Source organism: Yinghuangia seranimata, from assembly GCF_029953285.1.
GTDB classification, from domain to species: domain Bacteria; phylum Actinomycetota; class Actinomycetes; order Streptomycetales; family Streptomycetaceae; genus Yinghuangia; species Yinghuangia seranimata.
On sequence record NZ_JASAOI010000037.1, the window covers coordinates 1 to 56,543 of the forward strand.

54 protein-coding genes and 1 pseudogene (1 of these 55 running past the window's edge) are annotated in these 56,543 nt (G+C 72.5%); 20 read left to right on the forward strand and 35 right to left on the reverse strand.

Annotated features, from left to right (window positions below):
* Positions 1-140: 140 nt before the first annotated feature.
* Positions 141-1,232 carry an RNA polymerase subunit sigma-70 gene (locus QI554_RS22755; RefSeq protein ID WP_281472045.1) on the reverse strand — a complete coding sequence of 364 codons (1,092 nt, stop codon included), beginning with the start codon at positions 1,230-1,232 and terminating at the stop codon, positions 141-143.
* Between the two features lie 178 nt (positions 1,233-1,410).
* On the opposite strand from QI554_RS22755, the gene QI554_RS22760 reads away from it, so the two are divergent.
* The 4 genes from QI554_RS22760 to QI554_RS22775 all read left to right on the forward strand — a co-directional run bounded on the left by QI554_RS22760 (position 1,411) and on the right by QI554_RS22775 (position 4,216).
* Positions 1,411-1,710 carry a YciI family protein gene (locus tag QI554_RS22760; protein ID WP_281472046.1) on the forward strand — a complete coding sequence of 100 codons (300 nt, stop codon included), beginning with the start codon at positions 1,411-1,413 and terminating at the stop codon, positions 1,708-1,710.
* Positions 1,707-3,200: an MFS transporter gene (locus QI554_RS22765; protein ID WP_281472047.1), complete on the forward strand. Its 1,494-nt coding sequence runs from the start codon at positions 1,707-1,709 to the stop codon at positions 3,198-3,200. Before QI554_RS22760 ends, QI554_RS22765 begins: the two co-directional genes overlap by 4 nt.
* Before the next feature lie 148 nt (positions 3,201-3,348).
* On the forward strand, positions 3,349-3,780 hold the full coding sequence (locus QI554_RS22770) for an SRPBCC family protein (RefSeq protein ID WP_281472048.1): 432 nt from the start codon (positions 3,349-3,351) through the stop codon (positions 3,778-3,780).
* Positions 3,773-4,216, forward strand: a complete 444-nt coding sequence (locus QI554_RS22775; RefSeq protein WP_281472049.1) for a MarR family winged helix-turn-helix transcriptional regulator — start codon at positions 3,773-3,775, stop codon at positions 4,214-4,216. Before QI554_RS22770 ends, QI554_RS22775 begins: the two co-directional genes overlap by 8 nt.
* 16 nt (positions 4,217-4,232) lie before the next feature.
* Here the strand turns inward: QI554_RS22775 and QI554_RS22780 are convergent, their stop codons facing one another.
* Positions 4,233-4,547: a cupin domain-containing protein gene (locus QI554_RS22780; protein ID WP_281472050.1), complete on the reverse strand. Its 315-nt coding sequence runs from the start codon at positions 4,545-4,547 to the stop codon at positions 4,233-4,235.
* A 271-nt stretch (positions 4,548-4,818) separates the two neighbouring features.
* On the opposite strand from QI554_RS22780, the gene QI554_RS22785 reads away from it, so the two are divergent.
* The 4 genes from QI554_RS22785 to QI554_RS22800 all read left to right on the forward strand — a co-directional run bounded on the left by QI554_RS22785 (position 4,819) and on the right by QI554_RS22800 (position 9,127).
* Positions 4,819-6,324 (forward strand): GMC family oxidoreductase, encoded by a 1,506-nt coding sequence (locus tag QI554_RS22785; protein ID WP_281472051.1) that lies wholly within the window; start codon positions 4,819-4,821, stop codon positions 6,322-6,324.
* 138 nt (positions 6,325-6,462) lie between these two features.
* Positions 6,463-7,548: a glycoside hydrolase family 5 protein gene (locus QI554_RS22790; protein WP_281472052.1), complete on the forward strand. Its 1,086-nt coding sequence runs from the start codon at positions 6,463-6,465 to the stop codon at positions 7,546-7,548.
* A 128-nt stretch (positions 7,549-7,676) separates the two neighbouring features.
* Positions 7,677-8,498 (forward strand): hypothetical protein, encoded by an 822-nt coding sequence (locus QI554_RS22795; protein WP_281472053.1) that lies wholly within the window; start codon positions 7,677-7,679, stop codon positions 8,496-8,498.
* The gene (locus tag QI554_RS22800; RefSeq protein ID WP_281472054.1) at positions 8,495-9,127 is read left to right on the forward strand and encodes a hypothetical protein; all 633 of its coding nucleotides are present in this window, start codon (positions 8,495-8,497) and stop codon (positions 9,125-9,127) included. The genes QI554_RS22795 and QI554_RS22800 overlap by 4 nt, the downstream gene beginning before the upstream one ends.
* On the opposite strand, the gene QI554_RS22805 is transcribed toward QI554_RS22800, so the two are convergent.
* The 6 genes from QI554_RS22805 to QI554_RS22830 all read right to left on the reverse strand — a co-directional run bounded on the left by QI554_RS22805 (position 9,093) and on the right by QI554_RS22830 (position 14,383).
* Complete coding sequence (locus QI554_RS22805) at positions 9,093-9,869, reverse strand: copper homeostasis protein CutC (protein WP_281472055.1); 777 nt, start codon at positions 9,867-9,869, stop codon at positions 9,093-9,095. The genes QI554_RS22800 and QI554_RS22805 overlap by 35 nt on opposite strands.
* A gap of 76 nt (positions 9,870-9,945) precedes the next feature.
* Positions 9,946-10,893, reverse strand: a complete 948-nt coding sequence (locus tag QI554_RS22810) for an asparaginase (protein WP_281472056.1) — start codon at positions 10,891-10,893, stop codon at positions 9,946-9,948.
* A 22-nt stretch (positions 10,894-10,915) separates the two neighbouring features.
* Entirely contained in the window at positions 10,916-11,851 is a 936-nt protein-coding gene (locus QI554_RS22815; protein ID WP_281472057.1) for an amino acid ABC transporter permease, read from the reverse strand.
* Positions 11,848-12,492 (reverse strand): amino acid ABC transporter permease, encoded by a 645-nt coding sequence (locus QI554_RS22820; protein ID WP_281472058.1) that lies wholly within the window; start codon positions 12,490-12,492, stop codon positions 11,848-11,850. The genes QI554_RS22815 and QI554_RS22820 overlap by 4 nt, the downstream gene beginning before the upstream one ends.
* A 112-nt stretch (positions 12,493-12,604) precedes the next feature.
* On the reverse strand, positions 12,605-13,549 hold the full coding sequence (locus QI554_RS22825) for a glutamate ABC transporter substrate-binding protein (protein ID WP_281472059.1): 945 nt from the start codon (positions 13,547-13,549) through the stop codon (positions 12,605-12,607).
* Between the two features lie 105 nt (positions 13,550-13,654).
* Complete coding sequence (locus QI554_RS22830; protein ID WP_281472060.1) at positions 13,655-14,383, reverse strand: amino acid ABC transporter ATP-binding protein; 729 nt, start codon at positions 14,381-14,383, stop codon at positions 13,655-13,657.
* Positions 14,384-14,593: 210 nt separating this feature from the next.
* Between QI554_RS22830 and QI554_RS22835 the strand changes: the two genes are divergently transcribed.
* Complete coding sequence (locus QI554_RS22835) at positions 14,594-15,724, forward strand: ROK family transcriptional regulator (RefSeq protein ID WP_281472061.1); 1,131 nt, start codon at positions 14,594-14,596, stop codon at positions 15,722-15,724.
* Here the strand turns inward: QI554_RS22835 and QI554_RS22840 are convergent.
* From QI554_RS22840 to QI554_RS22895, 12 genes are all read right to left on the reverse strand, one after another.
* A complete protein-coding gene (locus tag QI554_RS22840) occupies positions 15,721-17,157 on the reverse strand; it encodes a multicopper oxidase family protein (protein WP_281472062.1) in 1,437 nt (478 codons plus the stop codon). The genes QI554_RS22835 and QI554_RS22840 overlap by 4 nt on opposite strands.
* A complete protein-coding gene (locus QI554_RS22845; RefSeq protein WP_281472063.1) occupies positions 17,151-18,257 on the reverse strand; it encodes a right-handed parallel beta-helix repeat-containing protein in 1,107 nt (368 codons plus the stop codon). Before QI554_RS22845 ends, QI554_RS22840 begins: the two co-directional genes overlap by 7 nt.
* Positions 18,188-19,651, reverse strand: coding sequence for an acetyl-CoA carboxylase biotin carboxylase subunit (locus tag QI554_RS22850; protein WP_281472064.1), 1,464 nt, complete (start codon positions 19,649-19,651; stop codon positions 18,188-18,190). The genes QI554_RS22845 and QI554_RS22850 overlap by 70 nt, the downstream gene beginning before the upstream one ends.
* A gap of 5 nt (positions 19,652-19,656) precedes the next feature.
* On the reverse strand, positions 19,657-20,298 hold the full coding sequence (locus QI554_RS22855; protein WP_281472065.1) for an acetyl-CoA carboxylase biotin carboxyl carrier protein: 642 nt from the start codon (positions 20,296-20,298) through the stop codon (positions 19,657-19,659).
* Entirely contained in the window at positions 20,295-22,244 is a 1,950-nt protein-coding gene (gene accD, locus QI554_RS22860; protein WP_281472066.1) for an acetyl-CoA carboxylase, carboxyltransferase subunit beta, read from the reverse strand. The genes QI554_RS22855 and accD overlap by 4 nt, the downstream gene beginning before the upstream one ends.
* A gap of 52 nt (positions 22,245-22,296) precedes the next feature.
* Entirely contained in the window at positions 22,297-22,632 is a 336-nt protein-coding gene (locus QI554_RS22865; RefSeq protein WP_281472254.1) for a TcmI family type II polyketide cyclase, read from the reverse strand.
* A 154-nt stretch (positions 22,633-22,786) separates the two neighbouring features.
* Entirely contained in the window at positions 22,787-23,269 is a 483-nt protein-coding gene (locus tag QI554_RS22870) for an SRPBCC family protein (RefSeq protein WP_281472067.1), read from the reverse strand.
* Between the two features lie 4 nt (positions 23,270-23,273).
* Positions 23,274-23,531, reverse strand: coding sequence for an acyl carrier protein (locus QI554_RS22875; protein WP_281472068.1), 258 nt, complete (start codon positions 23,529-23,531; stop codon positions 23,274-23,276).
* A gap of 87 nt (positions 23,532-23,618) precedes the next feature.
* Complete coding sequence (locus tag QI554_RS22880) at positions 23,619-24,851, reverse strand: beta-ketoacyl synthase N-terminal-like domain-containing protein (RefSeq protein WP_281472069.1); 1,233 nt, start codon at positions 24,849-24,851, stop codon at positions 23,619-23,621.
* Positions 24,848-26,140: a beta-ketoacyl-[acyl-carrier-protein] synthase family protein gene (locus QI554_RS22885; protein WP_281472070.1), complete on the reverse strand. Its 1,293-nt coding sequence runs from the start codon at positions 26,138-26,140 to the stop codon at positions 24,848-24,850. Before QI554_RS22885 ends, QI554_RS22880 begins: the two co-directional genes overlap by 4 nt.
* Positions 26,137-26,487 (reverse strand): cupin domain-containing protein, encoded by a 351-nt coding sequence (locus QI554_RS22890; RefSeq protein WP_281472255.1) that lies wholly within the window; start codon positions 26,485-26,487, stop codon positions 26,137-26,139. Before QI554_RS22890 ends, QI554_RS22885 begins: the two co-directional genes overlap by 4 nt.
* A 260-nt stretch (positions 26,488-26,747) precedes the next feature.
* A complete protein-coding gene (locus QI554_RS22895) occupies positions 26,748-27,917 on the reverse strand; it encodes a SchA/CurD-like domain-containing protein (RefSeq protein ID WP_281472071.1) in 1,170 nt (389 codons plus the stop codon).
* A gap of 169 nt (positions 27,918-28,086) precedes the next feature.
* Here QI554_RS22895 and QI554_RS22900 point away from each other — a divergent pair, with 169 nt between their 5' ends.
* Positions 28,087-29,730 (forward strand): FAD-dependent oxidoreductase, encoded by a 1,644-nt coding sequence (locus QI554_RS22900; RefSeq protein WP_281472072.1) that lies wholly within the window; start codon positions 28,087-28,089, stop codon positions 29,728-29,730.
* A gap of 77 nt (positions 29,731-29,807) precedes the next feature.
* Here the strand turns inward: QI554_RS22900 and QI554_RS22905 are convergent, their stop codons facing one another.
* The 5 genes from QI554_RS22905 to QI554_RS22925 form a co-directional block, all read right to left on the reverse strand.
* Entirely contained in the window at positions 29,808-30,473 is a 666-nt protein-coding gene (locus QI554_RS22905) for a class F sortase (RefSeq protein ID WP_281472073.1), read from the reverse strand.
* Between the two features lie 121 nt (positions 30,474-30,594).
* Positions 30,595-30,963: a hypothetical protein gene (locus tag QI554_RS22910; RefSeq protein ID WP_281472074.1), complete on the reverse strand. Its 369-nt coding sequence runs from the start codon at positions 30,961-30,963 to the stop codon at positions 30,595-30,597.
* 162 nt (positions 30,964-31,125) lie between these two features.
* Positions 31,126-32,178, reverse strand: coding sequence for a methyltransferase (locus QI554_RS22915; protein ID WP_281472075.1), 1,053 nt, complete (start codon positions 32,176-32,178; stop codon positions 31,126-31,128).
* A 43-nt stretch (positions 32,179-32,221) separates the two neighbouring features.
* Complete coding sequence (locus QI554_RS22920; protein WP_281472076.1) at positions 32,222-32,704, reverse strand: allene oxide cyclase barrel-like domain-containing protein; 483 nt, start codon at positions 32,702-32,704, stop codon at positions 32,222-32,224.
* Positions 32,705-33,534: 830 nt separating this feature from the next.
* A complete protein-coding gene (locus tag QI554_RS22925; protein WP_281472077.1) occupies positions 33,535-36,282 on the reverse strand; it encodes a helix-turn-helix transcriptional regulator in 2,748 nt (915 codons plus the stop codon).
* 145 nt (positions 36,283-36,427) lie between these two features.
* On the opposite strand from QI554_RS22925, the gene QI554_RS22930 reads away from it, so the two are divergent.
* On the forward strand, positions 36,428-36,652 hold the full coding sequence (locus QI554_RS22930) for an alpha/beta fold hydrolase family protein (RefSeq protein WP_281472078.1): 225 nt from the start codon (positions 36,428-36,430) through the stop codon (positions 36,650-36,652).
* A gap of 23 nt (positions 36,653-36,675) precedes the next feature.
* A complete protein-coding gene (locus QI554_RS22935; protein WP_281472079.1) occupies positions 36,676-37,668 on the forward strand; it encodes an AraC-like ligand-binding domain-containing protein in 993 nt (330 codons plus the stop codon).
* A gap of 42 nt (positions 37,669-37,710) precedes the next feature.
* On the opposite strand, the gene QI554_RS22940 is transcribed toward QI554_RS22935, so the two are convergent.
* The 3 genes from QI554_RS22940 to QI554_RS22950 all read right to left on the reverse strand — a co-directional run bounded on the left by QI554_RS22940 (position 37,711) and on the right by QI554_RS22950 (position 40,805).
* Positions 37,711-38,589, reverse strand: coding sequence for an alpha/beta hydrolase (locus QI554_RS22940; protein ID WP_281472080.1), 879 nt, complete (start codon positions 38,587-38,589; stop codon positions 37,711-37,713).
* 157 nt (positions 38,590-38,746) lie between these two features.
* Positions 38,747-39,568 (reverse strand): alpha/beta fold hydrolase, encoded by an 822-nt coding sequence (locus QI554_RS22945; RefSeq protein WP_281472081.1) that lies wholly within the window; start codon positions 39,566-39,568, stop codon positions 38,747-38,749.
* A gap of 133 nt (positions 39,569-39,701) precedes the next feature.
* Entirely contained in the window at positions 39,702-40,805 is a 1,104-nt protein-coding gene (locus QI554_RS22950) for a serine hydrolase domain-containing protein (protein WP_281472082.1), read from the reverse strand.
* A gap of 174 nt (positions 40,806-40,979) precedes the next feature.
* On the opposite strand from QI554_RS22950, the gene QI554_RS22955 reads away from it, so the two are divergent.
* Positions 40,980-42,185, forward strand: coding sequence for an FAD-dependent monooxygenase (locus QI554_RS22955; RefSeq protein ID WP_281472083.1), 1,206 nt, complete (start codon positions 40,980-40,982; stop codon positions 42,183-42,185).
* Between the two features lie 677 nt (positions 42,186-42,862).
* On the opposite strand, the gene QI554_RS22960 is transcribed toward QI554_RS22955, so the two are convergent.
* Positions 42,863-45,616, reverse strand: coding sequence for a SpoIIE family protein phosphatase (locus QI554_RS22960; RefSeq protein ID WP_281472084.1), 2,754 nt, complete (start codon positions 45,614-45,616; stop codon positions 42,863-42,865).
* A gap of 26 nt (positions 45,617-45,642) precedes the next feature.
* On the opposite strand from QI554_RS22960, the gene QI554_RS22965 reads away from it, so the two are divergent.
* Positions 45,643-45,765 (forward strand): hypothetical protein, encoded by a 123-nt coding sequence (locus QI554_RS22965; protein WP_281472085.1) that lies wholly within the window; start codon positions 45,643-45,645, stop codon positions 45,763-45,765.
* Between the two features lie 72 nt (positions 45,766-45,837).
* The gene (locus QI554_RS22970; protein WP_281472086.1) at positions 45,838-46,053 is read left to right on the forward strand and encodes a hypothetical protein; all 216 of its coding nucleotides are present in this window, start codon (positions 45,838-45,840) and stop codon (positions 46,051-46,053) included.
* 129 nt (positions 46,054-46,182) lie between these two features.
* On the opposite strand, the gene QI554_RS22975 is transcribed toward QI554_RS22970, so the two are convergent.
* The 5 genes and pseudogenes from QI554_RS22975 to QI554_RS22995 all read right to left on the reverse strand — a co-directional run bounded on the left by QI554_RS22975 (position 46,183) and on the right by QI554_RS22995 (position 49,226).
* Entirely contained in the window at positions 46,183-46,362 is a 180-nt protein-coding gene (locus QI554_RS22975; RefSeq protein ID WP_281472087.1) for a CBS domain-containing protein, read from the reverse strand.
* An 83-nt stretch (positions 46,363-46,445) separates the two neighbouring features.
* Positions 46,446-46,922, reverse strand: a complete 477-nt coding sequence (locus QI554_RS22980; RefSeq protein WP_281472088.1) for an STAS domain-containing protein — start codon at positions 46,920-46,922, stop codon at positions 46,446-46,448.
* Between the two features lie 309 nt (positions 46,923-47,231).
* Positions 47,232-48,209 (reverse strand): non-homologous end joining protein Ku, encoded by a 978-nt coding sequence (gene ku, locus QI554_RS22985; RefSeq protein WP_343230808.1) that lies wholly within the window; start codon positions 48,207-48,209, stop codon positions 47,232-47,234.
* Between the two features lie 8 nt (positions 48,210-48,217).
* Positions 48,218-48,673, reverse strand: a pseudogene (locus QI554_RS22990) (HGxxPAAW family protein); the annotation flags it as partial.
* 238 nt (positions 48,674-48,911) lie between these two features.
* Complete coding sequence (locus tag QI554_RS22995; RefSeq protein ID WP_281472090.1) at positions 48,912-49,226, reverse strand: helix-turn-helix transcriptional regulator; 315 nt, start codon at positions 49,224-49,226, stop codon at positions 48,912-48,914.
* 147 nt (positions 49,227-49,373) lie between these two features.
* Between QI554_RS22995 and QI554_RS23000 the strand changes: the two genes are divergently transcribed.
* The 3 genes from QI554_RS23000 to QI554_RS23010 all read left to right on the forward strand — a co-directional run bounded on the left by QI554_RS23000 (position 49,374) and on the right by QI554_RS23010 (position 51,894).
* Positions 49,374-49,844, forward strand: a complete 471-nt coding sequence (locus QI554_RS23000; protein WP_281472091.1) for an STAS domain-containing protein — start codon at positions 49,374-49,376, stop codon at positions 49,842-49,844.
* 131 nt (positions 49,845-49,975) lie between these two features.
* Complete coding sequence (locus tag QI554_RS23005) at positions 49,976-50,959, forward strand: SCO2522 family protein (RefSeq protein WP_281472092.1); 984 nt, start codon at positions 49,976-49,978, stop codon at positions 50,957-50,959.
* Positions 50,956-51,894 carry an SCO2521 family protein gene (locus QI554_RS23010; protein WP_281472093.1) on the forward strand — a complete coding sequence of 313 codons (939 nt, stop codon included), beginning with the start codon at positions 50,956-50,958 and terminating at the stop codon, positions 51,892-51,894. Before QI554_RS23005 ends, QI554_RS23010 begins: the two co-directional genes overlap by 4 nt.
* Here the strand turns inward: QI554_RS23010 and QI554_RS23015 are convergent.
* Positions 51,891-52,088, reverse strand: a complete 198-nt coding sequence (locus tag QI554_RS23015) for a hypothetical protein (protein ID WP_281472094.1) — start codon at positions 52,086-52,088, stop codon at positions 51,891-51,893. The genes QI554_RS23010 and QI554_RS23015 overlap by 4 nt on opposite strands.
* 665 nt (positions 52,089-52,753) lie before the next feature.
* Between QI554_RS23015 and QI554_RS23020 the strand changes: the two genes are divergently transcribed.
* Positions 52,754-55,555 carry a tetratricopeptide repeat protein gene (locus QI554_RS23020; RefSeq protein ID WP_281472095.1) on the forward strand — a complete coding sequence of 934 codons (2,802 nt, stop codon included), beginning with the start codon at positions 52,754-52,756 and terminating at the stop codon, positions 55,553-55,555.
* Positions 55,556-55,788: 233 nt separating this feature from the next.
* Positions 55,789-56,543 carry the 5' portion of an alpha/beta hydrolase family protein gene (locus QI554_RS23025; RefSeq protein ID WP_281472096.1) on the forward strand. 427 nt of this gene lie beyond the right edge of the window, so the window shows 755 of its 1,182 coding nt (coding positions 1-755); its start codon is at positions 55,789-55,791; its stop codon lies beyond the right edge, outside the window.

Below are 56,543 nucleotides of genomic sequence, written 5' to 3' on the forward strand. Positions count from 1 at the left end.
GGCCGGCCCCCCCCCCCGGCCCCGCCCCCCCCCCGGGGGGGGGGGCGCCCCCCCCGCCCCCCCCCCCCCCCCACGACTGGGCGACCTGGACCGCCCCTGTCCTCGCCGGATCCAGGTCGCCTCTTCGTAACCCCGGACCCTCAGTCCGTTTCGGGGAGGGTCCGGGGGAGGCCGAAGCGGGTCATGACGTCGGTGGTGAAGCCGGTGATGGCGGTGATGTGGTCGCCGGCGGTGGTGATGACCAGGAGGGCGTAGGCGCGGTGGACGCCCGCGTGGGGGTCGGCCAGGTACAGGCCGAAGGCGGGCTGGCCGTTCGCGCGGGTGGGGACGACGCGGTAGGTGTGGCCGGGGCGGAAGGTGGCGGCGGCGAAGAAGCGCCGGGCCGGTTCGATGCCGTGGTACTCCAGCATGGCCGGGGGCATGGAGATGCGGACGTCGGTGACCAGCAGGTCGATCAGGGCGTCCAGGTCGGCGCGTTCCAGGGCATCGGTGAGCCGGGCGACGAGCCGGTGTTCGGCCGCGGTGTCGGGTTGGCGGGCCGGCCTACGGCCGCCGCCGTCGCCCCCCGTGCCGCCACCGCCGGTGCTGTCGCCGGTGCCGCTGCCGCCGCCGGAGTCGGCGAGGTGGTTGTCGACGGTCGCGCGGGCGCGTTTGAGGGCGCTCTGCACGGACTCCTGGGTGGTGCCGAGCATTTGGGCGACTTCGGTGGCGTGGTAGCCCAGGACGTCGCGGAGGACGAGTGCGGCGCGTTGGCGTGGGGGGAGTAGCTGCAGGGCGGTGATGAAGGCCAGCGAGATGGCCTCCGTCGTCTCGTAGCGGGCCTCCGGGCCGGGGTGCTGGTCGACGAGGTGGTCGAGCAGCACGTCGGGGTACGGCTCCAGCCACGGCGGGGCGTCACCGGAAGCGTTGGGCTCCGGGAAGGCGCCCTCGGGCGGCGGGGGCGCGGTGCGGGGGCGCCGGCTGTCGGCGCGCAGCATGCTCAGGCACCGGTTGGTGGCGATCTTGTAGAGCCAGGTCCGGAGCGAGGACCGCTGGCCGAACTCGCCGAGGTTACGCCAGGCGGACACGAGGGTCTCCTGGAGTGCGTCCTCGGCGTCCTGCAGGGACCCGAGGATGCGGTAGCAGTGCACCTGCAACTCGTGGGAGTGGCCCTGGACCAGGTCGCGGAACGCGTTGTGGTCGCCGGCCCGGGCCCTGGCGATCAGGTCCGTCGTGTCCGTCTCCATCGGCATGCATCCTCGCCTTTCCTGTTTCCGCGGGGGCGCGTTCGGCGCGCTCATAGGTGCAGACGCCGCGGGGCCCGCGAATTGGGCGGTGGCCGCGCGCCCAATTCACATCCGGCCTGGAGTCAACCCGGTTAGAGGCTGCTCCGCTCCGGGGCGCCCGGGACACAGAACAGGACCTCAGATCATGGCCAAGTACGTTTTCTCCTACCGTGTGCCCGCCGACTACCTGCCCAACGCGGAGACGCCCGCCGAGTGGCAGGCCTGGTTCGGCGGCATGGGCGCGGACCTGGTCGAACTCGGCCACGCGGTGACCGAGTACGCCTCGCTCGGCGAGGTCGGCGGCAGCGCCTCCCGGATGATCGGCTACTCGGTGGTGTCCGCCGAGGACATGGACGCCGCGCTCGCGCTGGCCAAGGACTGCCCGGCGCTGCGCGTCGGCGGCGGCGTCGAGGTCGGCCCGGTGATGGAAGCCGCCGGGTCGTGAGCGACGCCATGACCGTGTCGACGGGCCCGCCGCAGGAGTCCTTCCTGGCGACCGGACGCGGCAAGGCCACGCTGGCGCTGCTGTGCGCGGTGACGTTCCTGGACGTCATGGACGGCGCGATCGCCAACGTCGCGCTGCCGACCATCCGTACGCACCTGGGCTTCTCGGTGCAGAACCTGCAGTGGGTGGTCAGCGGCTACCTGGTCACCTACGGCGGGTTCCTGATGCTGGGCGGCCGGGCCGCGGACCTGCTGGGCCGGCGGCGGCTGCTCGTCGCCGGGACCGCGCTGTTCGCGGCGTCCTCGCTGGCCTGCGGGCTGGCCGACAGCCAGGGGCTGCTGGTCGGGGGCCGGCTCGCCCAGGGCTTCGGCGCGGCGATGATGTCGCCGGCCGCGCTGTCCATCCTGACCACCACCTTCCAGGGCTCCGACCGGCACAAGGCGCTGGGCGTGTGGGCCGGGATCAGCGGGCTGGCATCGGCGGCCGGGCTGCTCATCGGCGGGGTGCTCACCCAGGAACTCGGCTGGCGGTGGGTGTTCTTCGTGAACCTCCCGATGTGCGCGCTGGTGCTCTTCGGGGCCTTCCGGGTCCTGAAGGCCGATCACGGCCGGTCCACGCCGGGCGGGTTCGACGCGGTCGGCGCGCTGCTCGTCACCGCCGGGATGCTGCTGCTGATCTTCACACTCGTGAAGGCGCCGGACGAGGGCTGGGGCGCGGGCCGCACCGTCGGCGGGCTGGCTGGCTCGGCGGTGCTCATGGCCGCGTTCCTGGTCAACGAGCAGCGGCGCGCCGATCCGCTGGTCCCGTTGTCGATCTTCCGGATCAAGGGCCTGGCCGCGGCCGACGCCACCCAGGTGATCGCCTGGGCCGGGTTCTACTCGATGTTCTTCTTCGTCACGCTCTACATGCAGAACGTCCTGGGCTACTCCCAGTTGGAGTGCGGGCTCTGCTACGTGCCCGTGAGCGTCGGCATCGGGTTCGGCTCGACCGTGGCGACGAAGATGTTCGTCCGTACGGGTACCCGTCCGATCATCGTCTCCGGCGCGCTGCTGGCCGCCGGCGGCATCCTGTGGCTGTCGCGCATCCCGGTGGACGGCACCTATCTCGGCAACCTCCTCGGCCCGCTGGTGGTCATGGGGACCGGGCTGGGACTGCTGTACGCCGGTGTGCAGACGGCCGCGAACGCGGGCGTGCCGGAGGACCAGGCCGGACTGGCCGCGGCCCTGATCACCACCTCGTTCCAACTCGGGTCGGCGCTCGGCCTGGCGGTGTTCAGCGGGATCGCGACCAGCCGCACCGACCACCTCCTGGCCGCCCACACCCCGCCCCCGGAGGCGCTCACCGCCGGATTCCAACGGGCCCTGCTCGTCAGCGCCCTCTGCCTCGTGGCGGCCGCCGCCGTCGCGATGCGCGCCTCCAACACCCGCGGCGAACCCGCCGCCACGACAGAAAGCGCACAGAACCTGGAACCTTCCTACGACCCGGCCTGACACGGCACGACGGGATCCCGGGACGGCGTTCACCGCCGTCCCGGGATCCTCTTCGCCGTCCAGAGCACGTCCGCGGAAAGGCTTGTTTGTTGTCGCGACGACAGATACTGTTGTCACGACAACAGGATGCCGCGAAGGGGGCGACGAAATGCACTACACGCTGGACGTCGAGACGGTCGTGTCCGCGGACCACGAATCGGTATGGCGCACCTGGACCGACATGGAGCGGTTCCCCGAGTGGGACCCGCGCGAGGAGGAGACCCGGCTCGACGCCCCGTTCGGTGTCGGGGCCACCGGGTGGAGCAAGCAGAAGGGGACCTCGCGGTCGCCGATCCGGATCAGCGCCGTCGAGCCCGGCGCGCTGTGGCAGGTGGAGACGCCGCTGCCCGGCGGCAAGCTCGTGATCGACCACCGCGTGGACGACGCGGGCGACGGTCGGGTCCGCCTGTCCAAGCGCTATGTGGCGTACGGCCCGGTGTCGCTCGCGTTCCGCGCGTACTACGGGCGCAGGATCCGCCGGGAGATGCCCGCGTCGTTCGCCGCGCTGGTCGCCGAGTCGCGGCGGCGCGCCGGTGAGTGAGCCCGGGCGGGGTCCCGCGGACAGCCCCGGCTACTGGCTGCACCACGCCGCGCTGGTGTGGCGGCAGGTCTGCGAGTCGGGGCTCGGGGATGTCACGTACCCGCAGTTCAACCTGCTGTCGGCGGTGTCCCTGCTGGGCGCCGCCGAGGGCCCGCCGACGCAGCAGCAGGCCGCGGACTTCGCGCGGATGGACCGGATGATGGCGTCCAAACTGGTCGCGACGCTGGAGGCGCGCGGGCTGCTGGTGCGCACCCCCGACCCGGGGGACGCCCGCAAGCGCCGCCTGGCCCTGACCGATCCGGGCCGGGAGGCCTTGCGGCGGTGCGTGGCCGCGGCCCGGCGCGCGGACGAGGAGGTCTTCGGCAGCGGGCCGGAGACCGACGCCCTGCGCGACGCCCTGCGCCGGATCACCGAACGCCCAGGGGCGGCCGACTAGTCGCTGCCCGCCTGCCTCAGCCGGGTGCCGGTCCGTCGGTGTTGACCGTGGACTCGCCGGTTCCGGCCCGCACGACGATGATGTCGGCCGCCTCCGCCGACGGATTGCTCTCGCGGTGCACCGCACCCTTCGGCACGTGGAGGAAGTCGCCGGGCCCGGCGTCCACCGTGTGCGAGCCGCCCGGGCCGAACTCCATCCTCAGCGCGCCGGACAGGACGTAGATGACGGATTCGTGCTCGCCGTGGTGATGCCAGCCGGAGACCGCCCCCGCCTCGGTGCGGACGAATCCGGACCACATGCCTTCCGACGCGAAGGCCTCCTGGCGGTCCATGCCCGGAGTGACGGGCCCCGGTGTTCTGTCGCCGGGGGCGACGCGTCGAACACGGTCGCCCTGACGGTCCGTGCGGCCCACAACGACTCCTTCCCGTCCCGGGCCCTCGGGCCCGGTCCGAACCCGCCGTCATCCGCGGTCGGTCGCTTCCCCTCCGCAGCCTAGTCGGATCCGGATCGGGCCGCCGCGATGCCGGCCGTCTGGCGGACGTTGCGGCGGGCCCGCACGGAGAGGGACGCTGGGCGTACCAGGTGCATGGACGGTGGGAACCGTGGCCTACGACGTCGTGGTGGTGGGTGCCGGATCGGCCGGCTGTGTTCTCGCGGCGCGGCTCAGCGAGGACGAGCGCCGCTCCGTGCTGTTGGTCGAGGCCGGCCCCGACTATCCGTCCGTGGCGGACCTCCCGGCCGACGTCGCCGACGGCACGCGGCCGACCGTCGCCCACGACTGGGGGTTCGTGTCGGAACCCGACGAAGCCGGACGCTCGGTGCCGCTGCCGAGGGCGAGGCTGGTGGGCGGCTGCTCCGCGACCAACGCCGCGTTCCTGCTGCGCGGTTGGCCCGCCGACTACGACGCCTGGGCCGCCGCGGGGAACCCCGGTTGGTCGTTCGCGGAGTTGCTGCCCGTCTTCCGCGCGGTCGAGGCCGACGCCGACTTCGCGGACCGGTGGCACGGAGGCGACGGCCCGATTCCGGTGCGACGACCCTCGCCCCAGGAGCTTTCGCCGCTCCAGCACGCCTTCGTACGGGCCGCCGAGACGGCCGGGCACGCCGTGGTCGAGGACCACAACCGGCCGGGTGCCGCGGGAATAGGGCCGATGCCGCGCAATGTGCGCGACGGCCTGCGCATGAGCACCTCCCTCACACACCTTGCCGCGGCCCGTGACCGTTCCGGCCTCACCGTCCGCGCCGACGCGGTCGTCGACCGGGTGGAGCTCTCGGGCACCCGGGCGTGCGGAGTCCGCCTGGTGGGCGGCGCCGTCGTCGAGGCGGCACGGGTGGTCCTGGCCGCCGGTTCGTACGGCAGCCCGGCGATCCTGTGGCGTTCGGGCGTCGGCCCCGCCGACCGGCTGCGTGCGCTCGGCCTGCCGGTGGCGCTCGACCTGCCCGGCGTCGGAGCGAACCTCGCCGACCACCCCTTGGTCGCCGTCGACCTGCCGACCGCGCCGGGTTTCCGCGGCCCGGTGTTCCAGGCCCTGCTCACCATGCGCTCCGCCCGGGCGCCGCGGGACGGACCGCCGGACCTGCACCTGTTCGCGGCAGGGCCGTTCGACGACGCGGCCAGCCCGACCGGAGGGGTGTTCGGGATCGTCACGGGCCTGATGGCGCCCCGTTCCCGCGGGTCGGTGCGGTTGCGTTCCGCGGATCCCACCGAGGCCCCGCTCATCGACGTCGCCCACCTGCGACACCCCGACGACCTGGCGCGCATGGTCGACGCGACGCTGGAAGCGCGCCGCCTCAGCCGGACGCTTCCGTTGGCGGGTTTCGTGGACGGCCCCGAACTCGCGCCCGGTGCCGCCATCGGCGACGAGGACCGGAGCGCCATCGCGGCGTCCGTCCGCGACCGCGTCGGCAGCTACCACCACCCGGTGGGCACCTGCGCCATGGGGCCGGATCCGCGCCGCGGCGCGGTTGTCGACCGGCGCTGCGCGGTGCACGGCGCCCAGGGCCTGTGGGTGGCGGACGCCTCGGTGATGCCGGCCATTCCGTCGGCGAACACCAACCTCACGGCCGTCGTGATCGCCGAACGCGTCGCGGTATGGCTCGCGGCCGTGTGAGCGAACCGCCGGCCCTATGGACAAGATCCGAACTTTGGTTCATGTTTCTCCTGGGCCGCCGCCGCGGCCGGAGCATCGGATGCGTTCGCGGCGTCGCCTCACCGACGGCTGAACCCCACCTCCTGAAAGGGCACACCGTTGAAAGAGGCTCCCGCGCGTATCAGATCCACTCGGCGACGTCGGTCCGCCGTAGCGACGGCCGCCGTCGCCACCGTGATCGTCGGCTCCGCCGTGGCCGTCAGGCCCGCCTCCGCTTCGCCGAGCATCCCGACGACCCGGCCCGGCACGGACACGACCATGTTCAAGGGCGTCAACTGGGCCGATCCGCGCGACAACTACGCCGACGACCGTCTCGTCCTGTCCGGGCTCACGGCCTCCGACGGCTACCAGCAGACGTACGCGAAGGCGAGCCGGGTGATCTCCGCCTTCCGCGCGAACCTCGGCGCCAACACCGTCCGGCTGCCGATCAACCCGTACACGGTCGACAGCCCGGCCTGGAAGTCGTACCGCGGGGTGATCGACGCGGCGTCCGACAAGGGATTCAAGGTCATCCTCTCCTACTGGGAGGGCACCGGGCCCCGCAACGACGGCCTGATCGACGACCCCGCCGCGTTCTGGCCCATGTGGAACACCGTGGTCAAGGCGTACAAGCACGACAAGCAGGTCTACTTCGAGCCGATGAACGAGCCCTTCGGCTACACCGACACCCAGTGGGCGGACACCGCCGCGGCATGGCTGGACACCTACAGGTCCGTCCCCCGCGACAGGGTCTTCGTCAGCGGCGCCGGTTACAACGACCACGTCACCTCCGTCTGCGCCGACCCGCGGCTGAAGGGCACGTACCTCTCGTTCCACCTCTACGGCTACTGGGTGGACTTCGCGACCTACGAGCAGTGGGCGGCCGGGGCCAAGGAACGCATCGGCGACTGCGCGAACCGAACCGTCGCCGACGAGTTCGGCGCCCCGATGACGACCGGCCTCGACTACAACAAGCCCGCTCCCGACAACAACTACATCAACTACATCCAGGCCTTCACCGACACCTTGCGCGAGCTCAGGATGGGCTCCGTCTACTGGCCCGGTCTGCGTACCGGCGACTCCTACTCGATGCAGACCCTGACCGGCGCTCCCACGAGGCCGTGGCTGGCCACGACGAACCAGTCCGGCGCCGAACGCCTTGCCTGGGCCTGGGGAGCCGGGAAACCCGTCCAGCCGCCACGGTGAGGACCGCCGCACCCGCCGACCGGCGCAATTGCGTCATCCGTTAGCGGGGTATCCGGGTGCAACGCACCCGGTCCCGTGTTTCCGTGGAGTCTCCAACACGGATGCCGGGAGTCGAACAGCCATGGGCAATGTGTGAGGACAAAGGGCGTCGCCGACGGCTGATCGCGCGCTCGCGGGTTCTGGGCGTACTGATCCTCCTGTTCTGCGTCGGCCCCCCGGGGATCGCGGAAGCCGCGACCACGCCGCCACCGCCCACCACGTATTGCTGCTACACCACGCCGCCGCCGACGTCCGGGTACACCAGCCCGCACTCCACCGTGTCTCCCTCGCCGTCCCCGTCCCGAGGCGCGACGTCCGCCCCGTACACCGGCCGGCACGCGGTACTCGTCCTGGATCCGCCGAGCGGACGTGTCGGCATCACGCTGACGGTCACCGGCTCGGGCTTCGCGGTCTGCGCCCCCGAGAACCGCGTCGACTTCTCCTGGGACAGCGCAGGGATCGCCCCGTTCCGGGCGTTGGTCGCCTCGAACGGCAGCTTCAAGGCCCGGCTCACGGTCCCCGAGCGCGCGGCGAAGGGAAGCCACGCCGTACGCGCGCAATGCGGCCAAAAGGCCTACGCCGCCTCCTCCTTCGACGTGACGGCCGACGGCGAGCCGACGTCCACGTCCACGGCGGCCGCGGCTCACACCGGAAGCGGCACGGCCCCCGGCCTGATGGTCGGGGGCCTGGCGGCCGGCGGGCTCCTGGCCGCCGGGCTGGTCGGCTACCTGCTGTTCTTCCGCCGCCAGGGACCGCGGTGGACCCGCAACCACGTCCGCGCCGTCATGCGCCCCGGCTTCGCCTCGGACGGTGTGCAGGACGTCGGCGACCCGCCCGAGTCGAGCCGGACGGTGCAGCTGGAACCCCGCTGGGATCCCGGTGAACAATCCATCGAGGAGACGGACCGATGACCGCCGCACCACCATCGCCACCACCGCCCGCGTCCGTACGCGACCTGCTGTTCGGCGACGACGGCGAGACCGCCACGGAAGCGCTCGTCGCCGCGGCCCGCGAGAACGAGGTCGCCGCCATGCTCGGGCGCGCCGCCCGCGGCCTGACGGACTCCGCGGGAGAGACCGTCGAACATGAAGTCGCCTCGGTCGTCAACGGCTTCCTCAGCATGGACCTGCTCGACCTCGCGGCGGCCGGGTGGATCAAACACCGCTCGCTGGCCGAGGCCGCGCAGCGCACCCGCGCGGCCCCGGGCAGCGAGGAGGTCGTCGCGATGGCGACCCACAAGGTCACGTCCACGCACCGCCCCTGCGTCGACCTGACCGTCGACGGCGCCAGGGTCGGCACCCTGGACCTCGCCCTCACCGTCGCCTTCGAGATCCGGGGGATGGTCGCGGTCGTCCGCGAGGCCAGGATGACGTCGTTGCGATGCGGGTCGTGCACAACGACCGGCACGCTCGCGATGCAGCGGATCGTCGTGGCCAGCCGCCGCTGCACCGTGGACCTTCCCGGCAGCCTGCGCCTGCGGTCGGGCATTCCCCTGCTCCCGGAACCTACGACCTCGTCCCGGAACCCGCCGCGGCGATGATGTCCCCGACCCCGCGTGCCGACGTCGTCTGGCGCGCGAACTCGGGCTGGCGCAGCGCACCGCCCATATAGGGGTAGGGGTTGCGGTGCACCGCCGGGCTTTCCACGGTGGTCCCGGCGGCGAAGTGGAGTTCGGCGGCGCCGGTGGCAGCCAGGACGCGTGCGACGTTGCGGGCGGTGATCCCCCCGCCCGGCATCACGACGATCCGTCCGGCGGCCTGACGGACCAACTGGGCGATGAGCGGGGCGCCTTCGAGGACGCTGGAGTCCTGGCCCGACGTCAGCACCCGGTCCACGCCGAGGTCGATGAGCTCCTCCAGGGCGGCGAACGGGTCGCGGACCATGTCGAACGCCCTGTGGAAGGTGACGGACCGCAGTTCGGCGGCGTTCATGAGCCGGCCGACGACGTCGTGGTCGATGTCGCCGTCGGGGGTCAGCGCGCCGATGACCAGTCCGTGGGCGCCGGCCTCGCGGATCGCGACGACATCGCGCTCCATGGCGTCGACCTCGTGTTCGTCGTACACGAAATCGCCGCCGCGCGGCCGCACGATCACGTGCACCCGGATGCGCTCGGCGGCGCGCAGGGCCGTTTCGACCAGGCCGATGCTGGGGGTGATGCCGCCCTCGAACAGGTCGGAGCACAGTTCGACGCGGTGTGCGCCCGCCTGCTCCGCCGCGAGGACGCCCGCGACGCTGTCGACGCAGATCTCGTAGAGGGGTTCGGTGCCGGATACGGCATTCACGTTCAGGGCTCCTCGGGCTCGGATGGGTACGGGTGCCGCACGACGACGGCCGCGTGGTGGGGGATGTCGCCCGACCTCAGGACAGCGCGGCGGTCACCCGCACCTCGCCGACCGGTCGGCCGCCTCCGAGGACGGGCACCGAGGCCAGGTCCGAGGCCGGCGAGGTGTCGACGCCGAGCGCCCGCAGTGCGGCCAGGGCGAGCGCGGTGGTGGCGCGGGGACTGCCGTCGATGACCTTGACCGCGACGGCGTGACCGCTCGTGGTGGCGGCCGCGATGACGCCTTCGGCGCCGCCCTTGGCCACAGTGCCGGGCAGCAGCTGCATGACGGTGCTGTTGACGTGCCCGTCTCCGCCGACGTACGTGGGATACGACTGCATCGCCCACGCGACCGTGCGCTCGTGTCCGTCGGCGGCGACCGCGAGTGCGCGCAGGCCGCGCGCCAGCCCGGTCAACGTCATCCCGAACACCGGCGCCCCGCACCCGTCCACCGCCGTGTGCGAGACCTGTTCGCCGGACAGTTCCTCGATGCCGGCGCGTACGAGCAGCTGCAGCGGGTGGTCGGCGTCGAGGTAGCCGTCCACCGGCCAGCCGGACGCGACGCACGCCGACAGCATCGCGGCGTGCTTGCCCGAGCAGTTCATGCGGACCGCGGACTCGGGTTCGCCGCGCCGGACCAGGGCCTCGTGCGTCGCGGCGTCCTCGGGCGGGCTCGGCGGGCAGCGCAGCGCGGCGGTGCCGAGGCCGGCCGCGCCGAGGACGGCCTCGACGGCTTCGACGTGGAAGTCCTGACCGGTGTGGCTGCCCGCCGCGATGGCGACCTGCTCGCCGCGCAGCGGTGCCCCGGCGCGCAGGCACGCGAGGGCCTGGAACGGTTTGGCGGACGACCTCGGCAGGATCGCGTCGTCCGGCGCCCCCAGGGACAGTGCGGTCAGGCCGTCTGGTGTCAGCCCGACCAGGCTTCCGTAGTGACGGCTTTCCACGAATCCGGACCGCACGACTTCCGCGAGTTCCGCGTGACGCATGACAGTGGCCTCCATTCGCCGGTCAGGCGGGGATCTTGTTCTGGGGTTCCGGCCCTTCCGACTGCGGTGCCGGATGCTCCGGTCGCGCACGCAGGTGCGGGCTTCCGGCGACGTACGGCCGCGGCCGTACGAAGCCGAGCAGGCGGCGACGCCCGGCCGGACGCACACCCTGACGCGCCTCCAGGGTCCGCGCGAACTTCGACAGCGACGCGTTGATGACGATGTAGACGAGCGCGATGACGATGTACGTCTGGATGAGCAGCCGGTTGTAGGTCGCGAGGATCCGGCCGCTGTACAGCAGTTCGGAGTAGCTGACGATGAATCCGAGCGAGGTGTCCTTGAGCAGGCCCACCGACTGGCTCACCAGGGACGGGAGCAGCCTGCGCACCGCCTGGGGCAGGACGACGATCCACATGGTCTGCCGCCGTGTCATGCCGATCGCGAGCCCCGCCTCGCGCTGACCGCGGTCGAGCGAGAGGATCCCGGCCCGGAAGATCTCCGCGAAGACCGCCGCGCTGGAGACCGACAGCGGTGCGACGAGCTTCCAGAACAGCGGCAGGTTGACGCCGTAGTGCGGAAGTCCGAACAGGACGATGTAGACGAGCAGCAACACCGGTACGGTGCGCATGACTTCGATGTAGACGACGGCGGGCCACCGGAACCTGCGGTGCGGGGAGAGCCGCCCCAGCGCGAGGACGATGCCGCCCGCCAGGGACAGCCCCGTCGCGACCGCCGCCGCCTCGACCGTGGCTCGGACGCCCTGGAGCAGGTACCGCCACATCGGCCACGTGGTGTACGGCCGCCATTTGTCGGCGTCGAGCTGCCCGTGGTCCGCGAACCGGCGTACCGCGAGCGCGATCAGCCCGGCGACCGCGATCGAGACGACCACGGTCGCCACGCGTATGCGGCGCCGGGCGATCGGACCGGGTTCGTCGAACAGGACGCGGGAAGTGCTCATCGGACGATCGCCACCTTGCGCTCGATCAGGTTCGTGAGCAGGCCGACCAGCGCGCACACCGCCATGTAGCCGAGCCCGGCGCCGACGAACACCGGTATGGGCTGGGCTTCCAGGAGGTTGACGCGGTTCGCGGCGGCGGTCAGGTCGACGACCCCCACCGCCGCCGCGAGCGAGGTGTTCATGGTCAGCGCGATGAGGATGTTGCCGATCGGCTGGACGACCGCGCGCAGCGCCTGCGGCAGGATCACCAGGCGCAGCGACTGGCCGAAGCCCAGGCCGATCGCGCGTGCCGCCTCCGCCTGTCCGACGGGCACGGTGTTGATACCGGACCGGACCGCCTCGGCGATGTACGCGGCCTCGTACAACGCGATCGCGATCACCGCCGTGGTGAACAGCGGGAAGATGACGCCGACCTCGGGAAGCCCGAACACGAACAGGACGAGCAGCACGAGCAGCGGGGTGTTCTGGAACGACTCCACGTACACGGTGCCGACGCCCCGCAGCACGGGGACCGGCGACACGCGCATAGCGGCCACGACTATGCCGATCAGCAGGGCGCCGGCGAAGGACAGCGCGGTGAGTTCGAGCGTCGTGGTCATGCCGTCGGTGAACGCGGACCAGTGCCGCAACACGACGTCCATCGTTTGCCCTTTCACGAGGGGGGCGGATCGGCGAGCGTCCGCCCGCCCGTCTGGCCGTCTGCCGCCCGCCCGCCTGCCGCCTGCTCCGGCGGCGTGCGGGCGGACGCGGTCGTCACGACCCCGCGGCGGACCCGATCGCGGGCGGAGCCGGCGGGTTGCCCTCGACGACCGTGCCGATGGTCTGCTTCCAGACCGCCTGCCAGGCGCCGCTCTGGCCGATGGCGCGCAGCCAGTCGTTCACGAAGGACTTGAACGCGGTGTCGTCGTGCTTGAGGCCGATGCCGTACGGGTCCTGCGTGAACGGTTCGCCGACGACGGTGGTGTCGGGGTACTGCTTCACGTCCGCGACGAGCAGCGCCTGGTCCTGGACGTAGGCCTCGCCGCGCCCCTGCCGCAGTGCCTGGAGGCACTCGGGGTCGCTCGCGAACGTGACGACCTTCGCGCTCGGTGCCAGCTGCTGGATCGCCGTGACCGCGGGCGTGTTGGCTCCCGCGATGACGGTCTTGCCGTTCAGGTCGGCCGGGGCCTTGATCCCGGTGGTGCCCTTCTTGACGAGGATCGCCTGACCGGAGGAGTAGTACGGCCCGGCGAACGCGACCTGCTCGGCCCGCTTGGGCGTGATCGTGTACGTCTGGAAGACGACGTCGACGGTGCCGTTCTGGAGCAGCGCCTCGCGGGTCTCGGTGGCGGAACTGACGATCTTCACCTCGGGCTTGCCGATGATGTACTTCGCGAGGAGCCGGCCCATCTCGGCGTCGAAGCCCTCGACCTGGCCGTTCATCGGGTTCAGCTGCGACCACAGCGGGGCGTCCTGGGAGCCGCCGACGATGAGGTAGCCGCGCTTCTTGATCTTCTCCATGGTGGAGCCGGGCAGGATCGCGGTGTCGGGTGCGACACCGACGGCGGCCGCCGCGCTCGCCTCGGCGGGCTTCTTGTCCTGGCCGCCGGGGACGGCGGAGTCCGAGTCGGAGGAACAGGCGGTGACGGCGGCCAGGGTCAGGGTCGCCAGGGCGACGGGAAGCGCGGTGCCGAGACGGCGCGGCAGGGTTCTGGACATCGAGGCCTTCCTGGGTGCGTGGGGTCCGTTGCGGACATGCGGAAGTGATGTGCCTGTGCGGTGAGCTGTGCGGTGAGCTGTGCCGAGCTGTGCCGAGCCGTGCCTTCAGTGGCTCAGCACCTTCGACAGGAAGTCGCGGGCGCGCTCGGTCTGCGGCGCGGTGAAGAAGGACTCGGGGTCGGCGGATTCGACGATCCGCCCGTCGGCCATGAAGACGACGCGGTCGGCGGCGCGGCGCGCGAAGCCCATCTCGTGGGTGACCACGACCATGGTCATGCCGTCGCGGGCCAGGTCGACCATGACGTCGAGGACTTCGTTGACCATCTCGGGGTCGAGCGCGCTGGTCGGTTCGTCGAAGAGCATGACCTTCGGACGCATCGCCAGTGCGCGGGCGATGGCGGCCCGCTGCTGCTGGCCGCCGGACAGCTGGGCCGGGTAGTGGCCGGCCTTGTCGGCGATGCCGACCCGGTCGAGGAGGGCCAGAGCCTCCTCTTCGGCCTGCCGGGCGGGGAGGCGCTTGACGCGGACCGGCCCCAGGGCGACGTTCTGCAGCACGGTCTTGTGCGCGAACAGGTTGAACTGCTGGAACACCATGCCGACTTCGGCGCGAAGCCGAGCCAGGCCCCGTCCCTCGGCGGGCAGTTCCTCCCCGTCGAGCAGGACCCGGCCCGAGTCGACGTTCTCCAGGCGGTTCAGGCACCGGCAGAACGTCGACTTGCCGGCGCCCGACGGGCCGATGAGGACAACGACTTCGCCCGCGCCGACGTTCAGGGTCACGTCCGTGAGCACCTTGGTGCGACCAAAAGACTTGTTGATGGCCTGAGCCTCAACCATGAAGGCACTGGCGACGGAAGAGCGGGGCACAGAGTTCACTGCTGCTCCAGCTTCATTCGAAATCGAAGATAGCGGCGACCATAGATCCGTATCTCGAATGAAGTCAATGACTTCCTGAAGACAACGCGTTGTGCTATTCCTGTCAATGCCTAACGCCTGCGCATGCCTCGGACGGGGAGTGGAACATTGGGTGGAACCGCCGGAGACCTGGTGCGACTCGTGGCCCGCGGCCGCGGGGGCTCGCGTGCGGAACTCGCCCGGCTGAGCGGTATGGCGCCGTCGAGCGTGTCGCTGCGGGTCGAGGAGCTCATCGAAGCCGGACTGCTGCGCGAGGACGGCGAGGGCGCCTCCCGCGGCGGCCGCCGGCCGCGCCGACTGCGGCTGCACGAGGAGGCCGGCGTCGTCGTCGCGGCCGACGTCGGCACGCACCACGTACGCATGTCCGTCATGGACCTGGCCGGTCGCGTCGTGTACTCCCACGAACTCCCCGGCGAGGTGGCCGACGGGCCCGAGGTCGTCACCGAACGGCTCAGGCAGTACGCCTATATGACGCTCGATCAGGCGGAGGTGAAGCACCTTCCGCTGCTCGGACTCGGGGTGGGCATGCCCGGCCCCGTCGACCCCGCGACCACCAGGATCGTGGCCCCTTCACGGATGCCCGGCTGGAACGAGTACCCGGTCGGGGAGCGCCTCGCCGAACTCATGGACGTCCGCGTGATGGTCGAGAACGACGCCAACCTCATGGCCGTCGGCGAACACCGCAACGGCTGGCCGGGATGCGAGAACCTCATGGCCGTCAAGGTCGGCACCGGCATCGGGTGCGGGATCATCGCGTCCGGCCGCCTCCACCGCGGGCGCGGCGCCGCCGGCGACATCAGCCACGTGCCCGTCATCGCCGACACCCCGGCCACCTGCTCGTGCGGGCACTCCGACTGCCTCGAAGCGCACGCCAGCGGAGCCGCCCTGTGCCGGACGCTGCGCACCCGGGGATTCGAGGTCGAGTACTCCCGCCAACTCGTCGACCTCGTCAACGACGGCGTGCCCGAGGTCACCACCCTCGTCCGCGGCGCGGGACGCCTGGCCGGCCAGGTCCTCACGCCGCTCGTCAACTTCTTCAACCCCGACGTGCTCGTGCTCGGCGGCGGCCTGTCGGCGGCCGAGCCCTTCGTCGCCGCCGTACGCGCCGCCATCTACGAACGCTGCCTGCCCCTCGCCACCCGCGGCCTCGAAATCGCCACCGCCGTCACCGGCCGCGACGCCTGCATGCTCGGCGCCGGCAGCCTCATCCTCGACGAGGTCCTCGCCAGCGACTGGGTCGACGAAACCCTCGCCTCCCGCTAGCGGGTGATCTCCATCGTCGCCATCATGCCCATCGCGGAGTGGTCGAGCAGGTGGCAGTGGTAGGGGTAGCGGCCGGTCCACGTGTCGAACGTGGCCTGGATGCGGACGGTTTCGCCGGGCATGACGCGCACGGTGTCCTTCAGGCCGGACTCGCCGGGGTCCGGGGGACGCCCGTTGCGGTCCAGGACGCGGAAGTGCACGAGGTGCAGGTGCATGTTGTGCGCCACGTGGTCCTTGTTGACGACGCGCCAGATCTCGGTGCTGCCCCACGTGATCTCGGTGTCGACGCGCATCGGGTCGTACGTCCTGCCGTTGATGGTCCAGGTGTCGCCGGTCTTCTCGAAGACCATGTCGCGGGTCACCGACGCGGCCCCGGGCGGCGGCAGCGTGGCCAGTGACGCCGGGACGCGGCTGGGGTCGCACGCCTCGGCGGTCACGTCGAACGCCATGAGGTCGAGCGTGGCGTTGCGGCTCGCGCTCCTCAGGACCACCCTCGTGCCGACCGGGTAACGACCGAAGTCGACGACGACGTCCGCGCGTTCGCCGGGGGAGAGCATGATCGACTTCTGCGGCGCCGGAGCGGCGAGCAGGCCGCGGTCGGAGCCGATCTGGACCAGGTCGTCGCCGGTCGACAGGTGCAGCGTGTAGAAGCACAGGTTGGCGCCGTTGAGGACGCGGAACCGGTACCTGCGCGCGGCCACCTCGAAGTACGGTTGCGGCCCGCCGTTCACCAGGTGCGTGCTGCGGCCCGCGAAGTCGTCGTGGATGTAGACGAGTTCGGCGTTGTCGTCCAGGTGCACGTCGCGGATCATGAGCGGGACGTCGAACTCGCCCGTGGGCAGCCCAAGTTCCCGTTCGCCGTCGTCCTCGAGCAGATAGAAGCCCGCCATGCCCCGGTAGACGTTCTCCGCCTCGGCCATGTGCGCGTGGTCGTGGTACCAGAGCGTCGCGGCGGCCTGCGTGTTCTCGTACGTGTACCCGCGGGTCGACCAGGGCTGGACCGGGTCCATCGGCTGCCCGTCGTTGTCGGCGGACACCTGCCCGCCGTGCAGGTGCATCGACACCGGCCCGTCCAGCAGGTTCGTCGTCGTCACCACGGTGCGCCGCCCCGTCCGGGCACGCAGCGTCGGACCGGGGAAGGTGCCGTTGTACGTCAGCACCGGCGTCGCCACGCCCGGCACGATCTCCGTGGTCGACCGGCCGACCGACAGCCGGTAGTGGTCGGTGTCCGCCGTGCTCCGCGACGGCGCCAGGTCGACCGGAACCGCCAGCGGCACCGTGAACGGCGGCGGGAGCGCGCGTGGTTCGGCCGATCGACGCCGCGTCGGCGGGCCGGGTGCCGCCGCGGCGAACGCCCGCCCGGGCGCCCACCCCGACAGCACCAGCCCACCGGCGAGCGCGCCCGCCTTCGCCGCGGCCCGGCGCGTCAGCACAGGTCCGCGGGCTGCGTCGTGCCGCAGACGTTGGACGTGTACGTATTGCTCCCGACGCCCCGGGGATCACGTTCCGCCACGTCCGCCGAAGCGTTCCGCAGGATCGTGTTGCCCACCAGGGTCTGCTCCGACGTGCCGTCGCCGGTGAAGCTCGGGACCATCACGACGCCACCCGACATCGGCGAGTCCCCCTGGTTGTCGAGGATTTGGTTGCCCGCGATCCGCACGTGCTGCGCGCCGGTGAGCACGATGCCCGAGCCCTGGATGTGCGCGATGCGGGCGTTCGCCGGGCAGTAGCGGTTGTTCGCCACCATCGTGTTCCCGGTGATCTCCACGTCGCCCGTCACCGGGTGGGTCTCGTCGCCGACGACGAACATGCCGGCGCAGTTCCCCGTCGTCTCGTTGCCGGTGATGCCGATGTTCCGGCCGCGGCGCACGTGCACGCCGATCCGGTTGCCCTCGGCGTGGTTGCCGCGCACGGCCGTGCCCCGCGCGTCGGGCGCGTCGCCGACGAACAGCCCCGACTGGGCGTTGTCGTCGGCGACGTTGCCGGTGAACGACCCGCGCACCGAGAACTCCTGGCCGATGCCGTGCTCGCCGTTGCCCCGCGAGCGCACACCCGTGACGGTCATGCCGTCCGTGTACCGGCCCATCACGCCGCTCTTCGCGAACCCGGTGACGGTCAACGACGCGACCCGCACCCCGACGAGATCACGCGTCGGCGTCCCCAGGACGCAGACACCGTAACCGCCTTCCGAGCACGGCGGCGCGATCTCGTTCACACCGGGCGCGGGCGCGGACGCGGACCTGCCGGACGGGGACGGGGACGCGCCCGCGGGCACGATCACCGCCTCCCCGCTCGAAGGCCCGCGCAGTGTCAAGCGGTCCGTGCCGATCAGCACGCCGCCCGGATACGTCCCGGCGGCGAGTTCGACGACGTCGCCCGGCGCGGCGGCGTCCACCGCGGCCTGCACGGATTCCCCCGGCAGGACGCGGTGGACGACGCCCCTGGCATGCGCCGAGGCCGGGATCAGGACGCCGGACCCCACGAGGGCGAGGGCGAGGACTCCTGCGGAAGGGCGGAAACGGCGGTGGGGCATGGCTCTTGGTCTGCCTTGTCGTCGTGCGGACAGGGATCGTCCTCGCGCGGCGCGGTCATCGCGCCCACGAGCGTGGTGGTGTGCGTGGCCGCCAGGAACTGCGGCTCGGCCAGCGTGCGGCGCAGGAACCCGATGGTCGTGCGTACGCCCGGCCCCTCGATGCGGAACTCGTCCAGCGCCCGGTCGATCCGCGCGACGGCCTGCTCCCGGTCCGGTGCCCACGCGATCGTCTTGGCGAGCAGCGAGTCGTAGTCGGGGCTGACCGTCCAGCCCGGGAACGCGTGCGTGTCGACCCGCACGAACGGGCCGCCGGGCGGCGTGAACTCGACCAGCTTGCCGGGTGTCGGCGCGAAGTCGCGCTCCGGGTCCTCGGCGTTGACGCGGCACTCGATCGCGGTGCCGCGCACCGCGACGTCCTCCTGCCGGACGGACAGCGGTTCGCCCCCGGCGATGCGCAGCTGCTGGTGCACGAGGTCGATGCCGGTGGTCATCTCCGTGACCGGATGCTCCACCTGCAGACGGCAGTTGACCTCCATCAGGTGGAACTCGTGGGCGGGGGACACTACGAACTCGAAGGTCCCGGCGCCCACATAGCCCACCGCGCGGGCGCCGACCAGCGCCGCCTCGCACATCGCCTCGCGCACGTGCTGCGGCAGCCCGGGCGCGGGCGCCTCCTCGATGAGCTTCTGGTGCCGCCGCTGTACCGAGCAGTCCCGCTCGCCGAGGTGGACCGCCCCGCCGTACATGTCGCACAGCACCTGGACCTCGATGTGCCGGGCGTTGTCCAAGTACCTTTCCAGATACAGGCGTTCGTCGCCGAACACGGCCCGCGCGTGAGTGCGCGTCTCGTTGTACGCCAACGTCAGCTGTTCCGGATCGCGCACCACGCGCATGCCGCGCCCGCCGCCGCCCGCGACCGCCTTGAGGATGACGGGATAGCCGACCAGGTCCGCGATGTCGGCGGCCTCACGCGGCGAGCTCAGCGCGTCCATGCTGCCCGGCAGCACGGGAAGCCCGGCCTCGGCCATCGCCGCGCGCGCCTCGGCCTTGTCGCCGAGCCGCTGCAGCACCTCCGGAGGCGGGCCGATGAACGTGATGCCGTGCGCGGCGCACACCTCCGCGAAGTCCGGGTCCTCGGAAAGGAATCCGTAGCCCGGGTGGATGGCGTCGGCGCCGCTGTACCGGGCGGCCTCGATGATCGCGGGGATGTTCAGGTAGCTGGCCCGCGCCGCCGGAGGCCCGATGTGCACGGCGGCGTCGGCGAAGCGCACGGCCGCCGAGTCGCGGTCGGCGGTCGAGTACACCGCGACGCTGCGGACGCCCGCCTCCCGGCACGCGCGCACCACGCGCAGTGCGATCTCGCCGCGGTTGGCGACGAGCACGGTGGAGAGCACCACAGTCACCCCGTTCCGTTGGACTCGAGCGGCTCCAGGGCGATCAGCGGCTGGTCGAACTCGACCGGCTGGGCGTCGGGCGCGACGACGTCCACCACCCGTCCCGCGGACTCCGCGGTGATGGGGGTCATCATCTTCATCACCTCGAGGATCCCGACGGTCTGGCCCGCCCGCACGGTGTCGCCGACCGCCACGAACGCCTTCGCGCCCGGGTCCGGCGAGTGGTAGAACGTGCCGACCGTGGGGGCGCGGACGACCATCAGCGCGACGTCCGGCGGCTCGGGCGCGCGCGGCGGCGCCGAGGCCTCGGCGACCACGTGCGCCCCGCCCGCCTCCGGGACGGCGGGGGCCGGGCCCTGCGGCGCCGGCGCGACGTCCCACTCGATGTCGACGACGGTGCCGCCGGTCTCCAGGTGGATGCGCCGCGGCGGACCGGTCGCCGACCGCGCCGGCATCTCGTCGACCATGTGCCCGCACTGCCGCGCGTCCGCGTCGCGGCGGGAGCTCTCCGTGCCCACCACCGGGCCGGCGGTGGCGGGTGCGCGGTCGTCCGTCGCGGTGGCGGACGGGTCGGCGGGCCGCGCGGCGTTCGGGTGCGGCGGGGTTCCGCCGCGGTGCCGGTCGGCGCTGCCGTTGGCTGAGCTCATGTCCTTACTCCTTCGTGGGCGCCGACGGGGAAGTCGTCGGGGTCCGGGTCCGGCTGCGCGTCCGCCGCCGGCTCCGGCGCGGGACCGGCGTCCGGGGCCGGGGCAGGTTCCGGCGCCGGGTCGGCCGACGCGTCCGGCGACGCGTCCGGCGACACCTCCGTTTCCCGGTCCGGCGCGGTCCCGAACCGGTGGTAGCGGTTCCGGCGCTCGCGGATCAGCCGTTCGGGGGTGAGGCGGCGCAGTTCCTCGAGCACAGGGCGCAGCGCGTCGCCCAGCAGTTCGGCGGCCTTGTCGGGGTCGGTGTGCGCGCCGCCGGGCGGCTCGGGGACGACGGCGTCGACGATCCCGAGGTCGAGGAGTTCTCCCGGACCCATGCGCAGCGCGGCCGCCGCGACCGGCGCCGCGGCCGGGTCCTTCCACAGGATCGCCGCGCAGCCCTCGGGGCTGATCACGGAGTAGACGCCGCGTTCGCTGATCAGCACGCGGTCGGCGACGGCCAGCGCGAGCGCGCCGCCGCTGCCGCCCTCGCCGGTCACCACGGTGACGATCGGCACCGGGAGACCGGACATCAGCTGCAGGTTCTCGGCGATCGCGATGGCCTGGCCGCCGCGTTCGGCGTCCGGGCCCGGGTTGGCCCCCGGCGTGTCGACCAGCGTGACGACCGGCAGGCCGAGCTTCGCGGCCAGGCGCATCAGGCGCGCGGCTTTGCGGAACCCGGCCGGGGTGGCCATGCCGAAGTGCCGGCGCTGCCGTTCGGCCAGGTCGTCCCCGCCCTTCTGATGACCGATCAGGACCACCGGCTGCCCGTGCAGGATGCCCAGGCCGCCGACGACGGCCGGGCAGTCGGAGCCGATCCGGTCGCCGTGCAGCTCGTGGAAGTCCTCCAGCAGCCGGTTGGCGTAGCACAGCGCGGTGGGACGCGCGGGGTGGCGGGCCAGACGCACCGTCTCCCACGGGTCGTGCCCCGTCGACGCACCGCCGCCCGACCCGGCCGGACGTACGCCGTTCGGCGAGCCCTCCGCGAACTCGGGCGTGTCGTGTCCGTCGTCGCCGTGCCGGGGGCCGTCGGCCTCGTCCGTGTCGTACGCCGACCCGTTGCCCGTCCCGTCCGCCCCGCGCGCCGCCGCGCACCCGACCCCGAGCAGATGCCCGAGCGTGCGCCGCAGCTGCGCCCGTGGCACGACCGCGTCGACCAGACCGTGCGCGAGCAGGAACTCCGCCGTCTGGAAGCCCTCCGGCAGCTGCTCGCCGATGGTCTGCTCGATCACGCGCGGCCCGGCGAAGCCCATCCGCGCACCCGGCTCGATCAGGATCACGTCGGCGAGCGACGCGAACGACGCGGCCACGCCGCCGTACGTCGGGTCCGTCACCAGCGAGACGACCAGGATGCCCGCCTCGTCGAGCTCGGCGATCGCGGCGGCCGTCTTCGCCATCTGCATCAGCGACAGCGCGCCCTCCTGCATCCGCGCTCCGCCCGACGCCGAGACGATGAGCAGCGGAATCCGCTCGCGCAGGCTCTCCCGCGCCGCGCGGGCGATCAGCGCGCCGACCGCGCAGCCGAGGCTGCCGCCCAGGAAGCGGAAGTCCATGGCGGCGGCCACCACCGGACGGCCGTCGATGCGCCCGCGTACCGCGAGCGCCGCGTCGGACATGCCGGTGGCGGCACGGGCCTCCGCGAGCCGCTCCGGATACGGGCGGGCGTCCACGAAGTCCAGCGGGTCGTGCGGCGTCGGCTCGGCGTCCAACGGGACGTCCGAGCCCGGGTCGAGGAGCTGGTCAAGGCGCTCCCGCGCGGTCAGCCGGGCGTGGTCGCCGCAGTCGGGGCACACCTGCAGCGTGCGCGCGAAGCGCTTGCCGTACACGAGCTGGGTGCACTTGGCGCAGCGCACCCACTCGGCCGCCGCCACCCCGTCGGGGGCGGCCGGTCGGCTGTCGATCTCGACCATGGGGTTCCTCCGGCTGTCTGGCCTGGACGGGTTCGCGAGTGTGGGATGCCGGTCAGCCGCCGGACGCCCGGTCCCACCGGTAGAACTCGTCGGCCATGGCGTCCTTGGGACTCGTCCACGTCTCCGGGTCGTACGCGCTGATGTGCACCGAGAGCCGGTCGCTCACGTCGCGGAACGCCGGGTGCCCGGTGATCGCCGCGACCGCGGGTCCGGGCGGGCGGTCCGCCTCGATCAGGTGCAGGTACAGGTCGTCGCCGAACCGGAACAGGCTGCGCCCGGTGACGCCCACCAGGTCCGGCAGTTCACCCCGGTCGGAGGCGGCGAAGATGCCGGCGATGTCCTCGGACGCGCCGGGCCGCATGCGGGCGACGATCAGACTGCGGTACACCCGGCCGGACGCGGTGCGGTTCGCGGAGCCGCGGCCGGTGCCTTCGGTCGTGCTGTTCACTCGTTGGTTCCCTTCGAGACGGAGGCCGGAAGCCCGCGCCCCCGCGGGTGGCGCACCCACGCGGGCGCGGGCCCGACCGGGGGTCGGAGACCGCTTACAGCGCGGGTTCGGGCTCGGGCAGGCCGAGGTCACGCGCGCGCTGCTGGATCTTGTCCCGGATGACCTCCATCTGCGTCCGCGAGTTGCGGTTGATGTTGTCCGTCATCCACGCGTTGTCGACCGGCGCGGTCTCGGACATCGCGAAGTCCTGCACCCAGCGCATCCGCACACCGTCCGGCTCCTCGTGGTACTCCCACCGGATGTGCATGTACGCGAACGGCCCGGTCTCCACGCGCTGCGCCCACACGGTCCGCATCTCGCGGTTGGGCTCGCGCTCGGACACCCAGCTCCACACCTTGCCGTCCTTGTCCGGGTGCATGGTCAGCCGGAAGGTGACCTTGTCACCCTCGCGGGCCAGCACCTCCACCGAGGCGTACTCGGTGAACAGGTCGGTCCAGTGCTCGATGTCGTTGGTCATGTCCCAGACCAGGTCGAACGGGGCGCTGATCAGGATCTCGTTGTCGGTGTGTCCTGCCATCGGGTCAGACTCCAGACGTCAGTTGGGAGTTCACCAGGGCGACGAACTCGTGCGGGGACTTGCAGCGCTCGGCGTCGGGGCCGAGCGGGACGCTGTAGCCGTGCTCGATCTCGGCGACGACGGCCATCAGGCCGAGCGAGTCGAGGCCGAAGTCGGCGAACGTCGCGTCGGGCCGGCTCTCCATCTCCATCGGATCGGCCGAGATGCCGGCCGTCTCCTTCATGAGCCGGGCGAGTTCCGCGTGGTCGAAGGCACTGTTCACGGCGGATTCCTTGTCGTCGGGCGCACCGGGCCACCGGATGCCGGTGGCCGCCGGGCGCGGTCGGTCGGTTCAGGTGGTTCAGGTGGTTCAGGTGGCGTCGGCGTCGCGCCGCAGCACCAGCGCCGAGTTGCAGCCCATGAGGCCGCGGCTGAGCACCAGCGCGGTGCGCGCCTCCGCGGCGCGGGCGCGGCCGGTGACCAGGTCGATGTCGAGCTCGGTGGCGAACACGCCCGGCGTGGGCGGGAGGACGCCGTGCTCCATGGCCAGCACCGCCGCCGCGCAGTCGAGCATCGCCCCGCCGCAGTAGGCGCGGCCGATGCCGGCCTTCGGCGCGGTCACCGGGGCGGCCGCCGCGTACGGCCCCAACGCGTCGGCCAGCGCCAGCACTTCGGCGTGGTCGGCGGCGGGCACCGCGAGCGCGTCGGCGAAGACGACGTCGATGTCGCCCGGGCCGACGCCGGCCTCCTCCATCGCTATCCGGATGGCGGCGGCCAGGCCGTGCCGGGACTCCTCCCAGTCGGCCGTGCCGGTGAACGTGGCGCCGTGCCCGGCGACCCGGGCCCGGATCCGCGCGCCGCGCCGCCGCGCCGCGTCCTCGTCCTCGAGCACCAGCATCGCGCCGCCCTCGGCGGGCGCGAAGCCGCACGCGGCGGAGTCGAACGGCAGGTACGCGCGGCTCGGGTCGACCGCCAGGCTCAGCTCGCGGTAGCCCAGCTGGCACACCATCGAGTACGGCGCGATCGGGGCCTCCGCGGCGCCGACGACCATCGCGTCCGCACCGCGCCGGATCGACCGCGCCGCGTGCCCGATGGCGTCGAGGCCGCCGGCCTCGTCGTCGGCGAGCACCGCGCACGGCCCCTTGAAGCCGCCGCGGATGGAGATCTGGCCGGTGCTGGCGGCGTAGAACCAGGCGATGGACTGGTACGGGCCGACGAAGCCCGGGCCCACCCCCCACAGGTTCTGCAGTTCGCGCTGGCCGAACGCGCCGCCGCCGGAACTGCTGGCGGTGGCGACCCCGACGGAGAACTCCGGGAGCCCGTCCAACGCGGCGTCGGCCAGCGCCTGGTCGGCGGCGGCCAGCGCGAAGTGCGTGAACCGGTCGGTCTGGACGAGGAAGCGCTCCTCGACCGTGCCGGCCGGCTCGAAGTCCTTCACCAGCCCCGCCACCGCGAGCGGCAGGTCGGCGCACCCCTCGCGGGAGATCCGCTCCAGGTGCACGCCGCCCTCGCGGGTGGCCTTCCAGAACACGTCGGTGGAGTTGCCGTTGGGGGCGACCACACCGATGCCGGTGATCACGGCGTGCCGGGGTCCGGTGCTCATCGCCGCGTCCTTTCCCGCCGGGTGCCCTCGTGCGCGGCCCTGCGGTCCAGCACCACCGCGGACTGGAAGCCGCCGAAGCCGCTGCCGACCGACAGCACGGTGTCGAGGGTGGCCTCGCGCGCCGTGCGGGGCACGTAGTCGAGGTCGCACTCGGGGTCCGGCGTCTCGTAGTTCGCGGTGGGCGGCACCACGCCGTGCGCCATCGCGAGCGCGCACGCGGCGACCTCGATCGCGCCGATCGCGCCGAGCGAGTGGCCGACCATCGACTTGATGGAGCTCATCGGAATGGTCCTGGCGTGCTCGCCGAGCGCCAGCTTGACCGCGGCGGTCTCGTGCCGGTCGTTCTGCTGCGTGCCGGATCCGTGCGCGTTCACGTAGTCGACGTCGGTCGGGTCGAGCCCGGCGTCGTCGAGGGCACGGCCGATGGACTCGGCCATCTCCAGGCCCTCCCGGGTCAGCCCGGTCATGTGGTACGCGTTGCCGCGCGTGGCGAAGCCGCTGATCTCGCAGTAGATCCGCGCGCCGCGCCGCTTGGCCCGCTCGAGGTTCTCCAGCACCAGGACGGCGGCGCCCTCGCCGAGCACGAAGCCGTCCCGTCCCGCGTCGAACGGCCGTGAGGCGTGCGCCGGGTCGTCGTTGCGCGTCGAGGTGGCCTTGATCGCGTCGAAGCACGCGACGGTGATCGGCGAGATCGGCGAGTCCGCCGCGCCGGCCAGGTAGACGTCGGCGCGGCCGTCCTCGATGGCGTGCGCGGCGTACCCGATCGCGTCCAGGCCGGACGTACAGCCGGTGGACACGGTCTGCACCGGGCCGCGCGCGCCGAACTCCTCGGCGACCTCGGAGGACAGCGCGGCCGGCGAGAACGCCCGGTGCAGGAACGGCTCGGCGGCGCGGTGGTCGACGTCCCAGCGGGCGCCGCGCTCGCTGACCGCGACGTAGTCGTGTTCGAGCCGGGTCGTGCCGCCGACCGCGGTGCCCAGTGAGACACCGACGCGCCACGGGTCCTCCGCGGCCAGGTCGAGGCCGCGGTCCTGTACCGCCTCGGCGGCCGCGACCAGCGCGAACTGCACGTAGCGGTCCGCGCGTTGCGCGCGCTCGGGGGTGATCCCGTGCGCGGCCGGGTCGAAGTCGCACTCGGCCGCGATGCGGGAGCGGAACGGCGCGGGGTCGAAGAAGGTGATCCCGCGGGTCGCGGTCCGCCCGGCGGTCAGCAGGTCCCAGAACGCCGGGACCCCCACGCCGCCGGGCGCGACCACGCCGACGCCGGTGATCGCCACTCGGTGCTTCACGACCCGCCCCCGATGTCCGGATGGGACTCGTCGGGCACCGGGGGCGTCTCGGTGTCGACGTGCCCCAGCTCCGGCTTGGGCGCGAGCGGGGCGAGCTGGAAGACCATGCGGGCCTCGGCCGGCCCGGTGTTGCGGAACCGGTGCCGCATGTGGCGCGGGACCATCAGGCTCTGCTCGGGCCGCAGCGTGTGGGTGACACCGTCGAGGTCGACCTCGAGCTCGCCGCACACCAGGTGGACGAACTCCTCGGAGTACGGGTGGTAGTGCTCCGAGATCGTCTCGCCCGGCGCGAGGATCGCCAGGCCCATGAAGCCGCAGGTCGAACCGACGGTCGTGGGGCTGAGCATCACGCGCAGGTCGCCGCCGCGGCGCCGGTTGGGGGCGACCTCGTCGAGGCTGACCACGCGCACGGGCTTCGCGGGCTGCGCGCGGCCCGGTTGACCGGGCCGCGGCTCGGTCTGCCGGTCGGGCTGCTGCTCGGTACGGCTGGGCTGTGCGGTCATGGGTGTTCCGCCTCCGTGGGGACGGGTGGCGCGCACCGGCGCGCCACCGGGGGAGGGGCGTGTCCGCCCGGCCCGCGTGCGTGCGGGCCGGGGCGGACGGTGGGTCAGGAGCCGGGCGTGGCACGCCGGTCGGTGACCGGCTTCATGGCGCACGCGGCCATCAGGCGGCGCAGCCCGGCGTCGTCCGCCAGGTCGCTCGCGCCGTCGGCGTCGAGGAGCTCGGCCAGCGCGCCCGGGTCGCGCCGGTCGACGCCGAGCGCCGTGGCGGGGTCGGCGTCGGCGGGGCTGCGCAGGTCGACGACGCGGACCAGGATGTCCTGGCGCACGTAGACCGAGCTGGCCGCGAGCGGGCCGCGCGGGTCGGCCAGCGCGGCCTCGTCGTGGCGGGCGAGCAGCCGGGCGGCGGCTTCGGCGCGGCCGTGGCGTACCGGGTACATGTACGCCACGCGCGTCGCGGCGAACTCGGACACCGGGCCGGGCGAGGTCCCCTGGAACGCCTCGGCGAGGCCGGCGCTCATGAAGAACTGCCGTGCCGCCTCGGCGTCGTCGAGGTCGCGGGCCTCCTCCAGGTACGGATTGAGCGCCTCTTCGGCGGCCCGCACCTGCGGCTGCTTGGCGACGTGCTGCAGAGCCGCGCGCATGTCGCCCTGGATCTCGATGGCCCGCACCACGCGGTTGCCGTGCATGAACACCGACGTGCGGCGCAGCGTGGTGGTGGCGTTCACGTGCGGGTCGGGCGACTCGTACTCGGCCAGGATCCGCGCGACCTCGGCCTCGCTGCCGGGCTTGACCGTGAAGCTCAGCGCGCAGCGCGTGACGCCGTCGGCGGCCGGGGCGGGCGGCTTCGGCGCGGCCGCCGGGCGGGTCCCGGCGGCCTTCGCGCCGCCGGGCTCCGCCGCCGGGTGGCCGCCGCGGATGTCGGTCTCGCGGGCCACCGCGAAGCGCAGCGACCGGGTGCCGCGCACGCAGCCGTGCAGCGGCCGGACCATCTCCTGGTGCTCGGGGCTGTCCACCCACGCCAGGTACTGGTCGGCGGCCTCCCACTCGCTGGTGATCAGCCACTGGGTCGGGTCCTCGATGGACTGGCAGAGCTGGTCCCGAAGATGCCCCGGTACCGCGGCCACCTGCGCGCGGATGCTCTCGTAGGCGTCGAGGAATCGTTCCTGCGAGCCGTCGTGGATCTCGAGCATGAGCAGGACGCGCAGCTTGGCGCCGTCGGTGAGGCGATCGCTCGTGTCGACGGCCGCGGCCGGCCTTCGGACGGTCGTGTCCATATCCATCCTTCGTTCGTGGGCCCCGTGTTCGAGCCTGGAGGCGACTGCGCCGCGTGGCACCTTTTCGTGGCATGTGAGTGACAAGAGGGCGTGTCGCGCGGCATCGGCGCGTGTTTCGGGCACACGAGGACGTCAGGCGAAGTCCGGGGGATTCCCGAAGGTGGAGGCAATGGAGCCCGAATACGACGAGCGGGTGCCGGTCCTGGTGGTCGGCGGGTCGCTGGTGGGCCTGTCCGCGTCCGTGTTCCTCGGCAGGCTCGGGGTGCGGCACGCCGTGGTCGAGCGGCACGCGGGCACGTCCCAGCACCCGCGCGGGCGCGGCAACAACGTCCGCACGATGGAGCTGTTCCGCACCGCGGGCGTGGAGGAGCGCATCCGGGCGGCGTCGGCCGTCCTGGCCGACAACCACGGCATCCTGCAGGCCCACACGATCGCGGGCGACGACCAGGAGTGGCTGTTCAAGGAGATCGACCCGGGCGGCGGACTGGCGAAGTTCTCGCCGAGCTCGTGGTGCCTGTGCAGCCAGAACGACCTGGAGCCGGTCCTCGCGCGGTACGCGGAGGAACTCGGCGCGCCGGTGCGGTTCGGCACCCAGCTGGTCGACGTCACCCAGGACGCCGACGGCGTGACCGCGGTGCTGGAGTCCCGCGCCAGCGGCGAACGCAGCACCGTGCGGGCGGACTACCTGATCGCGGCCGACGGGCCGCGCAGCCCCGTCCGCGAGCGGTTCGGCATCCCGGTGTCCGGGCCCGGCGACCTGTTCCACAACGTGAGCATCACGTTCACGTCCAAGCGGCTCGCCGAGTACGTCGGCGACCGCCGGTTCATCGTCTGCTACCTGACCAACCCCCAGGGCGACGGCGCGCTGCTGCCCGTGGACAACGTCGAGCGGTGGGTCTTCCACGCGCCGTGGCACCCGGAGAACGGCGAACCGCTGGAGGACTTCACCGACGAGCGGTGCGTCGCGCACATCCGCGCGGCCATGGGCGTCCCCGACCTCGACGTGCAGGTCACCGGAACGGCCCCCTGGCACGCCGCCGAACGGGTGGCCGACCGCTACCGCGAAGGACGGATCTTCCTCGCCGGGGACTCCGCCCACGAGATGTCGCCCACCGGCGCGTTCGGCTCCAACACCGGCATCCAGGACGCGCACAACCTGGCCTGGAAGCTCGCCGCCGTGCTCGAGGGCCGCGCCGGCGACGCGCTGCTGGACACGTACGAGGCCGAACGCCGCCCGGTCGCGCAGGCCACCGCCGCGCGCGCGTCCACCCGTTCGGCGGAACACAGCCACCCCGGCTACGCGGCGCCGCCCGTCGGCGGCGGCAAGCAGCCCGGTGTGCTGGGCGTCGTGCTCGGCTACTGGTACACGCGCGGCGCGGTGGTCGGCGCCGACCAGGCGCCCGTGCTGCCCGAGGGGTTCCGGCCGCCGAACGGCGCGACCGGCACCCGGGCCCCGCACGCGTGGGTGCGCCGCGCGGGCGGCGAGCGCGTGTCGCTGCTCGACCTGTACGAGTCGCGGTTCGTGCTGCTGACCGGCGCGGGCGCGGCGGGCGAGCCGTGGCGTCGCGCGGCGGCGGACCTGGGCGCGCCGCTTCAGGCGTACGCGGTCGGCAGCTCCGACGACACGGGCGCCCAGACGGCCGACCTGACCACCGAACCGGGCGTCGACTGGGCCGAGTTGCACGGCGTCGCCGCCGAAGGCGCGGTGCTCGTACGCCCGGACGGGTTCGTGGCGTGGCACGCGCCGTCCGGCGCCGCCGACCCCGCGCGGGAGCTGCGCGAGGTCGTCACGGCGCTGGCGCTGCGCATCTGATCCCGGCTCGCGCACGGAAAGGCCCGCGGCCCCGGACGGTTCGTCCGGGGCCGCGGGCGTAGGTGCTCGGGTGCGGATCAGCCGCCGGGCACGAAGTGCGCGAAGACCACCACGTTGCCCAGGTAGTCCTTGCGCTTCTTGTCGTAGCCGCCGCCACAGGTGATCAGGCGCAGCTGCGCGTCGGAGGTCTGGCCGTACACGCGGTCGTCGGGGAACGCGTCCTTCTGGAAGACCTCGACGGAGTCGACCGCGAACTTCGCGGACTTGCCGTCGACCCGGTCGATCACGACCTCGTCGCCCTGCTTCAGGCTGCCCAGATTCCAGAACACCGCGGGCCCCGCCATGGTGTCGACGTGCCCGAGGACGATCGCGGCGCCGCGCGCACCGGGCGTCACGCCGTCCTTGTACCAGCCGGCCAGGTTCCGGTCCGTCGCCGGCGGGACGTCGATCACGCCGGAGGAGTTGAGGCCCAGGCCGACGAACGGCGCGTCCACGCCGATGCGCGCGATCCGGATGCGCACCGGCGGCGACGAGCCGAGGGCCTGGGGGCGGGCCTGGCCCGCGGCGCCGGGAGCCGAACCGGCGGGTGCCGGAGCGGCCGACTGCGCGGCGGCCGCCGGCTGCGGCGGCCCGTTCTCGGTCTCGATGTGGTTGTTGATGACGGTCACGCCGAGGAACACCGCTCCGGCGGCGATGGCCACCAGCTTGCCGCGGCCCATGCGGGTGGCCTCCGGTTGGGACATGTGTCGCCTCTCGGTTCTACGGTCTGCTGAGCGCCGAGGCGCGCAAAGACCGCGTGCCGTGGCCGCCGCCCGGTTCGGGGACGGTGGCCACGGCACGCGTGCCACTGGTGCTGACGCGGGATCAGGCCTGCGCGGCCGCACCCGAGGTCGGGCGACGGCGCAGTGCGTACGCGCCGAAGCCGAGACCACCGGCGATCAGCGCGGCGCCGGTCGCCAGGCCCGCGCCGTCGTCGAGGATGCCGATACCGGCGTGCGGGCCGCCGTGCGGGTGCTCGCCCTTACCGTGCTCCTCCTTGCCGTGCTCCTCCTTCTTGCCGTCTTCCTTCTTCCCGTCATCGCCCTTCGTGGCCTCCCAGTACCCGCCGTCGCTTTCGCTCGACGACTTGTCGTGGGGGGCGGGGGCGGCGTCCGCGTAGGCGGACGGGACGGCGAGAGTCAGCGCGGCGAAGCCGAGGGCGGTACCGGCGACCAGGGTGCGTACACGACGCATGATCCACATTCCCTTCGGTGCTCGCTTGGCAGTTGACGGGTCGTCAACTCGGGGACCGCGAAGCACCTCTTTCACCATCCGGGCAGGTCTCCCGGGCCGCGACCACAGATGGTGCTTTCGGGGGCGCTGCCTGCGCCCTTCGGGCGGATCTCGGGCGCCTATTCACCCAGCCGAACCACCGCGAGGTTTGGCGACCACGCTGTCGAACATGTGCAGCGACGGGTTCACCGCGTGCACGTCGCCGGTGATCAGACCGGCCCGGTCCATCGCGGTGAGCATGCTGTCCGTGGTGTGCTTCGCGCCGCCCACGTTGAGCAGCAGGAGCAGGTCCATCGCGGTGGTGAAGCGCTGCGAGGCGCTGTCGTCCACGAGGTTCTCGATCACCACGACGCGCGCGCCCGTCTCGGCCGCCGCGACGATGTTGGACAGCGTGCGCCGAGTGCTCTCGTCGTCCCACTCCAGGACGTTCTTGACGATGTACACGTCGGCCCGGATCGGGATCTCGTCGCGGCAGTCGCCCGGCACCAGCGTCGCGCGGTCGGTGAGCGCACCGCCCGGACGCAGCCGCGGATCCGCCTGCGCGACCACCGCCGGCAGGTCCATCAGCGAGCCGTGCAGCGCCGGGTTGCGCTCCAGGAGCGTCGCCAGCATCAGGCCCTGCCCGCCGCCGATGTCGGCGACGGAACGGGCGCCGGTCAGGTCCAGCACGTCCGCGACGTCCTCGGCGGCCTGGCGGCTCGACTGCGTCATGGCCCGGTTGAACGTCTCGGCCGACTCCGGCGCGTCCTCGTGCAGGTAGTCGAAGAAGCCCTTGCCGTGCACGTCCGGGAAGACGCTGCCGCCCTTGCGCACGGCCTCGTCGAGCATCGGCCACACCTGCCAGGTCCACGGCTCGGTCGCCCACAGCGTCACGTAGCGCATGCTGCGCGGCGCGTCGGCCCGCAGCAGCCGCGACATCTCGTTGTGCGCGAAGCGGCCGTCGGGCTGCTCGACGAAGATCCCGTGCGACGCGAGCGCGCGCATCAGCCTGCGCAGCGACCTCGGGTCGACCTCGGTGCGCTCCGCGAGCGTGTCGGCGGTCTCGGGGTTCTCGCCGAGCGCGTCGGGGACGCCGAGCCGGAGCGCGGCCCGGACGGCGGCCGCGGTCACCGCCCCGAACGCGAGTTCGCGCAGCCGCATGCCCGTCTGGTGCGCGGCGGTCTGGGTGTCGGTCATGCGGGCCGCCTCCTGGACGCGGTGGTGGGGGACAAGACGGCGGTCACGACGCGGCCCACGGCGCGGCGACGCGGTACGTGTAACCGCCCGAGACCTCGGTGACGTTCATCTCGCCCGACGCCGCCAGATGGGTGCCGGTGCCGCCGGTGACCATCAGCCGCATCGGGTCGGCGACCCCCGGCACGACGGTCTGGTCCTTGTAGTGGTGGGTTCCCTGCATCATGAGCACGCCCTGGTCGGTGCTCAGGGTGTGGACGCAGTGCGCGAGCACGCGCTTCTCTTTCACCTTGTCGGCAGTGCAGCTGATCGACGCGTCGCCGATGCGCTTGCCCGAACCGTCGTACAGGACCGCGTACGTCGACCAGTCCTGGTCCTCGACCACCGGACGCGGCATTCCGCCCGCGACGACGTCGGCGCGGAACGCGACGGCGACGTTGTCCGGGGCGGGTTTGGGGGTCGCCTGGGCCGGGGTGACGACAAGGGCGGCAGCGGCCGTCGCGGCGGCCACGGCAGTCGTACGGAGCATGGTTCACCGGGTTCCGTTCGGCCTCACCGTGCATGAGGCGCTCACCGCGATACTGCGTCGACCACGCACAACCCGCCCGCCGCCACGCCTCTGGATCACCTGTCCGGCGCAGTCACCCGCGCTGCCGGACCCGGCTACGCGCGGACGACCGTGTCGGGTCGATCTCATCCGGGTTGGAAGAACGCGGGCTGGGGCCAGGCCGCCCAGGCCCGCTCCGACGACTACTCGCTGTGGGAAGCGCGTTGGGCGCGGTGGTGCGCTGCGGCCGCGTGCCTGCCCCCGTGGACCCGGTAGACGCGGTAGTGGCGATGCACTTCCCACGGGCGGTGCCATGGCCCGCCGAGTGCCGCGGACGCCAGCGCCGCGAGGGCCGCGGCACCAGCGATCACAACCACCAGCACGATCCAGAAGCGCGTATCGAGAACGAACACCGCCCCGCCCCTTCCTCTGCCACACCCGGTGTTCCGGGAACAGGAACACGTTCTCATTTTGGGGGGTGGTTCCGTAGGGCCACATGGCCCTCAGGCCGCACGTTCGCCACGTCCGCACCTGGCTGACCAGGACTCGCCGACACGCCCCCGGCCATACGATGACAAGCATGACGAAAAGGACCGCCGTGATGTATTGGGAGAGGACGGCCCGGACCCCGCACTCGGCCGAGGGGCGGCGAGAGCCGCAACGGCGGACGTCGCGCTCCTGCTGGCCCTGTACGAAGGCCAGGCCCGCCGGCGACGCCTCGGACGGCTCACGATCCACCGGCACGACCTGCGCGGTGTGCGCGACACCCGCCGATGGCTCATCGAGGTGGGCTCGGGGCATGGGGCGACACGTCAATCCTTCAGCGTGTTCCGCAGGTTCCTTCGCGTTGTCACGCCCAGCTTCTTGAAGACCTTGCCCAGGTGGTATTCCACGGTGCTCGTGCTCAGGAAGAGCGCGGTCGCGATCTCCTGGTTGGTCGCTCCGTCCGCGGCGAGCCGTGCAATACGGTTTTCCTGAGGGGTCAGTTCGTATGCCGTATCGACCGTGCGGCGGCGGGCGTTCTCGCCGGTGGCGCGGAGTTCCAACCAGGCTCGCTCGGCGAAGGCCTCGGCGCCCATGTCGGCGAACAGGCTGTGTGCGGCCCGGAGTTGGTCGCGGGCATCCTGGCGGCGTCGCCTGCGGCGGAGCCACTCGCCGTAGAGCAGGTGGCTGCGCGCCCGCTCGGGAACGAGGCCGGTGGGCGCGAGGATGTCCAAGGCCTCGCGGAACAGCGGTTCCGCCTCGTCGGGTTCGGCCAGCAGCGCGCGGCTGCGGGCGAGCAGTGCGCACGCCCACGGCATGCCGCTGGCGTGTGCGCGCTCGTCGAGCCGGGTGAGCGCGGCCCGGGCGACGGTGAAGTCGCCGTTGCGTGCGGCTGCTTCGACGAGGTCCGGAAGCGAGGCTCCGGCGTACGCGAAAGGATCCTCGTCGAAGATGCGCCAGCCGGCTTTCTGGGCTTCCGCGTAGCGACGTTGCCCGAGCCGGAGGACGACCAGCGAGGAGCGGGCGAGTTGCACCTGGAGACCGCCGGGTCGCTCCGTGTCGGGGCCGTCGTGCACGGCCACGGCGGCCAGGGTCGCCGCTTCGTCGCCGCGCCAGGCGTGCAGCAGGACGTCGCTGCCGTGGGAGAACTGCTCGTCGGCGCCTATCGCGTCGGCGACGTCGCGGAACTCCGCGTAGTACGCCTCGGCACCGGTGAAGTTGCCGTGGTGGACCTCCCACATTCCCTGCCCGGCCAGCGCGATCTGCAGCATGCGCAGCGCGCCTTGGCCGCGCGCCGCACTCGCGGACCGGCGCGCGCACTCGCCGAACGTTTCGATGTTCCACAGGTCGAGCGCGGTCGCCATGCCCAGAAGCGTCCAGCGTGCGGCGCCATTGTGCTCGGCGCCGTCGGCGCGCATGGCGGCCACCGCGTCGTGCATCATGGGCGCCGCCGCGACATACCCCTTCTCGATGAGGGTCGCCTGCGCGGTGAGGAGGAGGTCGGCGGCGGACGCCGCGTCCGACGAAGGCCGGGCCTCGAGCGCGGTGCGCGCGACGTCGAGGGCCGTGGCGCCCGGGCCGATGCGCGGTACGACCATGGCCGCGTCCAAGGCTTCCAGGAGCGTCTCGCGTGCCGCCGCGATGTCCAGGTCCAGCAGGCATTGCGCGGATTTGAGAAGCAGCGCCACGGCGCCGTCGCGGCTGAGCATGACGTTCACCCAGCCGCGCAGGCGGTCGGCGTTGGCGTCCAGCAGTGTCCTGCCGCCCTCGAGGGTGAGCAGGCCGAGGAGCGCTTCGGCGCGGCGCGGTGCTCCGCCGGTGAGCGCGGCGCCACAGGCGGACAGCAGCCGGATGTTCCGCGCGGCCTCGGTCTCGGAGAGTTCGGCGGCGCGTTGCAGCAACGCCGCCTGGGCGAGGTATCCGCCGCTGCCGCGGGCACGTGCCGCGGCCGCCTCCAGTTCGGCGGCCACCCTCTCGTCCGGCCCGTCGCAGGCCGCAGCCAGATGCCATGCGCGGCGGTTGGCGTCTTCGGGAGTGCCGCTGTCGGTCACGGCGGCCAACGCGCCGTGCACGCGTCGGCGTTCGGTCTGCGGCGCACCCGAGTACACCGCGGAGCGGATGAGCGGGTGCCGGAACACCGCCCGGCCGTCGCCGAGTACGGTCAGGAACTCGGCACGTTCGGCGAGTTCGACGGCGTCGGTCAGGTCGTCGGGTGTCGTGGTTCCCAAGCGGACCGTCGCGGCGCGCACGCGCGCCAGGTCGCCGCTCGGCTCGGCCGCCGCGACCAGCAGCAGCATCTGGGCCGTCGGGGGGAGTTCGCGCACGCGGCCGAGGAAGCGGGCCTCCAGCCGGCGGTCGATGGGCAGCGGCCCGCCCCACGCCAGGTCCTTGGGGGTCATGCCGCGGGCGACCTCGCGGATGGCCAGCGGATTGCCGCCCAGTGACGCCACGAGACGGTCCGCGATCACCCGGTCGACGGGCCTGTCGACGTGCGCGGTGAACAAGGCCAGCGCGTCGGCGTCGTCGATGCCGAGGATACGCATTTCGTGCAGCCCGGTCAGCGGCACGGATCTCCGGGGGTCCTCGCGGACGCCGAAGAGCATGACGATGCCGTCCGCGTACAGTCTGCGCCCGACGAACGCGAGCACGTCGATGGACTCGCTGTCCACCCACTGCGCGTCGTCGCAGACCACCACAAGCGGCGCCTCGGCGGCCGCCCCCGCCAGCAGGGTGAGGGTCGCCAGGCCGACCAGGAACCGGTCGGGGGCCGGGGCGTCGTGCAGTCCGAAGGCCGTTTCCAGCGCGACGCGCTGCGGCACGGGGAGGCGGTCGCGCCGGTCGAGGAAGGGCAGGAGCAGTCGGTGCAGGGCCGCGAAGCCGAGCTCGCGCTCGGCCTCGACCCCGGCCACGCGGGTCACCTGGAAGTCGGACGCGGCGGCGACCGCGTCGTCGAGCAGCGCCGTCTTGCCGATCCCGGCCTCGCCGCGCAGCACCGCCACGCCGCTGAGACCCTGGCGCGCGTCGGCGAGCAACCGGCGCAGCTCGGCGCGCTCGGCATCCCTGCCCAGCAAGATCATGGGCCGAAGACACCTCCGTCGCGGACGGCGGCCGGTCCCGCTCGCCGCGCCCCCGGGCACAGCCCCGCGCGGCGCAAGCCGGGCCCGGCCGGTGCTGGGGACTTTCCCTGATTCGAGTGTGTCCCCACCCCGCCACGCTGGGGCCATGTCGTTGGTCACTGTGGGCTGTGAGAACGGTGAGCCTGTTGAGCTCTACCTCGAGGACAAGGGGCGGGTCGACCCGGCGGTGCCGGTGCGCGGCCGGCTGCTGAGCGGGCGGTCGGGGGAGCACCAGGCGCGCCCGCTCGTCGAGGCGGGCCGGCGGGTGATCACGCATGACCGGCGCGGCTTCGGCGCCGCACCCCAGCCCTGGGGCGGGTCCGAGGGATGAGTGGAGGGCAGGTGGGCTTGGTGGTGGATACCGTCTCCGTCCCCGGTGCCGTCGCGGCCGAGCGGTGGACGGCCGCGGTCAGCCGCACATTCGCGCCGGTGCACGTGTCCTACCCGGGCGACGGTCCGTTCGAGGGGCGGATCACCGCGGACCGGTGCGGATACCTCGAGGTGTCCACGATCGACGCTGACCCGCACCGCGTGTGCCGCACGCCCAGGTTGATCACACCGGACCGACGGGACTTCGTCGTCGTGGCGCTCCCGGCGGCCGGCACGGTGTCGGTGCGGCAGCACGGCCGCACGGCCGAGGTCACGCCCGGCGACATGGTCGTGTTCGACACCTCGCGTCCGTACGTCCTGGACTTCCGGGAGCGCGTGCGCGTGCAGACGTTCCGCGTCCCGCGCCGGGTCGTGACCACCACCGACACGGCGCTCGGCGCGGTCGCTGGGACCGCGATCCGAGCCGACCACGGCGTGGCCGCGATGCTCGCGCCGTTCCTCACGAATCTCGCGGCCTCCGTCGGCACGTGCGACGGCACGGTCGGCGATCGCCTGGCCGGCCACGTGGTCGACCTGGTCGGCACGCTGGTCGCGGAACGCACGGGCCGCGCGGGCGACGGGGCGGAGAGTCCGGCGAAGACCGAGCTGATCCGCCGGGTGCGCGGCTACATCAACGAGCACCTCGCGGACCCCGACCTGTCCCCGCTGTCGATCGCGGCCGCGCACCACATTTCGCTGCGCTACCTCTACCAGCTGTTCGCGGCCGAGGACTCGACGGTGAGCCGGTGGATCCAGCAGCGTCGCGTCGAGGAAGCGGGCCGCGAGCTGGCCGACGGCAACCGCATGGGCGACGGCGTCTTCACCGTCGCCCGCCGGTGGGGGTTCGTGAACGCCTCGCACTTCAGCCGCGCCTTCCGCAGCGTGCACGGCATGTCGCCGAGCGACTGGCGCCGTCTCCGCGACGGGGCGGCAACGGCGCCGGCCGCACTCCCGGAGCGCGTGATCGCGGCCCCGTAGCGGACGGGTCTCCTCCGGCCGGCGGCCGGGGCGGGCCCGCGCTCAGCCGAACCGGCGGACGAACGTCAGCGCGGTCTGCGCGACTTCGGCCCACCCGCTGTCGATGGTGAGCGCGTGGCCGCGGTTCGGCAGCTCGACGATTTCGGTGACCGCCTCGTTGCGCTTCTGCTTCTTGTACGCCGCGTTGGTGAGCGCCCAGGGGACGGTGTTGTCCTTCTCGCCCGAGATGAGCAGCATCGGGCCGCGCCGGGGGTTCCTGGCGTCGACCTTGGCCTCGGTCCAGGGGTTGAGGTTGGCCGCGGCGGCCTGGAACAGCGGCGCTCCGGGTGCGGGCACGGCGAAGGTCTCGTACAGTTCCCCGGCCTCGTCCTCGTGCACCGCGTTGGCGAAGCCGTAGCGGAACTGGTCGTACGTCAGCCGCACGGCGCGGTGGCGGTTCGCGGGATTGCGGAGCACCGGACTCGCCGACCGCAGCGATGAGATCGGCAGCGGCAGGACGCCGCGGAACGGCGCCGGGTCGATCGCGACCGACGTACGGGCCAGGCCCCGGCCCGCGAGGATCTGGGTGATCAGGCCGCCGAAGGAGTGGCCGACGACCACGGGCTTGCGCTCGAGCCTGCCGATGAGCGCGGCGTAGTGGTCGGCGACCTGCCCGACGGTTTTGCCGGCGAAGAGTTCGGGATGCTCGTTCGCCTCCGTCACGGTCGCCGGGTCGTCCGGCCAGCCGGGCGCCACGGGTGCGTAGCCCGCCTTCTCGAACACGTCGGTCCAGCGGTCCCAGCTGCTCGGCAGCAGCCACAGGCCATGGATGAACACGACCGGAATGCGGCCGGTGGCGCCGGCCAGGTCGACGATCCGCTCGTCGTGCGTGGGTACGGATTCGGGCTCGTGCCCGGCCTGCGGTATTCGGTCGTCGGTCATGCGGCTCGGCTCCGTGTCGCCGTGGTGCTGTTCGCCCGGACGGCGTGGGTGATGTGGGGAGAGGTTTCGGGTGCGGGCAGCGTGGCCGGGCGGCAGGGCGGTACGCCCCGACCGCTGGTGCGGTCGGGGCGTACCGGCTCGCTGCCTGCTGCCTGCGTCAGCTCGTGAGGAAGGCCAGCAGGTCGGCGTTGAAGGCCTGCTCGAACGCACCGTTGAGGCCGTGCGGGGCGCCCTCGTAGACGCGCAGCGTGGCGTTCGGGAGCAGCTCGGCGGTGCGTAGCGCGGACGCCTTGATCGGCACGATCTGGTCGTCGTCGCCGTGCGCGACCAGCACCGGAATCCCGATCTTCGGGAGGTCCTCCGTGAAGTCGGTCTCGGAGAACGCCTTGATGCAGTCCAGTGCGCCCTTGATGCCGACCTGCATCCCACCGAACCAGAACTCGTCGCGCTTGCCCTGGGACACCGCGGCACCAGGCCGGTTGAACCCGAAGAACGCCTCCGACAGGTCCTTGTAGAACTGCGACCGGTCGGACGCGACACCGGCCCGGATCCCGTCGAACACCTCCATGGGCGTGCCGTCGGGATTGGCGTCGGTCTTGAGCATCAGCGGGGGCACGGCGCCCAGCAGCACCGCTTTGGCGACCCGGTCGGTGCCGTGCCGCGCCAGGTAGCGCACCACCTCGCCGCCGCCGGTCGAATGGCCGACCAGCACGGCGTCCCGCAGGTCCAGGTGGTCGATCAGCTCGGCCAGGTCGTCGGCGTACTGGTCCATGAAATTGCCGTCCCACGGCTGCGACGACCGGCCGTGGCCGCGTCGGTCGTGCGCGATCGCGCGGAAGCCGTGCGACGCGACCAGGTTGGCCTGCGGGTCCCAGGCGTCCGCGTTGAGCGGCCATCCGTGGCTGAAGACGACCGGGCGTCCGGCGCCCCAGTCCTTGTAGAAGATCGTGGTCCCGTCCTGCGTCGCAATCGTGGGCATATCTGGTCCTTGGTAGCCGAGGGGTTGACGCAATTCACGCTAGGTCGACACCAGGGGAATGCGCGCGTTGAGCGTGCACAGGGCCTTCCTGTCCACGCACTGTCGCGGGGGCGGCCTGGTGGGTGGGGGAGTCTCAGCCGGCGGCGGCCTTCGCGACCAGCTCGCCGATCTGATCGACCGCGGCGGACGGACCGGGGAAGAACCGGTTCTTGGTCAGCGCGAACGCGATGCCGGTCGCGGTGTCGGCGTACGCCGCGCTGCCGCCCATGCCGGGCATGCCGAAGACGCCGAGGGTCGCCTGCGGGTCGGCTCCGGGCCGGCCGAGGTTGTAGCCCAGCGCCCGCGGCATGGGGAAGCCGACCATCTGGTCGACGTCGGCCGTGGCCAGGGCCGTGATCTCACGCAGCCGCTCGTCCGAGACCAGCCGGACACCGTCCACCTCACCCATGAGCGCCGCGTACATCCTGGCGACCGCGCGGGCGGACATCGTGCCGCCCGAGGGAATGTCCGAGGTGAGCACCACGGGGTTGTTGCCGTACGCGGCGCTGGGGGTGACGGCAGGCGGCGTGGCCTTGAGCAGCGGCATGTCGGCGGGCATCGCCGCCATCATCTCCGCGCTGCCGGGCGCGTCCTTGAGGCGCGCGAGGCGGCCGAGCTCGGACTCCGGGACGCCGAAGAACAGTTCGTCGGCGACGCCCAGCGGCCCCGCCACCTCCTCGACCAGCACCTGCGAGATCGGCTTGCCGGTGGCCCGGCGGACGATCTCGCCCATCACGAAGCCCCAGGTCATCGCGTGGTAACCCGTCTTGGTCCCGGGCTCCCACCAGGGCTCGGAGCCGGCGATCACGGCGCACATCCGGTCCCAGTCGGCCAGGTCCTCGACCGTGAGGTCGGACGGCACCGCCGGGACACCGACGGAGTGGGTCAGCGCGTGGCGGACGGTCGCCTTGCCCTTGCCGTGGGCGCCGAACTCGGGCCACAGCTCCACGATCGGGGTCTCGTAGGACAGGGCGCCGCGGTCCGCGAGGACGTGCACCACCGTCGCGGTCACGCCCTTGGCCGTCGAGGCGCTGTAGAACGGGACGTCCGAGGTGACCGGGCGGCCGCTGCCGGGGTCGGCGACGCCCGCCACCGCGTCCACCACCAGCTCGCCGTGCCGGTACACCGCGACCTGGACGCCCAGCTCGGCACCCGACTCCACCAGCTGGTCGACGGCCTGTTGCACAAGGTTCTGCACGATTGCTCCCGCTCTCTCGATCGTCGGCTGCCGCGTTCGCGGCGCCGTTCACCGGAGAGTCGGAGCCGACGGCGGGATCTTGACATCCGCCCAGCGCGACGCGGTGCCCGTCGTGCGGACCCTTCCTGCGAGGATGCGGGTGGACCGAACCAACTACCGCGAAGAGGTGGAGAGATGCACGGGGGAAAGGTCGCCGTCGTCGGAGGCAGCGTGGGCGGGTGCGCCGCCGCGCTGGCCGCGTTACGCGGCGGAGCGGACGAAATCACCGTCTACGAACGGGCCGGAGAGCGCCTGGAAGACCGAGGCGCCGGACTGGCCATGCACAACTCCCGCTACGCGGAACTCGAAACGGCCGGCTACATCGACGCGGACGTGCCCTGGCTGCAGGTCACCCACCGCCGCTGGTACACGCGCGACGACGCGCACACACCGCTCGGGCGCGCGGTCGGCGTGCTCCCCGCTCCCTTCCGCACCTACAACTGGGGCCCGCTGTGGCGGGAGTTGCGGGCCCGCGTCCCGCACGACGTGCGGTTCAAGTACGCCAGTACGGTCGACGCCGTCGAGCTCGGAACGGGCCACGCCGACGTGCACACCGCGTCCGGGACCGAACGCTTCGACCTCGTCATCGGCGCGGACGGCTACCGCTCCGCGGTACGCGCCGCCGCCTTCCCCGACGTGCGGCCCGCCTACGCGGGATACCTCGCCTGGCGCGGCACCTGCGGCGTCGACGAACTCATGAAGCCCGACCTGTGGGCCGAGACGGAACTCGTCTACGTCGTCTTCCCCGGCGGCCACCTCGTCGCCTACCGCGTCCCCGACGAGGTCAGGGGACAGCGCGTCAACTGGGTGATGTACACCGTTCCCCCTCCGGTCGAAGGCCTGTCGTTCGACACCCCCACGAGCCTCCCGCCCGGCACCGTCCCCAGTGCCCTGTACGCACACCTCGTCCACGTCGCCGACGAACTCCTGCCGCCCTACTGGGGCGCGATGGTTCTGGCACCGGGCCCCGACAACCTCTTCCTCCAGCCGATATACGACTTCACCGCGCCCCGCTACACCGCCGGACGAAGCCTCCTGGTCGGCGACGCCGCGACCGTCGCACGGCCGCACACCGGCGCGGGTGCCGTGAAGGCCCTCCAGGACGCCACGGTCCTCGAGTCGGCGATCGCCGGCGCGGCCACCTGGCAGGACGCCCTGAACGCCTACGACGCCGGCCGCGCCGCGGTCGGCCGGACGATCGTCGACCTGGGACGCAGCCTCGGCGACGCCCTCGTCCTGAACGCCCCCGACTGGGCCGCCATGGACCAGGCCGCCCTGGAGGCCCACTGGACGCAGGCCGACGGAACCGGCTCGTTCGGAGGCCGAAGCCTCCAACGCTGAGTTCCGCCCGCGCGGCACGTCAGACCGCCGAGCGACACGCGCGGCCCGCACCGGACCCCTGGGGACGGTGCGGGTGGCGGTTCTTGGGCCTACCCGGGGTGGACCCCTGGTCGGCTCAGGAGCAGCCGGGGAGGGACTTGGGCGCGTCGGTTCCGAGGAGGGTGAGGCTGCCGGCGGTGATGTCGTCGGGGCTGATTTCGGCGGCGGTGCTGGTGCTGTAACGGGCGTCGGTGTAGCGGCAGTTGAGGGCCGGGCTTGCCCGGCACCGGGGCTGAGCCGGTTGCCGTCACCGCGGGCGCGTCCCCCGTCGGAGTACCCGGGGGCGCCGAATCCGCCGTTCCCGAGCTGCCGCACGCGGCAACCAGAGTCAGGCAGGCGATCAGAGGCACACCGGATGCGGCGCGTGTCAGCCGGCGCAGGAGCGTTGGCGTCATGCGACCCGGCCCCCGCCGCGCAGGTCCCCAACGGAGACCCCCAGCCGGAATCCGTGCTCACTGCCGCCACCGGTCCCATGCACGCCCGATCCCCTCCCCTGACTTCCCCCAGATGTACGTCAGTTCTAGCGGGCAGTGGCGCCGGCCGTGATCGCTTCCGGGCGATTGGGCAACGCCGAAGACGGAACGACGCCTTCGCCGATCTTCAGCCGGCGCAGCCGACGCGTACCCGCGCCGCCGCTGTCACCACCCGGTGTCGTCCCACTGGTCGAGCAGGGCATCGGTGACGTCCTCGCCGGAAGCGTCGATGCCTTCCTGGATGGGGAGTTCGGCCCAGATCACCTTGCCTTGCAGGGTGTACCGGGTGCCCCAGCGGGTGGCGAACTTGGCCACCAGGAACAGACCACGGCCGCCTTCGTCGGTGGTCGCGGCGCGGCGCAGGTGCGGGGCGGTGCTGCTGCCGTCGGATACCTCGCAGATCAGGGTGCGGTCGTGGATCAGGCGCACGCCGATCGGCTGGTTGCCGTACCGGATCGCGTTGGTTACCAGCTCGCTGAGGACCAGTTCGGTGGTGAACGCCATGCCGTCCAGCCCCCAGGCTGTCAGCTGCCGGTCGGCCTCGGCGCGCGCCGTCGACACGGCGGCCGGGTCCGAGGACACCTCCCATACGGCGACACGTTCCGGGGCGACGACGCGGGTGCGGGCGACCAAGAGCGCGATGTCGTCGGATGTTCGCGGGCCCAGCATCGCTGTGATGACCGCGTCGCACGTCTGTTCCGGATCCGCGTCCGGCCCGGTCGACGCCAGCGCCGCGCGCAGCATCTCCAGGCCGGTGCCCAGGTCGCGGCCGCGCCCCTCGACGAGTCCGTCGGTGTAGAGCACAAGGCGCGAGCCCTGGGGCAGGTCGAGGTCGATGCTGTCGATCGGCCGGCTGCCGTTGAGGCCGAGCGGCAGCGAGACCGGCACGTCCGGAAACGCCACGGTGCCGTCGGGCGTCACCAGCGCCGGGCCGGGATGCCCCGCGCGGGCCACCGTCGCGCGTCCGGAGACGGGGTCGTACACGGCGTACAGGCATGTCGCGCCGGTGATCTGGGCCTCGTCGCCGTCGTGCTCCGGCTGGTCCCGGTCGATGCTGCTGACCAAGTCGTCCAGGTGGCCGAGCATTTCGTCGGGCGGCAGGTCGAGGCCGGAGAAGTTGTGCACGGCGGTGCGCAGCCGTCCCATGGTGGCCGCCGCGTGCAGGCCGTGCCCGACCACGTCGCCGACGACCAGCGCCACGCGTGCCCCAGGCAGCGGGATCACGTCGAACCAGTCGCCGCCCACGCCCGCGCGCGCGGGGAGGTACCGGTACGCAGCCTCCAGCGCGCCCTGTTCGGGGAGGCCGCGCGGCAGCAGGCTGCGCTGGAGGGTGACCGCCATCGTGTGCTCGCGCGTGTAGCGGCGCGCGTTGTCGATCGCGACGGCGGCGCGCGCGGCGATCTCTTCGGCGAAGGAGACGTCGTCGTGCTCGAACGGCGGCGAGTCGGGGCCGCGCCAGAAGGTAACCAGGCCCAGCACCGTGCCGCGGGCTTGGAGCGGCACGGTCAGCAGCGAGTGCACGCCCGCGTCCAGCAGGCCGTGCGCCTGGTCCGGGTAGGGCGCGCGCCGAACACCCGAGGTGTGCAGGTCCGCTTGGAGTACAGCGCGTCCGCGGGCGAGCGCGGTCGCCATCGCGGTCGTGGGCGGGAAGACGATCATGTCTCCGGCCGGTTGCAGCGGCGGAGGTGTCGCGAAGCCTGCCGAGCGTGCGGTGACGCGCCGCATGCGGGTGCCTGCGGGCGGCGGCTCCTCGCCGGTCAGGACCGGGTCGAGCAGGTCGACGGTGACGATGTCGGCGAAGCGCGGAATGCTGATCTCGGCGAGTTCGTCCGCGGTGCGGGCGATGTCCAGGGTGGTACCGACGTGCAGGCCCGCCTCGTACAGCAGGCTCAATCGGCGCCGGGTGACTTCGGCGCGCCCGGTGAGCTCCTGCAGCTCGGTCGTGTCCCGCAGGGTCGCCACGCTGCCCGCCGAGCCGTACGGATCGGTCGGGCGCTTGTTGACGGCGAGCAGCCGGCCGCCTGCGGCGTGCACCTCATCCGTTGCTTCGCGACCGGACTCCAGCAGCCGGGTCAGGCCCGGCTCCAGGTGCAGCTCCTGCACCGTACGGCCTTCCGGGTCGGGCGCGGAGAGCAGGCGCCGCGCCTCGTCGTTGGCGAGCACGATCCGCCCGTCGCCGCCGGTGATCAGCACGCCCTCGCGGACGGCGTGCAGGACCGCGTCGTGGTGCTCGTACATCCGGGTGACCTCGGCGGGGTCCAGGCCGTGCGTCTGACGCCGAAGCCGACGGCTGATCAGCGCGGCCCCGCCTGCGCACAGCGCCAACGCGGCCACGCCGCCGCCGATCACCACCCAGACCCGGCCGGCCACCATGCTGTTGACCCGGCCGACCGTGATGCCGGCCGCGACCAATCCGAGCGAGGTGCCCTGCGCGTCGTGAACGGGGACCGCGGTGACGACCGACAGACCGCGGTCGGTGGAGTGGGTGGTGCTGACCGCCACGTCGAGGCGCAGAACGGCCTGCAGCGCCGGATCGACGATGCGCTGCCCCAACAGCTGCGGATTCGGGTCCGCGTAGCGGGTGCCGTCATTCGACACCACGGCGACGAAGTCCACCCCCGTCCTGACCCGGGCCGCCTCCGCGGCGGGCTGGAGCACGGACGACGGATCGGGACCCTGCATCGCCGCGATCGTCCCGGGCGCGTTCGCGAACGTCTGCGCGACAGCCTCGGAACGGTATCGGGCCTCCCGCTCGGCGTCCCGGCGCGCCTGCCACACCAACACCGCGACGACGGCGGCGACCAACACCAGCACGACCACCACCTGGAGCAGGAACACCTGCGCCGCAATGCTGCGCGGAAGACGCGGCCGTCGAGACCGCGATTGCGAGGGGCGGGACTGTCGAGAGGGCCTTACCATCCCGCCATTTCTAGCATTTTCCGGACATGTTGATGACGAATGGCGCCGCGCCGCGCCGCGTCTCGCAGGGCGCACCCGACGTGATGACGGACCGGCTGCGCCGGCAGGCGGTGATGGTGTGGGTGCCGAAAAGCCATCCGCACAGATGAGAGGCCATGTAGCGGGTGCGACGCAGTGGAACCGCCGCCCCGCGTCGTGGGCATGCCCGAGGCTGCGACACCATGATCGACGCCACGGCGCATCCCACAGCCGCGTGGGTCACCCAGGCGGTCCGGAACCCGGTCATGGACCCGGAAGACGCGGGCGTCACCGGGAAGTTCCTCGTCTCAGCAGCTCTCAGCGTTCTCGGATGGACTATCACCGGTGTCGGCTGGGCCGCAGCCGTGTACACGATGGGTCATGAGTTCAGCACCGGCAGGTCCGCCTTCCGGTCCTGAACCCGAATGCTCCGCCGGGCCGCTGGACCACCGGCGGTGAAGGCGCCAAGCCCGAGAAGTCCGCGCCCGCGCTGCCGCCGGAGCAGGACCTGACCACCTATTACGCCTCCCACGCCTCGGATACCCCGCTCAACTCCTGCGGTTGAACCCGGTCCGGTATGAAGTGGGGGACAGTTCGGTGTCTCTGCCGGCGGGGTCGTCCGGCATGAGCGCGACCACCGGGCTGCTGCAGATCTCGCCCACCGTGGTGGTGCGTGGGCCCCTGCTGTCGGCGACTGCGCGGACCACGGCGTCGCGGTCGGTGAGCATGCCGCGCAACGGACCTCTGTCGGTGACGAGGAGGTCGCCGATGCCGTGCGTTCCGGTGTCTGGGCGAGGGTGGCCGCCGCGGGCTAGCGGTGGAGCGTCGACAGCCCGCGCTGCCGGTCGCTGCGGTGCGTCGGCACCTGAGGGTCGGCCGCGAACGCCGGGGCGGCTGTGCCCGTTTCTGCCGGGGATCCCGGATCGGCGGACGACGCCTGTGGTTGCTCGTCGGGGACGGCCTGCCCCAGGGTGTCGGCGACCCGCATCAGGTCGGTCAGCTCGGTGATCCGCAGCAGCCGCCGTGTCAGGCCCTCGGGGCACACCAGACGCAGTTCGCCGCCCTGCTCGCGGGCGCTGTGGTATCCGGCGACCAGGGCGCCAAGGCCGCTGGCGTCGCAGAAGTCCAGCCCGGACAGGTCCACGACGACCCGCGCGCCACGCCGCGCCTCCAGCACCTCCTCCAGCGCGTCGCCGAGCGCGGCGGCGGAGGCGATGTCCAACTCGCCGAACAGCTCGACGACCATCCACGACCGCCATGGATACGAGGAGATCCTCAGCAGATCCATCGTCCTCACCCCTTCGGGGCGGACCGCAGCACGTCCTCGGCGCGGCACGGCCGCCTGCCCGCCCCGAGTCCAAGCCTGATCACGCTGTCTAGACGTCATGCTCCACCTCGCCCCGGTGCCCCGCAAGCGTCCGGTCGACAGTCGCGGGAGGCTGGGCGCCCGCCGGAGGGGTGGCAGGGCGCGAGGGCAGGCCGGCCGGCATGCGGGCCGCCTGGGCGTCGACGCGTGCGGACGGTTCGGCGGCACGTGCTTGGACGTCGGCGAACCGGGCCCGTGCGCAGGGCAGGTTGGCGCACGGGCATGGTGGTGTTAGTCAGCCTTCTTGACGGCGTTCAGGAGATCGTCGCGCGTCATCCGCGAACGTCCGGAGATGTTGAGGCGGCCGGCGCGCGCGTACAGCTCCTGCTTGGACATCTCCTCCAGGGCCTCGGCGGACGGCGACCGCTTCCGGCGCTTGTCCGTGCGACGGGCCTTGCCGGCACTCGCCGCCGGGGCCTTCGGACGCCGGTCCGCGCTCTTGGGGCGCGAGCCACCACGTCGTGCCTTGCCCGTGGCTCGGGACCTTCCGCCCGCTTGTTCGACGCTGCGGCGCAGCGCGGCCATGAGGTCGCCGGCCTCGGTGGCCTCGGGGGCGGGTTCGGCGACGACGACGTCACCACCCTCGGCCTTGGCGCTGACCAGGTCGCGGACCTTCTCCTCGTACGTGTCGCGGTAGTCGGCGGGCTTCCACGGGATCGTCATGGCGTCGATCAGTTCCCGCGCGGCCCGCTTCTCCCCGGTCGAGGGGGCGGCAGGCCGAGGCAGGTCCAGTTCGTCTGCGGCGTCGCGTACCTCGTCGGCCCAGTGCAGCGTCTCCAGCGCGATGACGCGCTCGCCGGCGCGTATTGCGACGAGGTACTGCTTCGCACGCATGACGAACCGGGCTATCCCGGCCTTGCCCGCCTCCGCGAGGGCGGCGCGCAGCAGCTCGTACACCTTGGCGTACGGCCTGCCCTTCGGAGCGAGGTAGTAGGTGCGGTCGAAGAAGATCGGCGCGATCTCCTCAAGGTCGACGAAGCCGTCGACCTCCAGCAGCTCGGACTTGCCCGGGGCGATCGCGTCGAGCTCGCCGGGTTCGACGACGGCGTACTCGCCGTCACCGAGGTCGTAGCCCTTGACGATGTCGTCGAACTCGACCGGTTCGCCGGTGCGCTCGTTCACCCGCAGGACCCGGATCCGGTCCGACGTACCCCGCTGGAGCTGGTGGAAATGCGTGGTGTGCTCACTCGTCGCGCTGTACAAGCTCACCGGCAGAGTCACCAGCCCGAGGGAAACCACCCCGCTCCACACAGGTCGCGCCGCCATGACGCCTCACCGCCCGCCCCTGTCGGCCCCGAGACGGTCCCCGAGCGGTCCGCGGGCAAGACCACTCGACGGCCGACGGCGCCAGTGCCGACCAACGGCGATCTTTGCCCGGCTGTATTGAGCACCTGCCCACGAACGACGCGGCTACCCCGAGCCCGGCCCGGCCGGGAGCCCGGAACGGCCCGGCCACCCTCGCCGAAGACGGCGTCGCGCAGCTCGACGTCGCCCTTCTGGTGGTAGCCCGGCGGGATGCCGAAGCCGAGCACGGAGATCAGCTTGCCGAGCACCGCGCCGAATGCGGTGATGCCGAGTCCGGTCCAGGACAGCCATGGTGCGGCCAGCGGCAAGGCGACTCCGGCGATCGTCGCACCCAGCAGAATGACCGCCACGCCCGTCCAAGCGGCGGCGCTGTGACCGCTGTTTCAGTCCGGACATCGCTGCGACGACGCAGCGAGCCGATCGGGCCGCGGTGATCCTTGGGCAGGGGCATGCGCGTCACCTCACGGAGGGGGAAGGGACCGGGGTTGTCGCTGCCCGTGGCTTCGCCGTACAAACACCCGTGCTCGTTAAGGGGGTTCGCGCTGCCTGGCTGACGCTGGTTTGTTCGGCTCCGTGCCGCCTGCCCGTGTCCGCTCAGGACGCGGGCTACGAGTGCCGCTGGTCGGCGCCGACGATCCCCAGGGTGTCGGCGACGGTGCGGCCGCGCTCCTGGTCGGCGGGGTGCCGTAGCGGGGCGTCCGGGCTCACGGTGTAGGCGGTGCGGCGCCCGACCCTGGTCCGGGAGAGGTATCCGGCGGTTTCGAGGTCGCTGAGGATCCCGCTGACGGCACGTTCCGTAAGACGGCAGTCCTCAGCGATGTCGCGGATCCGCGCGTACGGGTTGTCGGCGACAGCGGCCAGTACGCGGGCGTGGCTGGTCAGGAATGTCCAGCGGGCCGGCTGCTCGGCGGGCCTGGTCATGAGTCCATGCTAGATCCACCGTTCTGGAATCTGAATACGGGAAATTTCTTTCCTGAATATCTTGACGGGGGAGTGCCTCGCGGCGGAGTGTGGAAAGGCCAGACCGCAAGGACCCGAACGTTTCGGTCCTCGAATCTGGGAGGACTGATGGCACGACAGCCTCGAAAGGGGTATCGGCGCGCCCCTTGGGCGTCCGTGCAGGTCGACTACCTCACGGTGGACTACGCCGCCGCGGACGGCGTCGCGCTGGTCGTCGCCGTGGGTGAGATCGACGGCGACAGCGCTTCCCAACTGCGCGAGGCTGTCGACCGGGCGCTACGCACCGAGCCGACCACCCTGCACTTGGACATGGAGCAGGTGACGTTCTGCGACTCGAGCGGCCTGCACGTCCTTGTCCACGCGCGACGAGTCGCCGCCGAGTCCGGCGGGACGGTGACCATCAGCCCCAGCCCCGCGATGACAAGCCTGCTCGACATGACCGGCACCACGCGTCTGTTCCCCGACCGGCCCCCAACCGCAGCAGCCATGGACGGCCTGCTGCGAGACCCGGGAGGCGTCCTGGGCGCGGACACGCTCCCGGCCGCGGGCCCAACCCCGGGCCAGGCGTTGTCGCCTTGACGGCTCCAATGGCGCGAGCAGACCTTCACCGACGAGGACGTACTGGACCCGAAGACCGCCAACGCGGCCACCATGCAGGCGTTCAACACTCTGGCGGCAGCCCTGGGCGATGACGCGCAGTGGAGGGACCTGTGACGGGGCACGACCGAGGCCTTTGGTACAGCGAGACGTCCGCGGAGCCGCGCACCGAGTCCGTGCCGATGTCGCACCTGTCGGTGGAGGTCGGGCATTTGTACCGGGAGGACTTCGCTTCGGGGCCGGACGTCCTGCGGAGGCAATTCCGATCCGTGGCCGCGATGTTGCCCGCCGCGGCCGCGGTGTTGAGCCCGCCGGGGCGATCCCGGATCAGCACGTGCTTCCTCGTCGACGACTACTTCCACCGCTTCGCGGCACCGGCCGAGGTCGTCCCCCTTCTGGTAGGAGCCGCCGCCGAAGCGGGGCTGACCATCGACTACCTGGCCCGGGAGTCGGCATGCGCCGTCGCGGACGGGCGCCCGATCGCGGGAATGGTCGCCGCCCGGATGGTCGCGCCCCCCGAGGAAGGCGGTAACGGCTCGCGACCGCCTCCCCAGGAGTCGGGGTGGCTCAGCAACGGAACCCGGTCGCCGTCCTCCGCCGCCACCGAAGCCATGGCCAGACACGCGGCGTGGACGCCGCCTCGGGAGTTCACCGCGCGTCGTCACTCGATCTTCACCGATGTGGAGCTATGGGACGACGCCGACGGCGAACGCACGTGGTCCTCCCCGTTCCTGGCTGCGGTATGGCAGTTGCTCCGGCTCGGACTGATCCGCGACAAGGGGGCAGCGCCGTTGGCGCCGCGCCCATGGGACACCGGCACCTACCCGCAGGCCTGGGACGACCTGCCGCCTCTCGTCCAACTCAACCCGCACGCGGCACCGTTCGCCGCGTACCGGACCTTCTCCGTGCTGCCGACGACGTTCCTGCCGATCGAGCACGCCGTTCGGGTCCTCCTCGACGCCACAGCCGTCGAACCCGCCGTCCTGGACCAACTCGCCCAGCACAGCGCGGCGGAGCACATATCGCTGCCGCGCGAGGTGACCGCACGCATCATGTACACCTTCCTCCCCGGCCTCGCGGACGGGGGCAGCGCGTGACGGCACACCTTGTCGTGGGCGAGGTGCACACCGGGCTGCTGATGCACTCCTCGATGCTGCCCGAGGGCGCGGTGCCCGGCCTCCTGGACCTGGTGCCGGGGGAGCGCGTGCGCTGGGCGGAACGGCCGATGGCCCGGGCCGTCTCCGCGGACCTGGCACGCGCCGTGGACTGCCCGCTGGCGGTCGCCTCCGGGCCCCGGGGGCGAGGCCTCGGCACCGTCCTCGCCCGCGCCCGGTTGGTGGGCGGACGGGTCATTCAGGCCTCGGTCCGGGCCCGCCTCGTCTGCAACGCGGAACGGCGTAGGCCATGGGGGCACTACCTCGCTCGGCTCGGTGACGTCGAGGTCCTCGGCAAGGCGGACGCCCCGGCCTTGGCGGACGGCTTCATCGCGGACGCCGACACCGACGCCGACGCCGGCCTCGTACGCGTGACGCTCGACACCGGGGCCGTGTGCGAGTCCCTCCTCATGGACCTGCAGAGGGCGCCTGCCCTGGACCACCGGCCGACGATGCGCACTCGGCGTACCCGGCTGCGCTGGTCGGCTCGTAGGGACCCGGACGCACCCGTGCTGTCCGGGCGGTTCACGGTCGTCGACGAGACGCTGCGGACGCTGAGCCTGCACCTGCCGGCGGATACCGCATTCGACCCTGCGGACCTGGCCGCCCTCTGCGAAGACCTGGCACACCACGACTGGCTCCTGACCACGGCCGGCAGAGTCGCCGAGCAGGCCTGCACAGGCGCGGCCGACCCGACCGCACTACGCCGCCTCCGGCCGGTCGTCGACCATCTTCTCCACCTATGGACACCGGGCACCGACGTCGCCCCCGCACTGCTCCCGGCCTGGGACGCCCTCGAGGCCCGCCCGGGGTTCTCCCGCCAATGGCAGACGACCGTCAGCCGGATCCGCGCCTTCCTGGCCCTCGACACCACCTAGCTCCCGAGCGGGGTCAGGGCGACGGAGGCCATGGTGAGAGCCGCCGCCGGAGACGCGCCCTTGCGGTCGCCGGCGCGTAGGTGGAAGGCGACCGCCCCGGCGAAGTAGAGCACCTTCCGGGAAGCAGCCGAGGCGGCCAGGACCACCGAGGCGGACCGGGCGAGTCCCGGTTCCTGATCAATGCCAGTGGGCAACTGCCGCACCAGGAGTGCGTCAACAGTGCCAACGCCCCCGGCCGTCGCCACCGCAGACACGGGGCCGGTAACCGAGGGACCGGGAGTCTGCCGTCGGCCCCGCGCCCAAGACGGTCGTTCGAGGCGGCGGTCTCGCCGGAAGATCTCCTGGCGAACCGGACGTTGGCGCCCCTTGTCCCGGTTTGGCGGACGTGATCATGTCGGTGCGGGGAGCATGGAGGCATGACGGGGTGGGTGCGTGCGTGTTGGTGGGGGCTTGCCGTGCTGGGTGCCGGTGCGGCAGTCGGCCTGGTGGTGTGGGTAGCGGCCGCGCACCCGGAGGGGGCCGGTCAGGGATGGGGCGCGGTAGGGGCGGTGACCGGGGTCGCCGCGGCGGGGACCTCGCTGTGGCAACTGCGTGTGCAGCCCGCGCCGGCCTCGCCGTCCGCCGCGCCCGTGCCGGCCCCGCCATCTGCCGCGCCCGCGCCGGTCGAGCCGGTGACGGGTGAGCGGGGGGCGATCGTGGCGAGGGGGAGCGTGACCGGTTCTTCGACCCGGTACACCGGCACACCCCCCACACCCCCCTCTGCGGCGGGTCCGACGAGCAGCCCGGAAGGACTGACGGGCCGAGACGGCGCGATCGTCGCCGGCGGGGACGTCACGGACTCGCACACGGACTTCCGCCCATGACCCGCGAACCCGACGGCGTGCCTGGGCAACCGGCGGCGTCCGCAGGCCTGCACGCGACCGACGGCGCGATCGTGGCCGGCGGAAACGTGAACAACTCGTCGACGCAGTTCGTCCAGGCGCAGCAGGCGTTCGTGCTCCCGGCCGAGGCGTACGCGCCGATCCCCTCCGACGCCCCAGGGCGTGGTGTGTCGAACATCCGGACGGGGCTGTTCGTGGGAAGGTCCGGCGAACTCGGGGCGTTGGACGCGGCGTTCGCCGACCCAGGCGACGTGGTCGTGCACGCGGTGCACGGGCTGGGCGGGGTCGGGAAATCGGCGCTCGCGGCCCGGTGGGCGGCGGGACGGGGTGAGTCGGTGCGATGGTGGGTCACCGCGGACACCGCGGCCGCGGTCGACGCCGGCGTGGCCGCGCTGGCCCGGGCGCTTCAGCCCGGACTGACGGGGCTGCCCGCCGAGTTGCAGGCCGAACGCGCGGTGCGGTGGCTCGCGGATCACCCCGGCCGGTGGCTGCTGGTGTTGGACAACGTCGAGGACCCCTCGCACATACGCCCGCTCCTGGACCGGGTCTCCGGCGGTCGGGTGCTGGTCACCACCCGTGTGGCCAGCGGCTGGCACCGTCACGCCACCGCCATCCGCCTCGGTGTCCTCGAACCCGCCGACGCGCTGGACCTGTTCACCCGCATCCTCACCCATCATGGTCCGCGCGACACCGAAGGCGCCGACGCGGTCTGCGCCGAACTCGGGTACCTCGCCTTGGCCGTCGACCAGGCCGCCGCCTACTGCGCCGAAACCGGCACCACACCCGGCGCCTACCTCGACATGCTCGCCCGCTGGCCCGCGGAAATGTTCGCCGCCACCGCCGAAGGTGGGGACTCGGCCCGCACCATCGCCCGGATCTGGCGCCTGACCCTCGACCGTCTCACCGACACCCCCCTCGCCGGGGAACTGCTGCGCCTGCTGGCCTGGTACGGCCCCGACCGGATCCCCCGCGACCTCCTCGACGGGGTGGCGGACCCGCCCGTGCTCGTGGCCGCGGTCGGCCGGCTGGTCGCCTACAACATGGTCACCGACAACCACGACGGCACCGTGTCCGTCCACCGCCTCGTCCAGGCCCTCGCCCGTACCCCCGATCCGGACGACCCCCACCGCAGCGCCGACGACATCGACCGCGCCCGCGACACCGCTGCGGAACTCCTCGCCGCCGCCTACCCCCACGAGAGCGGCGACCCCGCGAACTGGCCCCGGTACCGGGCCCTTGTCCCTCACACCGACGCCCTCGCCGCCCACCACACCGCCGACCACGACACCACCCACACCGCCCTGGCGCTCAACCAAGCCGCCGTCTACAGACACGAGCACGGCGAGCTCGGCCCCGCCCTCGAAGGCTTCCAGCGCGCCCTGACCACACGCGAGCGGGTGCTGGGCGCCGACCACCCGCACACGCTGGTCTCGCGCAACAACTTCGCGGCCGTGTTGCACGCGGCGGGGGATCTCGGCCGGGCGATCCCGGTGTACGAACAGACCCTCCGCGACGCCGAGCGGGTGCTGGGTGTCGACCACCCGAACACACTGAGAGCCCGCAACAACCTCGCGAGCGCGACCTACGCGACAGGGGACCGGGGCCGGGCGGTCCCGCTGTACGAACAGGTCCTCAGCGACCGGGCGCGGGTGCTGGGCCCCGACCATCCGGACACGCTGACCTCGCGCTACAACCTTGCGGGCATGTACGAGTCGGCAGGGGATCTGGACGAGGCCATCCCGCTGTACGCACAGACCCTCGCGGACCGCATGCGCGTGCTGGGTGCCGACCACCCGGACACGCTGGACTCCCAAAACACCCTCGCGGGCGCGTTGCACGCGGCGGGGGATCTCGGCCTGGCGGTCCCGTTGTACGAGCAGACGCTCGCGGACCGGGTGCGGGTGCTGGGCCCCGACCATCCGGGCACGTTGGGCTCGCGCAACAACCTTGCGGGCGTGTACGAGTCGGCGGGGGATCTGGACCGGGCGATTCCGCTGTACGAGCAGAACCTCACCGACGCCGAACGAATCCTGGGCGCCGACCATCCGGACACGCTGGTCTCGCGCAACAACCTCGCGTACGTGTACCACTCGGCGGGGGATCTGGACCGGGCGGTCCCGCTGTTCGAGCAGAGCCACGCGGACCGGGTGCGGCTCCTGGGCCCAGAGCATCCGGACACACTGATGTCGCGCAACAACCTTGCGGGGGCGTACGAGTCGGCGGGGGATCTGGACCGGGCGATCCCGCTGTACGAGCAGAACCTCACCGACACCGAGCGCGTGATGGGCCCCGACCACCCGAACACGCTGACCTGCCGCGGCAACCTCGCCGGCGTGTACGAGTCGGCGGGGGACCTGGACAGGGCGATTCCGCTGTACGAGCAGACCTTCGCCGACATGGAGCGCGTGCTGGGCCCCGACCATCCGAACACGCTGACCTGCCGCAGCAACCTCGCCTCCGCATACCAGTGGGCGGGCGATCTCGGCCGGGCGGTCCCGCTGTTCGAGCAGACCCTCGCGGACCGGGTGCGGGTGCTGGGCCCCGACCATCCGGACACGCTGGTCTCGCGCAACAACCTTGCGGGGGCGTACGAGTCGGCGGGGGATCTCGGCCGGGCGATCCCGCTGTTCGAGCAGACCCTCACCGACGCCAAGCGCGTGCTCAGCCGAGGAAATCCGATGATTGCCGTGGTGCGGGCGAACCTGGAAAGGGCGCGCTCCACCGGCGGTCCAAAACGCGGGCTGAAGCGGGTCCGGCGTTTCCTGGGCCGCCGCTCGTGAGACACCCTTCGACCCGTGCTGGAAACAGCCTGACAACTCGTTCGAAGCCGCCCTCGGCGGGACCGTCGCCGCCCCACAGGTACGGCGTGCCGAGCGGGGCGCGGGCGAAGTCGATGGCGAGGGCGGCGAACGGATGGGGCAGCGCGGCGACAGGGCCGTGGGGGCTCGGCGCGCGACGGTGCGGAGGGGCCGGGACAATAGGGGGTGGGGCTCGTGGACACCCGGAGGCGACCGTGACCCGGACCGGCGACCCGCTCTTCGACATGTTCGTCACCCGCGCGCTCGGGCTCGTCACGCGCGGCGGCGCCGAGACCGGCGAGGTCGAGGCGGCCGTGGAACGCGTCAGACCCGGCGACACCGACTCCTGGTACGCCGCGTGGGCCGGGATCGCCGAGCTCGTGGCGGCCGAAGGCGAGGCGAGCCTGGTGCGGGGGCATCGACGGAGCGCGGCGGAGGCGTTCTGGCGGGCGACGACCTACTTCCGGACGTCGTACCAGCCGCTGTTCGGCAAGCCGGTCGACCCCCGCCTGACGGCGGCGTTCGCCCGGGAGCGGGAGTGCTTCTCGCGCATGGCGCGGCTGTCGGCACCTCCCGTCGTGACGGTCGAGGTGCCGTACGAGGACACGGTCCTGCCCGGCTATCTGTGCCTCGCCGACGACGGCAACGGCGCGCCGCGCGCGACGCTGGTGTCGGTCAACGGCTACGACTCCAACATCCACGAGATGTACTGGGCCCACGCGATCCCTGCGGTGCGCCGCGGCTACGTGTCGCTGCTGGTCGACGGCCCCGGCCAGGGGCAGCCGCTGGTCGAACAGGGGCTGTCGCTGCGCCCCGACTGGGAGGCGGTGCTGTCCCGCGTCCTCGACTTCGCGTGCACGCGGCCCGAGGTCGACCCGGAGCGCCTCGCGGTGACCGGGTGGAGCCTCGGCGGATTCCTCGCGCCGCGCGGGGTCGCGGGCGACGCCCGGGTGAAGGCCTTGATCGCCGA

Bases quoted from the DNA above. Each gene is read 5' to 3' on its own strand.
- QI554_RS22780 (WP_281472050.1), bottom strand. From the start codon at position 4,547: ATGGACCGCCAGGAGGCCTTCGCGTCGGAAGGCATGTGGTCCGGATTC.
- QI554_RS22970 (WP_281472086.1), top strand. From the start codon at position 45,838: ATGATCGACGCCACGGCGCATCCCACAGCCGCGTGGGTCACCCAGGCG.
- QI554_RS22755 (WP_281472045.1), bottom strand. From the start codon at position 1,232: ATGCCGATGGAGACGGACACGACGGACCTGATCGCCAGGGCCCGGGCC.
- QI554_RS22845 (WP_281472063.1), bottom strand. From the start codon at position 18,257: ATGCCCCACCGCCGTTTCCGCCCTTCCGCAGGAGTCCTCGCCCTCGCC.
- QI554_RS22800 (WP_281472054.1), top strand. From the start codon at position 8,495: ATGACCGCCGCACCACCATCGCCACCACCGCCCGCGTCCGTACGCGAC.
- QI554_RS22900 (WP_281472072.1), top strand. From the start codon at position 28,087: ATGGAGCCCGAATACGACGAGCGGGTGCCGGTCCTGGTGGTCGGCGGG.
- QI554_RS22920 (WP_281472076.1), bottom strand. From the start codon at position 32,704: ATGCTCCGTACGACTGCCGTGGCCGCCGCGACGGCCGCTGCCGCCCTT.
- QI554_RS22820 (WP_281472058.1), bottom strand. From the start codon at position 12,492: ATGGACGTCGTGTTGCGGCACTGGTCCGCGTTCACCGACGGCATGACC.
- QI554_RS22965 (WP_281472085.1), top strand. From the start codon at position 45,643: ATGTTGATGACGAATGGCGCCGCGCCGCGCCGCGTCTCGCAGGGCGCA.
- QI554_RS22980 (WP_281472088.1), bottom strand. From the start codon at position 46,922: ATGGATCTGCTGAGGATCTCCTCGTATCCATGGCGGTCGTGGATGGTC.
- QI554_RS22975 (WP_281472087.1), bottom strand. From the start codon at position 46,362: ATGCTCACCGACCGCGACGCCGTGGTCCGCGCAGTCGCCGACAGCAGG.
- QI554_RS22905 (WP_281472073.1), bottom strand. From the start codon at position 30,473: ATGTCCCAACCGGAGGCCACCCGCATGGGCCGCGGCAAGCTGGTGGCC.
- QI554_RS22915 (WP_281472075.1), bottom strand. From the start codon at position 32,178: ATGACCGACACCCAGACCGCCGCGCACCAGACGGGCATGCGGCTGCGC.
- QI554_RS22760 (WP_281472046.1), top strand. From the start codon at position 1,411: ATGGCCAAGTACGTTTTCTCCTACCGTGTGCCCGCCGACTACCTGCCC.
- QI554_RS22830 (WP_281472060.1), bottom strand. From the start codon at position 14,383: ATGGTTGAGGCTCAGGCCATCAACAAGTCTTTTGGTCGCACCAAGGTG.
- QI554_RS22855 (WP_281472065.1), bottom strand. From the start codon at position 20,298: ATGAGCTCAGCCAACGGCAGCGCCGACCGGCACCGCGGCGGAACCCCG.
- QI554_RS22910 (WP_281472074.1), bottom strand. From the start codon at position 30,963: ATGCGTCGTGTACGCACCCTGGTCGCCGGTACCGCCCTCGGCTTCGCC.
- QI554_RS22770 (WP_281472048.1), top strand. From the start codon at position 3,349: ATGCACTACACGCTGGACGTCGAGACGGTCGTGTCCGCGGACCACGAA.
- QI554_RS22895 (WP_281472071.1), bottom strand. From the start codon at position 27,917: ATGGACACGACCGTCCGAAGGCCGGCCGCGGCCGTCGACACGAGCGAT.
- QI554_RS23020 (WP_281472095.1), top strand. From the start codon at position 52,754: ATGACCCGCGAACCCGACGGCGTGCCTGGGCAACCGGCGGCGTCCGCA.
- QI554_RS22890 (WP_281472255.1), bottom strand. From the start codon at position 26,487: ATGCTCAGCCCCACGACCGTCGGTTCGACCTGCGGCTTCATGGGCCTG.
- QI554_RS22825 (WP_281472059.1), bottom strand. From the start codon at position 13,549: ATGTCCAGAACCCTGCCGCGCCGTCTCGGCACCGCGCTTCCCGTCGCC.
- QI554_RS23000 (WP_281472091.1), top strand. From the start codon at position 49,374: ATGGCACGACAGCCTCGAAAGGGGTATCGGCGCGCCCCTTGGGCGTCC.
- QI554_RS22880 (WP_281472069.1), bottom strand. From the start codon at position 24,851: ATGAGCACCGGACCCCGGCACGCCGTGATCACCGGCATCGGTGTGGTC.
- QI554_RS22810 (WP_281472056.1), bottom strand. From the start codon at position 10,893: ATGCGTCACGCGGAACTCGCGGAAGTCGTGCGGTCCGGATTCGTGGAA.
- QI554_RS22960 (WP_281472084.1), bottom strand. From the start codon at position 45,616: ATGGTAAGGCCCTCTCGACAGTCCCGCCCCTCGCAATCGCGGTCTCGA.
- QI554_RS22815 (WP_281472057.1), bottom strand. From the start codon at position 11,851: ATGAGCACTTCCCGCGTCCTGTTCGACGAACCCGGTCCGATCGCCCGG.
- QI554_RS22795 (WP_281472053.1), top strand. From the start codon at position 7,677: ATGTGTGAGGACAAAGGGCGTCGCCGACGGCTGATCGCGCGCTCGCGG.
- QI554_RS22930 (WP_281472078.1), top strand. From the start codon at position 36,428: ATGTCGTTGGTCACTGTGGGCTGTGAGAACGGTGAGCCTGTTGAGCTC.
- QI554_RS22955 (WP_281472083.1), top strand. From the start codon at position 40,980: ATGCACGGGGGAAAGGTCGCCGTCGTCGGAGGCAGCGTGGGCGGGTGC.
- QI554_RS22945 (WP_281472081.1), bottom strand. From the start codon at position 39,568: ATGCCCACGATTGCGACGCAGGACGGGACCACGATCTTCTACAAGGAC.
- QI554_RS22995 (WP_281472090.1), bottom strand. From the start codon at position 49,226: ATGACCAGGCCCGCCGAGCAGCCGGCCCGCTGGACATTCCTGACCAGC.
- QI554_RS22940 (WP_281472080.1), bottom strand. From the start codon at position 38,589: ATGACCGACGACCGAATACCGCAGGCCGGGCACGAGCCCGAATCCGTA.
- QI554_RS22870 (WP_281472067.1), bottom strand. From the start codon at position 23,269: ATGGCAGGACACACCGACAACGAGATCCTGATCAGCGCCCCGTTCGAC.
- accD (WP_281472066.1), bottom strand. From the start codon at position 22,244: ATGGTCGAGATCGACAGCCGACCGGCCGCCCCCGACGGGGTGGCGGCG.
- QI554_RS22925 (WP_281472077.1), bottom strand. From the start codon at position 36,282: ATGATCTTGCTGGGCAGGGATGCCGAGCGCGCCGAGCTGCGCCGGTTG.